The sequence below is a fragment of the Gordonia asplenii genome, assembly GCF_012933505.1.
In the GTDB taxonomy this organism is placed as follows: domain Bacteria; phylum Actinomycetota; class Actinomycetes; order Mycobacteriales; family Mycobacteriaceae; genus Gordonia; species Gordonia asplenii.
The window spans coordinates 1-42,379 of record NZ_JABBNB010000042.1; the positions used below are offsets into that span (position 1 = coordinate 1).

43 protein-coding genes are annotated in these 42,379 nt (G+C 65.3%); 26 read left to right on the forward strand and 17 right to left on the reverse strand.

Going from position 1 to position 42,379, the window contains the following annotated elements; all coding sequences use genetic code 11:
* Positions 1 to 131 precede the first annotated feature (131 nt).
* Positions 132 to 962, reverse strand: coding sequence for a sulfurtransferase (locus HH308_RS26670; protein WP_170197320.1), 831 nt, complete (start codon positions 960 to 962; stop codon positions 132 to 134).
* Between the two features lies 1 nt (position 963).
* Entirely contained in the window at positions 964 to 1,359 is a 396-nt protein-coding gene (locus HH308_RS26675) for an acyl-CoA thioesterase (protein ID WP_170197321.1), read from the reverse strand.
* Positions 1,360 to 1,564: 205 nt separating this feature from the next.
* Here HH308_RS26675 and HH308_RS26680 point away from each other — a divergent pair, with 205 nt between their 5' ends.
* The 3 genes from HH308_RS26680 to HH308_RS26690 all read left to right on the forward strand — a co-directional run bounded on the left by HH308_RS26680 (position 1,565) and on the right by HH308_RS26690 (position 4,078).
* Entirely contained in the window at positions 1,565 to 2,146 is a 582-nt protein-coding gene (locus HH308_RS26680) for a TetR/AcrR family transcriptional regulator (protein WP_170197322.1), read from the forward strand.
* A complete protein-coding gene (locus HH308_RS26685; RefSeq protein ID WP_170197323.1) occupies positions 2,143 to 3,138 on the forward strand; it encodes a DMT family transporter in 996 nt (331 codons plus the stop codon). The genes HH308_RS26680 and HH308_RS26685 overlap by 4 nt, the downstream gene beginning before the upstream one ends.
* A gap of 76 nt (positions 3,139 to 3,214) precedes the next feature.
* Positions 3,215 to 4,078: an alpha/beta fold hydrolase gene (locus HH308_RS26690; RefSeq protein ID WP_170197324.1), complete on the forward strand. Its 864-nt coding sequence runs from the start codon at positions 3,215 to 3,217 to the stop codon at positions 4,076 to 4,078.
* A gap of 14 nt (positions 4,079 to 4,092) precedes the next feature.
* Here the strand turns inward: HH308_RS26690 and HH308_RS26695 are convergent, their stop codons facing one another.
* The 5 genes from HH308_RS26695 to HH308_RS26715 all read right to left on the reverse strand — a co-directional run bounded on the left by HH308_RS26695 (position 4,093) and on the right by HH308_RS26715 (position 9,127).
* Positions 4,093 to 4,686 (reverse strand): histidine phosphatase family protein, encoded by a 594-nt coding sequence (locus tag HH308_RS26695; protein WP_170197325.1) that lies wholly within the window; start codon positions 4,684 to 4,686, stop codon positions 4,093 to 4,095.
* A gap of 51 nt (positions 4,687 to 4,737) precedes the next feature.
* Entirely contained in the window at positions 4,738 to 5,853 is a 1,116-nt protein-coding gene (locus HH308_RS26700) for a phosphotransferase (protein WP_376767289.1), read from the reverse strand.
* Positions 5,850 to 6,206 carry a hypothetical protein gene (locus tag HH308_RS26705; protein WP_170197327.1) on the reverse strand — a complete coding sequence of 119 codons (357 nt, stop codon included), beginning with the start codon at positions 6,204 to 6,206 and terminating at the stop codon, positions 5,850 to 5,852. Before HH308_RS26705 ends, HH308_RS26700 begins: the two co-directional genes overlap by 4 nt.
* Complete coding sequence (locus HH308_RS26710; RefSeq protein WP_170197328.1) at positions 6,203 to 7,234, reverse strand: TIGR03857 family LLM class F420-dependent oxidoreductase; 1,032 nt, start codon at positions 7,232 to 7,234, stop codon at positions 6,203 to 6,205. The genes HH308_RS26705 and HH308_RS26710 overlap by 4 nt, the downstream gene beginning before the upstream one ends.
* Before the next feature lie 159 nt (positions 7,235 to 7,393).
* Positions 7,394 to 9,127: a PEP-utilizing enzyme gene (locus HH308_RS26715; RefSeq protein ID WP_170197329.1), complete on the reverse strand. Its 1,734-nt coding sequence runs from the start codon at positions 9,125 to 9,127 to the stop codon at positions 7,394 to 7,396.
* 230 nt (positions 9,128 to 9,357) lie between these two features.
* On the opposite strand from HH308_RS26715, the gene surE reads away from it, so the two are divergent.
* On the forward strand, positions 9,358 to 10,152 hold the full coding sequence (gene surE, locus HH308_RS26720; RefSeq protein ID WP_170197330.1) for a 5'/3'-nucleotidase SurE: 795 nt from the start codon (positions 9,358 to 9,360) through the stop codon (positions 10,150 to 10,152).
* 481 nt (positions 10,153 to 10,633) lie between these two features.
* On the opposite strand, the gene HH308_RS26725 is transcribed toward surE, so the two are convergent.
* Positions 10,634 to 11,251, reverse strand: a complete 618-nt coding sequence (locus HH308_RS26725) for a MarR family transcriptional regulator (RefSeq protein ID WP_170197331.1) — start codon at positions 11,249 to 11,251, stop codon at positions 10,634 to 10,636.
* A complete protein-coding gene (locus HH308_RS26730) occupies positions 11,251 to 12,714 on the reverse strand; it encodes an AMP-binding protein (RefSeq protein WP_170197332.1) in 1,464 nt (487 codons plus the stop codon). The genes HH308_RS26725 and HH308_RS26730 overlap by 1 nt, the downstream gene beginning before the upstream one ends.
* A 163-nt stretch (positions 12,715 to 12,877) precedes the next feature.
* Between HH308_RS26730 and HH308_RS26735 the strand changes: the two genes are divergently transcribed.
* From HH308_RS26735 to HH308_RS26760, 6 genes are read left to right on the forward strand one after another with little or no spacing between them, the layout of a single operon-like run.
* Positions 12,878 to 14,074: a cytochrome P450 gene (locus HH308_RS26735; protein ID WP_170197333.1), complete on the forward strand. Its 1,197-nt coding sequence runs from the start codon at positions 12,878 to 12,880 to the stop codon at positions 14,072 to 14,074.
* Positions 14,074 to 15,525: an aldehyde dehydrogenase family protein gene (locus tag HH308_RS26740; RefSeq protein WP_170197334.1), complete on the forward strand. Its 1,452-nt coding sequence runs from the start codon at positions 14,074 to 14,076 to the stop codon at positions 15,523 to 15,525. The genes HH308_RS26735 and HH308_RS26740 overlap by 1 nt, the downstream gene beginning before the upstream one ends.
* Positions 15,526 to 15,538: 13 nt before the next feature.
* Positions 15,539 to 16,342, forward strand: a complete 804-nt coding sequence (locus tag HH308_RS26745) for an SDR family oxidoreductase (protein WP_170197335.1) — start codon at positions 15,539 to 15,541, stop codon at positions 16,340 to 16,342.
* Positions 16,339 to 17,823 (forward strand): pyruvate, phosphate dikinase, encoded by a 1,485-nt coding sequence (locus HH308_RS26750; RefSeq protein WP_170197336.1) that lies wholly within the window; start codon positions 16,339 to 16,341, stop codon positions 17,821 to 17,823. The genes HH308_RS26745 and HH308_RS26750 overlap by 4 nt, the downstream gene beginning before the upstream one ends.
* Positions 17,820 to 18,536, forward strand: coding sequence for a TetR/AcrR family transcriptional regulator (locus tag HH308_RS26755; protein WP_170197337.1), 717 nt, complete (start codon positions 17,820 to 17,822; stop codon positions 18,534 to 18,536). Before HH308_RS26750 ends, HH308_RS26755 begins: the two co-directional genes overlap by 4 nt.
* Positions 18,533 to 19,564 carry a ferredoxin--NADP reductase gene (locus HH308_RS26760; protein WP_170197338.1) on the forward strand — a complete coding sequence of 344 codons (1,032 nt, stop codon included), beginning with the start codon at positions 18,533 to 18,535 and terminating at the stop codon, positions 19,562 to 19,564. Before HH308_RS26755 ends, HH308_RS26760 begins: the two co-directional genes overlap by 4 nt.
* Positions 19,565 to 20,006: 442 nt before the next feature.
* On the opposite strand, the gene paaI is transcribed toward HH308_RS26760, so the two are convergent.
* The 3 genes from paaI to HH308_RS26775 form a co-directional block, all read right to left on the reverse strand.
* Positions 20,007 to 20,378, reverse strand: coding sequence for a hydroxyphenylacetyl-CoA thioesterase PaaI (paaI, locus tag HH308_RS26765; protein WP_170197360.1), 372 nt, complete (start codon positions 20,376 to 20,378; stop codon positions 20,007 to 20,009).
* Positions 20,379 to 20,404: 26 nt separating this feature from the next.
* Complete coding sequence (paaZ, locus tag HH308_RS26770; RefSeq protein WP_170197339.1) at positions 20,405 to 22,432, reverse strand: phenylacetic acid degradation bifunctional protein PaaZ; 2,028 nt, start codon at positions 22,430 to 22,432, stop codon at positions 20,405 to 20,407.
* A 76-nt stretch (positions 22,433 to 22,508) separates the two neighbouring features.
* Positions 22,509 to 23,123 carry a TetR/AcrR family transcriptional regulator gene (locus tag HH308_RS26775; protein WP_170197340.1) on the reverse strand — a complete coding sequence of 205 codons (615 nt, stop codon included), beginning with the start codon at positions 23,121 to 23,123 and terminating at the stop codon, positions 22,509 to 22,511.
* Between the two features lie 140 nt (positions 23,124 to 23,263).
* Between HH308_RS26775 and HH308_RS26780 the strand changes: the two genes are divergently transcribed.
* The 10 genes from HH308_RS26780 to HH308_RS26825 all read left to right on the forward strand — a co-directional run bounded on the left by HH308_RS26780 (position 23,264) and on the right by HH308_RS26825 (position 31,784).
* Positions 23,264 to 24,007: an enoyl-CoA hydratase/isomerase family protein gene (locus HH308_RS26780; protein WP_170197341.1), complete on the forward strand. Its 744-nt coding sequence runs from the start codon at positions 23,264 to 23,266 to the stop codon at positions 24,005 to 24,007.
* Positions 24,004 to 24,870 carry a 3-hydroxyacyl-CoA dehydrogenase family protein gene (locus tag HH308_RS26785; RefSeq protein WP_170197342.1) on the forward strand — a complete coding sequence of 289 codons (867 nt, stop codon included), beginning with the start codon at positions 24,004 to 24,006 and terminating at the stop codon, positions 24,868 to 24,870. Before HH308_RS26780 ends, HH308_RS26785 begins: the two co-directional genes overlap by 4 nt.
* Positions 24,867 to 25,646 carry an enoyl-CoA hydratase-related protein gene (locus tag HH308_RS26790; RefSeq protein ID WP_170197343.1) on the forward strand — a complete coding sequence of 260 codons (780 nt, stop codon included), beginning with the start codon at positions 24,867 to 24,869 and terminating at the stop codon, positions 25,644 to 25,646. The genes HH308_RS26785 and HH308_RS26790 overlap by 4 nt, the downstream gene beginning before the upstream one ends.
* 78 nt (positions 25,647 to 25,724) lie before the next feature.
* Positions 25,725 to 26,696, forward strand: coding sequence for a 1,2-phenylacetyl-CoA epoxidase subunit PaaA (gene paaA / locus HH308_RS26795; RefSeq protein ID WP_170197344.1), 972 nt, complete (start codon positions 25,725 to 25,727; stop codon positions 26,694 to 26,696).
* Complete coding sequence (gene paaB / locus HH308_RS26800; protein ID WP_170197345.1) at positions 26,693 to 26,992, forward strand: 1,2-phenylacetyl-CoA epoxidase subunit PaaB; 300 nt, start codon at positions 26,693 to 26,695, stop codon at positions 26,990 to 26,992. Before paaA ends, paaB begins: the two co-directional genes overlap by 4 nt.
* 12 nt (positions 26,993 to 27,004) lie before the next feature.
* Positions 27,005 to 27,922 carry a 1,2-phenylacetyl-CoA epoxidase subunit PaaC gene (gene paaC, locus HH308_RS26805; RefSeq protein WP_170197346.1) on the forward strand — a complete coding sequence of 306 codons (918 nt, stop codon included), beginning with the start codon at positions 27,005 to 27,007 and terminating at the stop codon, positions 27,920 to 27,922.
* Positions 27,922 to 28,431: a 1,2-phenylacetyl-CoA epoxidase subunit PaaD gene (gene paaD, locus HH308_RS26810; protein ID WP_170197347.1), complete on the forward strand. Its 510-nt coding sequence runs from the start codon at positions 27,922 to 27,924 to the stop codon at positions 28,429 to 28,431. The genes paaC and paaD overlap by 1 nt, the downstream gene beginning before the upstream one ends.
* On the forward strand, positions 28,431 to 29,489 hold the full coding sequence (gene paaE / locus HH308_RS26815; RefSeq protein WP_170197348.1) for a 1,2-phenylacetyl-CoA epoxidase subunit PaaE: 1,059 nt from the start codon (positions 28,431 to 28,433) through the stop codon (positions 29,487 to 29,489). Before paaD ends, paaE begins: the two co-directional genes overlap by 1 nt.
* Before the next feature lie 15 nt (positions 29,490 to 29,504).
* Positions 29,505 to 30,809, forward strand: coding sequence for a phenylacetate--CoA ligase PaaK (gene paaK / locus HH308_RS26820; RefSeq protein WP_170197349.1), 1,305 nt, complete (start codon positions 29,505 to 29,507; stop codon positions 30,807 to 30,809).
* A 6-nt stretch (positions 30,810 to 30,815) separates the two neighbouring features.
* A complete protein-coding gene (locus HH308_RS26825) occupies positions 30,816 to 31,784 on the forward strand; it encodes an AraC-like ligand-binding domain-containing protein (RefSeq protein ID WP_170197350.1) in 969 nt (322 codons plus the stop codon).
* Positions 31,785 to 32,701: 917 nt separating this feature from the next.
* On the opposite strand, the gene HH308_RS26830 is transcribed toward HH308_RS26825, so the two are convergent.
* Together HH308_RS26830 and styD are read right to left on the reverse strand one after the other, a co-directional pair.
* Positions 32,702 to 33,820 carry an NDMA-dependent alcohol dehydrogenase gene (locus HH308_RS26830; RefSeq protein ID WP_170197351.1) on the reverse strand — a complete coding sequence of 373 codons (1,119 nt, stop codon included), beginning with the start codon at positions 33,818 to 33,820 and terminating at the stop codon, positions 32,702 to 32,704.
* 52 nt (positions 33,821 to 33,872) lie between these two features.
* Complete coding sequence (gene styD, locus HH308_RS26835) at positions 33,873 to 35,351, reverse strand: phenylacetaldehyde dehydrogenase StyD (protein ID WP_170197352.1); 1,479 nt, start codon at positions 35,349 to 35,351, stop codon at positions 33,873 to 33,875.
* Between the two features lie 207 nt (positions 35,352 to 35,558).
* Between styD and HH308_RS26840 the strand changes: the two genes are divergently transcribed.
* Together HH308_RS26840 and HH308_RS26845 are read left to right on the forward strand one after the other, a co-directional pair.
* Positions 35,559 to 36,503 (forward strand): helix-turn-helix domain-containing protein, encoded by a 945-nt coding sequence (locus tag HH308_RS26840; protein WP_170197353.1) that lies wholly within the window; start codon positions 35,559 to 35,561, stop codon positions 36,501 to 36,503.
* 52 nt (positions 36,504 to 36,555) lie between these two features.
* On the forward strand, positions 36,556 to 37,791 hold the full coding sequence (locus HH308_RS26845; RefSeq protein WP_170197354.1) for an acyl-CoA dehydrogenase family protein: 1,236 nt from the start codon (positions 36,556 to 36,558) through the stop codon (positions 37,789 to 37,791).
* A gap of 555 nt (positions 37,792 to 38,346) precedes the next feature.
* Here the strand turns inward: HH308_RS26845 and HH308_RS26850 are convergent.
* Positions 38,347 to 38,895, reverse strand: coding sequence for an MOSC domain-containing protein (locus HH308_RS26850; protein ID WP_170197355.1), 549 nt, complete (start codon positions 38,893 to 38,895; stop codon positions 38,347 to 38,349).
* Between the two features lie 101 nt (positions 38,896 to 38,996).
* Here HH308_RS26850 and HH308_RS26855 point away from each other — a divergent pair, with 101 nt between their 5' ends.
* The 3 genes from HH308_RS26855 (at position 38,997) to HH308_RS26860 (ending at position 40,399) form a co-directional block, all read left to right on the forward strand.
* Positions 38,997 to 39,296 carry a hypothetical protein gene (locus HH308_RS26855; protein ID WP_170197356.1) on the forward strand — a complete coding sequence of 100 codons (300 nt, stop codon included), beginning with the start codon at positions 38,997 to 38,999 and terminating at the stop codon, positions 39,294 to 39,296.
* A gap of 231 nt (positions 39,297 to 39,527) precedes the next feature.
* On the forward strand, positions 39,528 to 39,662 hold the full coding sequence (locus HH308_RS30310) for a hypothetical protein (RefSeq protein WP_281363028.1): 135 nt from the start codon (positions 39,528 to 39,530) through the stop codon (positions 39,660 to 39,662).
* A 152-nt stretch (positions 39,663 to 39,814) separates the two neighbouring features.
* Entirely contained in the window at positions 39,815 to 40,399 is a 585-nt protein-coding gene (locus HH308_RS26860) for a PadR family transcriptional regulator (RefSeq protein WP_170197357.1), read from the forward strand.
* On the opposite strand, the gene HH308_RS26865 is transcribed toward HH308_RS26860, so the two are convergent.
* Positions 40,383 to 41,024 (reverse strand): transglycosylase SLT domain-containing protein, encoded by a 642-nt coding sequence (locus HH308_RS26865; RefSeq protein WP_170197358.1) that lies wholly within the window; start codon positions 41,022 to 41,024, stop codon positions 40,383 to 40,385. The genes HH308_RS26860 and HH308_RS26865 overlap by 17 nt on opposite strands.
* A gap of 241 nt (positions 41,025 to 41,265) precedes the next feature.
* Positions 41,266 to 41,721 (reverse strand): SRPBCC family protein, encoded by a 456-nt coding sequence (locus tag HH308_RS26870; RefSeq protein WP_312870863.1) that lies wholly within the window; start codon positions 41,719 to 41,721, stop codon positions 41,266 to 41,268.
* Positions 41,722 to 41,789: 68 nt separating this feature from the next.
* On the opposite strand from HH308_RS26870, the gene HH308_RS26875 reads away from it, so the two are divergent.
* A complete protein-coding gene (locus HH308_RS26875; RefSeq protein WP_170197359.1) occupies positions 41,790 to 42,353 on the forward strand; it encodes a hypothetical protein in 564 nt (187 codons plus the stop codon).
* Positions 42,354 to 42,379 lie beyond the last annotated feature (26 nt).

The window sequence follows — 42,379 nt, forward strand, 5'->3', positions numbered from 1 at the left end:
GGAGGTTGCATTGCGAATGTTCCTCGCTTCGGCACTCGGGGAGCGAGAGGTTGCGTTGCGAGTGCTTCCCGCTTCGGTACCCGGCACTCGAGGTCACCGTGCCAAACGTCCTGGCCGCAGCTGCGCCCCCGTCATCCTTCCCCGGTCGCCACCGAGCGCTGTGGATCCGACGACCACTGCGACCACGACCCTGCGAATAATGTCCCGGCCAAACCCGCGATGTGCAGAGCGGCGATCTCGTGAGCCGCGTTCACTCCGGATCCGCAGTAGACCACCGGGCTGTCACCCTCGCGAATTCCCAGCGCTGCGAACCGTTCTCGCAACTGCGACGCCGGCAGGAACGTGCCGTCGACACTGATATTGGCCGCAGTCGGCACGCTGATCGCACCCGGAATGTGCCCCGCGCGCGGATCGATCGGCTCCACCTCACCTCGATAGCGCTCGGCTGCGCGTGCGTCGAGTAGGTCAGCGTCGAGCGTCTCGATTTCGTCGATGGCCACCGTCGGCAACTGACCCGGCGTCAAAGTCACTGTGCCGGAACGTGGCTCGGTGTCCCCCTGCGAGACCCGGAAGCCGGCCGCGCGCCAGGCACCGAGCCCGCCGTCGAGCAGTCGCACGTCGACGACGCCACCCCACCGCAGCAGCCACCACGCGCGCGCCGACGCCAGGTTTCCGATGTCGTCGTAAACGACGACGGGCACACCGTCGTCGATGCCCCACCGTCGGGCGGCCGCCTGCAGGTCCCCGACGTCGGGCAGCGGGTGCCGTCCCTGTTCGGGCGACGGCGCGGCAGCCAATTCCGCGTCGAGATCGACGAAGACCGCGCCGGGCACGTGACCGTCCCGGTAGTGCAGCCTGCCGTCGGGGTCGCCCAGTTGCCACCGGACGTCGAGCACCACCGGCGGCGTCGACGACAACATCGCGTCGGCGAGTTGGTCTGGCGTGATGAGCAGATCGGACATGTCACGCTCCTCTCAGGGCTGCGGCGACGTCGGCGGGGATCGGCGTCGACTTCTCCGCCGCGATGTCGACGTTGACATACACCATCTCGATGACCGCGACCGTGGCGTCACCGCGCGTCATGGTGAATCGGAAGTCGAAGCTCGACGTACCTACCCGCGTGCAGGTCACGTCGACGTCCAGTATGTCGTCGAAGTAGGTGGGACGCTGAAAGCTGATCTCCGCCTTGACGACCGACGGGTCGAAGCCCCGGTCCACGACGTCGGGGTACGGGCATCCGATCATGCGGTAGTACTCGGTCAACGCGATGTCGGCGATCATCAGGTAGTGCGCGTTGAAGAGGAACCGCTGCTGGTCCGTCTCGTGATAGCGGACTCGGTGGCTGTAGACAACAGGCATAACCGTCTTCTCTACCACGACCCGACGGCTCGTCGTCGCACGCAGCGGACACTGCCGAGTCACTGGCGGTGCCGATCCCCGTCGCGTTTCAGCTGGTTGTGCCGCACCGACGACGTCGATGCTGTCTCGAGCACCGACGTCGACGTCGCGACTTCCACCCGGCAGGACAATTAGGTAGACTGGTCTACCTAATTAGGAGGAGCCCATGCCGCACCCGGCACAGCGTCGACGACCGGCTCGCGATCGCATCCTCGACGCGGCGGCCATCCGGTTCTACCGCGACGGGATCGTCGCGACCGGAATCGACTCGATCACCGCCGACGCCGGCGTCGCAAAGATGAGTCTGTACAACAACTTCGCATCGAAGGGGGCGCTCGTCGAGGCGTACGTCGACGAGCGGCACGCACAGTGGCTGACGCTGTACACCGCGCGGGCTGAAGGCCACGAGGATGACCCGCGCGCGTTGATCCTCGCGGTGTTCGACGCGTATCTCGACCATGCGGCAGAGGCGTTCGAGCTCGGATTCCGCGGTTGCGGTCAGCTCAACGCCGCGGCCGAGCTGCCCATCGGCGATCCCGGCCGAAACGCGGTACGCAGGCACAAGGACGAAGTGGAGTCGATCCTGCGCGACGCCGCCACCCGTATCGACGATGCACACGGCGTCGAGTTGGCCGAACACCTGGTCTTCGTCCTGGAGGGAGCGATGGCACGAGCGGGTCTGGACGGCAGCCCAGAACGCATGCAGCGAGCTCGCTCGATCGCGGAACGGTTACTGGCCGACGCATGATCGCGATCATCCTGGCATCAGTCTTCTGGGGTACCACAGGGACGGCGGCCACGCTGCTGCCGACGACGGTGTCACCTCTTGCCACCGGGGCCGCAACCATGTCGATCGGCGGTGCGCTGCTTGCTCTTTCGGCGCCACGCGAATCACTGAAGGTCTTCCGTGGCGGTCGGGCCACCTGGAGGTGGCTGGTGCCCGGCGCGGTGGGCGTGGTGGCCTATCCCCTCGCCTTCTACAGCTCGATGTCGCTGGCGGGTGTGGCCATCGGCAACGTGGTGTCGCTCGGTACGGCACCGCTGTTCGCAGCACTGCTGGAACAGTTGCTCGACCCGCGCGACCGTCACCGCCCGACGACGCCCCGCTGGCGGTTATCCGCGGCAGTCGCTATCGCCGGCATCGCCCTGCTGGCGGCGTTCGGGCACGGCGAGTCCGCCGGCACCCATGCGTCGAACGTGCCGCTCGGAGTGGGGCTCGGCGCCGTCGCGGGCTTCGCTTACGCGCTCTACAGCTACACCGCTGCGCGGTTGATCGGCGAAGGATGGTCGTCGAGGGGCACGGTGTCGGCTCAATTCGCGATCGGCGGCATCGCCCTGCTGCCGATCCTGATGACAACCGGTGGGCCTCTGCTCGACGGCGGGGTAGCCGACTCGACGCCGCTGACCGATCTGTTCGGCACGCCACCGTCACTGCTGGTGGTGGCCTATCTCGCGACGGTGCCGATGTTCGCGGCCTACATCCTGTTCGGTCGCGGCCTACGCACGGTTCCGGCGTCGCGGGCGACAACGGTGACCTTGCTCGAACCGCTCGTCGCGACGCTCCTCGCGGTCGGCCTGGTCGGTGAGCGTCTCACCGTATTCGGTTGGACAGGAATGCTTTTGGTCTTCGGTGGCGTCACTGCCGTCGTCACCGAGAAGCACGTCACCCCGGCCAGCCCGCACATCCGGCTCAATGAGACCTCGTCGCCCGGATCGACGCACGATTCGCCGGTTGCCTAACGCTTGTCGGTACCTGGCTGCCGTCGCACCACCGCCTGCGCGTAGCGTCCGAAGAGAAGGCAGTGAGGAGACTGGCGTGACACAGACCGAGAACAATTCGTTCACCCTTGACGTGCGAGGCATACCGCTGGCGGGCGACAGTTGGCCGGCCGTCGGCTCCGACACCACGACGCCGTTGGTGTTGCTACACGGCGGCGGTCAGACCCGACATTCGTGGGACCGCAGCGCCGCAGACCTCGCCCGGCAGGGCCACGACGTCTATACCCTCGATGCGCGCGGTCACGGCGACAGCGGCTGGGCGCCGGACGGCGACTACGAGATCGACGGCTTCGCCAACGACCTGCTCGGTGCCATCGGTGAGCTCGGCCTCTCGGCTCCGGTGCTGATCGGCGCCTCCCTCGGCGGAATCACCAGCCTGTGCGTCACCGGCGAGAATCCCGGGGCTGCGTCGGCACTGGTCCTCGTCGACGTCGTGGTCGACGTCGAGCCGCAGGGGATCGAACGAATCAAGAACTTCATGACCGCTCACACCGACGGTTTCGACACATTGGACGACGTCGCCGACGCCATCGCCGCCTACAACCCCGAGCGCAAGCGCACCCGCAACCTCGACGGCCTACGCAAGAACGTGCGCCAACGCGAGGACGGCCGCTGGTATTGGCACTGGGATCCGGCGTTCATCGTCTCCGGCGACGAGGCCCGACGCCACACCGACCCGGAACGACTGGCCGCCGCGGCCCGCAAGGTCACGGTCCCGACGCTCATCGTGCGCGGCGGCAAGTCCGACGTCGTCAGCGACGCCGGCATCGCCGGCATGCTCAAGCTGGTCCCGCACGCCGAAGTAGCCGACGTGAGCGCGGCCGGGCATATGGTCGCCGGTGACGACAACCAGGTGTTCGCAACAGCGATCGAGGAGTTCCTGACCCGGCACCACCTGTGAGCCGGACGAGTCCGCTATTCCCGCAGATGACCGGTCTCATTGAGCGACAACAGTTCTCGATGGCCGTCCCGGTCGACGCTGACGCACGTCACGGACGTGTAGTAGGGCTCGGTGAAGAACGTCGCGGATGTCCCGAGAATCTCGGCCAGGTATGCGTTGATCACTCCGCCGTGACAGACGATCGCAGTCACCGCCGAGCCGGTCGACGCCGCGGCATCGACTGCGGCGACCACTCGGCGTCGGAAATCGGTTGTGTCGAAGGTGTTTTCACCGATGCGACCGGCGTTCATGTCGGCGAAGAGGTCGCGACGGTCGTCGTAGAACTCCATCGGCGACCGGTAACTCGTCCAGCCTCGGTCGAGTTCGGCGAGCCTGTCGTCTACGTTCACACCCAGGCCCAGCACGGCATCGACCGCGGCAGCCGTCTGCGCAGCGCGCCGCATCGGGCTCGATACGATCCGATCCACTACGCCATACCGCCCGCGCCCGACGTCGACGGCGAGTCTCTTCGCCTGAACCTCTCCGTCGGGAGTCAGGCCGGGGTCGGCTCCCGCTGCGTCGGAGACGATCCGGAACGGACGAGCGTGGCGGATCAGAAGAAGGCGCATTCGGACGGTCAGCTCACTCTCTGCGACCGACGCGTTCGGGCGTCCTCGTGTTCATTGCCGGACTCCGGAAGCACCGGCTGCGGAAGCGAAGGTCATATTGCGTAGCGCGGCAACCGATTTCCAGTCGAGCACAGCAGCGCAATTGCGCTGGAGCAAGGCCAGGATGAGGGCGTTCACCACGTCATTGTCGGGGAGGACGTCGATCGCCGCCAAGGTGATGTACAGCCCGCTCAACAACTGAATCTGATAGTCGGACACCGCTGTCTCGAGGTCGTAGCCGGGCGCCTTGCGGGAGAACTCCTCCACGTAGGTTCGGATCAACCGCATTTCGTTGGCTCGACGCCGCTGCGTGTCGATGCTGCCGGACATGAAGTAACCGACGTCGTACATGGGATTGCGCAGCCCGGTGACCTGCCAGTCGATGATCACCGCACGCACGGCACCGCCGACCGTCTCGAAGAGAACATTGTCCACGCGTGGGTCGCCGTGGGTGAATGTCAACCGTTCCTGGGGCAGCAGGTGCCAGACGCGTACCAGCTCTGTCGCCTCGCGAATCGCATCGAGAGACTCTGCGTCGAGGTCGTCGGCGAATCTCGCCAGCGCCGCTAGCGCGCCCCGACCCGCAGCCTGCGACCAGTACTCGCACACGTCGGGAAGTCGAATCATCCACGTGGGCGCCGATTCTGAGGTCATCGGGAAGAACTCGGAGTGCAACCGCGCCAGTTCGACGACGACCGCCTGCGCCTGATCGATGGTTGCACCGGCGACCTGGTTGCCCGCCTCCGCCGATTCGGTGAGGTCTTCCATGACTAGATTGATATTGGTTTCGTCGCCGGCCACCAAGTAGGCGTAGGGAATTCGGCAGGCCCGCCGTGCGGTGATATCGGTGTAGCCGCCGATCTCCCGATGGTATGCCCCACTGCGTAAACCGTGCTCGTGGACGGCTTGGGCACTGGGGCGAAGTTTCACCACGACCGACGCCGGGGCGTCGCCCACGTCACCGGTGTAGGTGATGTCGACTCGGACGGTGTCGCTGACATTGCCCGCGCCGACCGGAGTAAGCGCGATCGCATGGACAGTCGAGTCGAACCCGTTGTGCGACAGCACATCCTGAATCCAAGGAACGTCGATGTCGGCGATGACGTCGATGAGCTTCGGTGTCGTCATGACCATTCTCCTTCGAAGTAGTTCGAGTTCCACACGTCGGTGATCACCCCGGCGCCGGAAACTCGGAAGATCTCTATGCCGCACAGTCTTTCGCCATTGCGCAGACGCTGCGCGTTCCAGGTCAGCGACGCATGCTCGTCGTCGCCGACGAGGGTCACGACGGTGAACTTCGGATCGTGGGCAGCTAAGTCGTGTTGGATGCGGGACCTCTGTTCGGCCCGGGTCAGTGCCGTCGTGGATCCGGCCGAGTGCCGGATCATCGGATCCCCGCATATTTCGTCGACCAGGGCGATCTGTCCGTCGTTGTACAGCTCGTAGATATACCGTTCGACGACGCGGACCGCGCGGCTCACTCGACGCCGCCCGCGTGGTACGCCGCCATCGTGGAAGCCAGTTCGGTGGGCGTCGCTCCGTGCATGATGACTCCGTCGACGCCGAGATCGAATTGCGCGCGTACCAACTCGGCGCAGCGTTGTGGCGATCCCGTTGCCGCACAAGCCAACCACTCGGCGGGAAGTACTTTCTCCAGTCGCTCAAAGGTCTCGGCGTCGCCGACCGCGTCGGCCCATCCGGATAGCTCACGCACGACGTCGGACTCCCGAAACCGCTGCAGCAGAGCCGGATCCCACCGATTGGTCGCGACCAACAGGTCGCCGTACACCTGCAGATAGGTGGCGATGCGTCCGACTGTCTTCTTCTTGACTGTCTGCTCGTCCACTTCGTCGCAGACCGTGGCATAGCACGACCACACCTTCACCGCATGCGGGTCCCGACCCGCCGCCTCCGCTGCGGCGCGCACGGTTCGGACGGCCCGCGCCGTGGTTTCGTCGGAGAAGAAGGTGTGCAACACGACGACGTCGTAGGCTCGCCCGGCCATCGTCAGCGTGTCGGGCCCGAAAGCCGTTGTCCCCAAAGGAATGTCTTCGTCGAATGTCGGATCGAGTCGCAATACCGGGTACTTCCCCAGCGGTCCGTCGTAGTCGGCTACCGTCTCGCCGCGCCAGAGACGGCGCATCAACTGAGCGAACTCTTCCAGCTGGGCGGTAGTCGTCTGCCGTAAGCCCATCGCCGCTATCTGTGGTCGTAGTCCACGTCCGACGCCGAGCGTGAATCGGCCGCCGGTGAGGCGATGCATCGTAGTGGCGAACGCCGCGGTGATCGCCGGGTGCCGAGTGTTGATATTCGTTGCGGCGGTGGTGATTCCGATTGATTCGGTCGCCGCGCCCGCAGCTCCGGACAGCGCGCAGGCTTCTTTCACGTTGAGCCGCTCGGAGATGAATGCCTGATGCAGCCCGAGTTCCTCGGCCAGGGCGAGTTCGTCGAGCATTTGCCGCGGACTGTCGACGTGCCCGCCGAGCGCGTAGAAACCGAGTTCACCCATGTGCCACAACGCTTCTACTCAGTTCAGCGACGCAAGTGAGATCCGAGCCTAGCGACCCCGGACGGTGGCATCGGCGTCGAGGAGCCCGCCGTCGAGCAATATCTTCTCGAGCCAGCCGGGATGGACGTCTGATGCGCGCATGTGTCACGACTGGCCCGATCAGAGGATCGTCACGGTGCCGGTGGTCCCGTCGACCTCGACCTCCGCTCCGTCAGTGATTCGCTTGGTGGCCTCCGTCGCCGACACCACACACGGGATCCCCAGTTCGCGGCTGACAATGGCGGCGTGCGAGAACGGGGCACCGACGTCGACGACCACAGCCGCTGCAGCGACGAACAGCGGCGTCCAGGACGGATCGGTGATGGGTGCGACGAGGATGTCGCCCGGTTCGAGCGCCGAAGGGTCGTCGGGGTCGGTGATCACCCGCGCTCGCCCCCGAGCCGTTCCGCCACAGGCGGATACACCGGTGATGACCTCGCCGGCAACCGCGACGGTCGCGGTGTTCGCCGACCGCAGCGGCCACTCGCTGATCGGCGACGGCGTCGCGTCGACGACAAACGGCGGGACGCGGTCGAACAGATCCAGATAGACCTTCTCGCGCTCGACGAGTGTGTCGCGCAACGACGCCGGATCGGCCACGAAGTCGGTGAGCTCGTCGGCGAACACCATGAAGATCTGCCGGACGTCGTCGATGGCACCTTTGTCGACTGCGCGGGCACCGAGTTCGCGTGCCGCCAACCGAAGTTCATGCATGAGCATCGCCGCGGTGGTACGGCCGCGCTCACGTCCGCGCATCCATAACGCCGAGGCGTTCAGGACCGCCTCGAACTGTCCGAGCGTCGCCGGGTCGGCCGCCAGCATCGCACGGATGGCGGTGGCGGATTCGTCTCGCTGCGCGGACCGCTCCGCTGATTTCGCCTCCGGCGCTTCTGCTTCGTCGACGTTGCGCAATCGATCGATGGTGGCCAGCGCCAGGTCGGGGTCGACGCCCCACGTGATGGCGCGGATCTCCCACTCCGCCGGGCCGCGGAAGTCCCAGTCTGCCAGGAAGGCGTTGAGGTTGGCGGTGAAGTCGACGACGGCCTGGGTCTCCGAGGCTGCCAACTTGGCGTACAAGCCGGCGGTCCCGGCATCGAAAAGTGCTGCGACGTCCGGGTTTTGCGCCTGACGGCTGAGTTCCCACATACGCAACGACGGCCCGGCAGAGTCGACGTTGCCGAGTCCGGCTACCAGAGTCAGCGCTTGCTCCGGCCTACCGACGGCTTCGGCCAGCTGAGCGATGGCGCCAAGTCCCACACCGCATTTCAGGCTCGCCTCGATGTGATGCTTGAACAAGCGACGCAGAAGTGTCTCGAAGGAATTCATCCGAGCCACCAGTTCAGCATCGGTCAGCGCCGACAGGTCCGGTCGGGAAGCGCGAATCGCCTCCACCTCGACGCGATCGGCGTCGTAGGCGGCGAGGTCGGTGGCACCGAGGACCTGCTCGGCCAGCCACGCACCCGATTTCGCCTCGTAATCGGGATTCTCGTCGAAGTCGCGCTTCTCACTCTCGTAGGTCGGAATACCCGGCATGTCGCCGAAATACTGCAGGTCGACGGCCTCTGCGCTCATCCCCGGTACACGGACGCCGAACAGGCGCATCAGAGACATGTTGATGTACAGGTAGCTGCCGAAGGCCGGAAGAATATTGAAGGCGACGGCCTCGTCGTAGAGGTCATCGTCCCACACGCCGCACGCGACGAACGCATCGCGCCAACCCGGCTCAAGAGTGTGTTGGAAGCCGAGCGACGCGTTCAACGGGGTGATCGGGTCGGGGAAGATCTCGCCGACGTTGGCGCGGGAGTACAGGGGGAAGACCTTGGAGGTCTCGTTCATCAGGGGCCAGGCGGTCATAGCCGGACTTCCTTCCTTGTCGTAGGCCGGATCGAAGCTGATTAGCGAACTATATTTCACATTATTGTGTGACGTCACTCACGTTGTCAAGGACCATGCGCGACCACCATCGGCTCGGAAACACGCTATTCGGCAGCCAGTAGCCATCTGCGGTAGACAAATATGTGATCATTGAGTCACTATCTACAGGCGTGAGACGACGACCCGTTCCGCCGAGAGGAGCACGCGAGATGCGCATTCTGGTGACCAACGACGACGGTTACACGGCTCCCGGGCTGGTGGTGGTGGCCTCTGCGCTACGCGGCGCAGGGCACGACGTCGTCGTCGGCGCCCCGCTGGCCGAGCGCAGCGGAAGTGGTAGTTCGCTGGGGACGATCGAGGACGGATCATCGATTCCGGTGACGGAAACGACACTGCCCGAGTTGGATGACACACCGGTGTTCGCCCTCGACTGCCCACCCGCACTCGCGACGGTCGCGTTCTGCGCTGGCGCATTCGGTCCACCACCGGACTTCGTCGTCAGCGGCATCAATGAGGGGCACAACACGGGGCGGTCGATCCTCTTTTCGAGCACCGTCGGAGCGGTGCTCGCTGCGCAAGTGGCCGGCATCGGCGGACTGGCCGTCAGCAGTGGATTTGCTCCCTACCATCGCTATGACACCGCCGCGACGGTCACCGAGCGCCTTATCGCTCAGCTGGTCGACGCCGACACCACACGACTGTCGTTGAACGTCAACGTGCCCGACGTCGACTACGACGACCTGCGCGGCATTCAAGCATGTGCGCTCGGCACGAAGAGCATGTTCACCTTACGGGTGTCGCGTGCTGACGACGCGATGATCCTGAACCGCGACACCCGTCAGTCAGGCTTCTCCGCGGGGACCGACAGTGCTTGCGTCGCAGAGGGTTTCGTCGCGGTGACAGCGCTACGCGGCATCGAAGCCGCGAACACGCCATTGGAGAAGATGTTCGCAGAACGCAACCTCCTCCGAGGTGTGGGCACCGAAATGCCGTGCACGCCATGATCAGGAGCGCGAGCGCACGATACTCCGCAGTTGAGTATCTCCGCTGGTTGAGCCGGTCTTACAGCTAGCCGAGTCCGTGTCGAAACCCACCGGCCGAAGCGCCCCTCTGCTGGTTGAGCCGGACGAGCGCCGTGCTGAGCGAGGCGCTAGCCGAGTCGAAGTAGCGCTAGCCGAGTCCGTGTCGAAACCTCTCAGCCACAACGACTTTCGACGGTCCGCGCCAATATCGGCGATGACACCCGGTAATTGACGCGTGTGCACCCTACGGGTGCACACGCCTCGATGTTCGATTCCATCACAGCTCGACACGTGCGCCACCATCAAATGCATTGTGGTACAGAGGTTTCGACACGCTCGTCGCTAGCGCTCCTCGCGGCTCAACCAGCAGAGGGACGCTCCGGTCGGTGAAACCAGGTTGAGCCGGACGAGCGCCGTGCTGAGCGAGGCGCTAGCCGATTCGAAGTAGCGCTAGCCGCTCCAGTCACGCGTCTCCCGTGCCCCGCTCCCGCCCGACGGTCAGCAGCAGGTCTTGGTGTAGCTCCATCCAGATGTCGTGGTAGCTGTCGTACATCGGGCGAGCGAACGCCGCGTTGTCTCCTCCACGAACCTTGGCCAACGCGGAGTCCAGCCGTGGTGCGTAGCGCGCCAATCGCACAACCGAAGTCCCAACTGTCGCAAGTTCTTTCGAGACGCGCCGGTGGGCGTCCCCGAGCGCGGAGATCACTCCGGCATCGTAGTCGACATCGGTGTGGTCGTTCGGCGTCCCGTCGAGCCGCAGCTGCCATGACGCGCAGATCGCCTTGAAGTCGGTGTTGATCGGACCGAAGGCAGCGTAGAACTCCGAAACCGATTGCACCGCTGCGTCATCGAGCGGGTTCGCTGCCGCCAGCCGATCATGCTCGCCCCGACCTGCGGGCGTGATCATCGTCCCCGCCAATCGCGGGCCGTCTTTGCGCACCGCGAAGCCCGCATCAACCAACTCCGCGACGACGCCCGACAGCTCATCGGCATCGAGGCCGGTCATCGCGGCAAGCACCGCATCACCGGCGAGGCCTTTCACCTTGAGTGCGTGCAGTACCTCAAAAGCGTTGCTGCTCATTACTTTTCTCCATTTCCAGTCGGTTGGCCGAATCGATTGACCAGGCCGCGCTTGTCCAGCTTCCCGGTCGGCAGACGCGGCAGATCCGTAGTGAATACGACGCTGCGCGGAGCTTTGTAGTGGGCGAGATGTTCTCGCGCATGGGCGATCACCGACGCTGAGTCGGCCTCGACGCCGGGCCGCAACTCGACGACGGCGCGTACGGACTCACCGAACTCGGCGTCGGGTATACCGATCACCCCGACGTCGGCGACGGCCGGATGCGAAAGGAGTGCCTCTTCAACCTCTTCGGGATAGATGTTGACGCCGCCGGAGATGATCATGAAACCGCGTCGCCCGACCAGGTAGAGAAATCCGTCGGCGTCGACGTACCCGATGTCGCCCATCTGCTTGAGGGACCCACCGGCTTCGAAGCAGACAGTTCCCTCCACTCCGGCTGCGACATCGCGTCCATCCTCGTCGACCACGCGAATCCTCGTACTCCCCAATGGCTTTCCCACCGAACCCGGATGCGCGCGAGCCTCGTCGGGCGCGATATAGGTATGTCCGTAACCTTCCGACGCCCCGTAGTACTCGTGCAGGATCGGTCCCCACCACTCCGCGATGTCCGTCTTCACGGACACCGGGCAGGGTGCGCCGGACGTGAAAGCGACACGGTGAGTCGGTGACAGCGCGACGGATTCCCGCCCGCGCATCCTCAAGAGCCGCACCAGCATCGTCGGAACCCATTGCGAATGTGTGACTCCGTGGTCGACGATCGCCGCCATCGCAGCTGCGGCATCGAACTTCTCCATGCACACGATCGTCCCGCCGGCCGCCAGCACGATGAGTCCGAACGTGAACGGGGCGGCGTGATAATTCGGTGCCGGAGACAGCAGCACCGTGTCCGGTCCGATGCCGAGGCGTTCGGAGAGTTCGGAGTGTCGCCGCGGCGCGTCGGCGGGGTGAACGCCGAGCAGCTTCTGCGCGAATCGCTTCGGTCGTCCGGTCGTGCCGCCACTGTAAAGCACTCGGGCTCCGAGCAATTCGCCGGAGATCGGTGTAGTCGGCATCGTTGCGAGCGCTTCCTCGAACGAGACGCAGCCTTCGGACGACTCGCCGACGCAGAGTATGAGAGCGTCCGCAGCACCGACGACCGTCGGCGCCAACGCCGTGCTGGTCACGACGACCGCCGGCCGCGCCTCAGTCATCAGAATCGCGAGTTCAGCCGCATTCAGATGCCAGTTCACCGGCGTCACGTACAGGCCGCTGCGCATTCCAGCGGCCACCACCACCGGCCACGCGAGGTTGTTCTCCATCGCGATGACCACCGCGTCGCCAGGCTGCACGCCATTCGCGCGCCAGAAGTGTGCGAGTCTGTTGGATCGGCGGTCGAGCTCGCGGTAGGTCAGCGAAGCACCCGACGCGGCCATCACGTAGGCGAGCGCATCAGGTCGGTCTCGCGCAATCGACGGTGGGTACACATCTCTCCATATTGCGAATCAATCTTCACATAGTGAAGATGGCGGTCCGAGCCCATTTGTACAGCTGAGCGATTCTCAATGTTTCTCGATCGAGTAGTTCACATCACACCCTAGTCTATGGTTTAGTGAAAGTGTAGTCGCAAACCAGAACGTTGGAGCAGACATGACGACCCCCACAAGCATCGATCTGATGAATCTCGATCCGTTCGCCGCAGGCACCGATCACGAACTGTTCGCAATCCTGCGTGAGCATGATCCGCTGCATTGGAACGCCGAGCATCCAGGCCCGGGATTCTGGTCGGTGACCCGCTACGAGGACATCAAGGCCGTCGCATCCAACGCCGCGGACTTCTCCGTCACAGACGGGACGCAGATCGCGAGCCGCCGCGCCGAGGGAGAGGGCGCACGCAGCATCCATCACGTCGACCCGCCCGAGCACAACGCGCTGCGCGGAATCGTCACGCCCCACGTCCGAGCCGTCAAGGTCAAGTCACTGGCCCCCGACATCACCGCCGTCATCGACCAACTGCTCGACGAGCATGCGAGCTCGGGCGAGATCGACTTCGTGAACGCCATCGCCGCACAACTACCGTTGGTGATGATCGGCCGACTGCTGGGTGCACCGCTCGCGGACTGTCCCAACCTGTTGCGCTGGACCAATCAGATGGCCAGCGAAGACCCCGACTACTCCGAAGGTCCCCAGACCGCCGTGCGCGCCCGCGACGAAGTCTTCGACTACTTCCGCGGCTTGGAGAAGCTACGCCGCGAATGCCCCGCCGACGACCTCGTGAGCGTCCTGACCGCGGCCGAGCTCGACGGCGTGCCGCTGGCCCGCGGATACCTCGACGCCTACTACTTGATTCTCATGGTCGCGGGTAACGAGACGACCCGAAATCTGTTGTCCGGCGGCGTGAATGTGCTCGCCCAGAACCCTCAATGGTGGGACTACATGCGGGCGAACCCGACCAAGATCCGCCTCGTCGTCGAGGAGATGGTCCGCTACGTGTCACCGGTGTTGTCCATGCGACGCACCGCGACTCGCGACATCGAGATGCATGGCAAGACCATCTCGGCCGGCGACAAAGTGGTCATGTGGTTCTGCTCGGCGAACCGCGACGACCGTGTCTTCGACGACGCCGACACTTTCATCGGCACCCGCCATCCCAACGAACACCTTGGCTTCGGCTGGGGCGCGCACGCGTGTCTCGGCTCCAATCTCGCCCGCATGGAGGCGCAGCTCTTCTTCACCCGGGTGATCGAGCGCGGGTTGTCGATCGATGTCACCGCACCGCCGAACCGGTTGCAGAGCAACTTCTTTCGCGGAATCAAGTCATTGCCGACGCGGATCGAGACGCGCTGATGGCAACGTTCGTCTCCGCCGGGCACGCGCCGCCACTGGTCTCCGCGGCGGCTCACATCGGTACTGGAATCTTCACCTCCGGCGCAACGATCGGTGTCGTAGATCCATTCTCCGGCAACGAGATCGGCACCACGCACGAATGCGGTGCCGACCTCGTCGACGAAGCCGTCCAGACCGCCGGTGCCGCATTCACATCGTGGTCGCAGACTTCGGTCGACGCACGCGCGGCCGTGCTGCGCCGTGTCGCGGACATACTCCAGACACGCGGCGACGTCATCGCCACCACGGTCACCCGCGAAATGGGCATGCCGTGCACCCTCGCGCAGGCCACCCAACAGATCCTTCCCGCAGCAGTCTTGCGTGCGACAGCTGATGCGGCACAACAGTTTCCATGGACCGAGCGGATCGACGGAGGGACCGTCCGTCGCGTCGCAGGCGGCGTGGTCGCCGCTATCACGCCGTGGAACATGCCGGTGCATCAGATCGTCGCCAAAGTCTCCGCAGCCCTCGCCGCCGGCTGCACAGTCGTGCTCAAACCTTCTGAGGCAACACCTTTCGACGCCGCACAGCTTCGACAGTGCTTCCTCGACGCCGGACTGCCCGCCGACGCATTCGCCATCGTCAACGGCACCGGGCCGATCACGGGTCAGGCATTGTCGGCCCACCCCGGCATCGCGCACGTCTCATTCACCGGCAGCGTCCGGGGCGGTCGGGCCGTCGCACGTGCAGCGGCTCAAACCCTCACTCGCACAACGCTGGAGCTCGGCGGCAAATCACCCGCCGTGGTACTGCCCGACGCCGACTTCCCCGACGTCCTCCCCAGAGTCGTCGCGTCGGGCTTGGTGAACTCGGGCCAGGCATGCAATGCGACCAGCCGGCTGCTTCTGCCGTCACATCGCAGCACCGAGGCCGAAGCCATTCTCGCCCAGGCCCTCACGCAGTTGGCCATCGGCGATCCAGCGTCGCCGACTACGACGCACGGCCCCCTCGCTTCACTCGCCCAAACCGAACGTGTACTCGCCGCCGTCGACACCGCGCACGCCGCGGGTGCGCGTGTCGTCGCCGGTTCGGGGAGACCGATGAGTATCGGTCGCTCCGAGTGCTTTGTCTCCCCGGTGATCTTCGGCGATCTCCCGCCCGACGCCGCTACCGTCCGAGACGAGATCTTCGGCCCCGTCCTCGTGGTCCAGTACTACGACGACGTGCCCGCTGCCATCGACCTCGCCAACGACAGCGACTACGGCCTGTCTGCCGAAGTGTGGTCCGCGAACAACGCTCTCGCGCTCGACGTCGCGAACGCGCTGGACGTCGGACAAGTCAAGATCAACGGCGTCCGCACGCGCGAGCGGCCCGCCGTGCCGTTCGGCGGCGTGAAGAACTCCGGCTACGGACGCGAACTGGGTGCGGCGGGTATCGCCGAGTTCACAGAACTGAAAGCGATCATGCAATGAAATCGAGAATCCCATGAGCAGCAACACTTCTCGCTCCTATGTCATCACCGGCGCGGCGTCGGGCATCGGCTTGGCACTTGTCGAGCGGATTCTCGACCACCACCCCGGCGCGCATGTCACCGCCGTCGACGTCGCCGAGTGCCCCGACGCCCGCGCACACACCGTTCGGTGTGACCTGTCCGATCTGGAGTCGATCGCGGCGGCCGAGCTACCCGTGTCCGTCGATGGATTGGCCAACGTCGCAGGCGTTCCCGGCACGGCACCCGCCCCCACCGTGCTCGCAGTCAACACCCTCGGAATGCGCGCCCTGACTCGGCGAGTACTCGACCGGATGACCGCCGGCGCCGCGATCGTGAACGTTGCATCGGTTGCGGCGCACCGCAATACGCTCCCCCATGACGACATCGTCGCGCTGCTCGCGGCCCGCACCGTCAGCGACATTCGAGCCTGGCTCACCCGTACCGGACTCGACGGTTCCGCCGCCTACGACACCTCCAAACGAGCGGTCGTCGACTGGACCGTCGCACTGTCGGCCGCGCTGCTACCGCGCGGAATTCGCGCCGTCTCCGTCAGTCCCGGCCCCACCGAAACCCCCATCCTGACCGACTTCGAACAATCGATGGGCGTCGACGCCATCGCACGGTCGGCCGCCACCGTCGGACGGCACGGCACCGCAGCCGAATCCGCCGCCGTCATCGACTTCTTGTTGTCACCGGGCGCGTCCTGGGTCAACGGCATCGACGTCCCCGTCGAAGGCGGACTTCTCGCGGTACGCGCCGCCGCAATCCCCGACCCTCTGGGAGAGGAACTCTCATGACACAATCCACCGTCGTCGCCCTCGACGGCACAGCACCAGCTGACCGAAACCTGCTGGGCGGCAAAGCCTACAGCATCAACCGGATGCGTTCCCTCGGCCTCCCGGTGCCGCCCGCCTTCGCGATCACCACCGGTGTCTGCAGCCAATTCCATTCCGCCGGAAGGCAATTGCCCGACGCCGTTTGGTCGCGTGTATTGGCGGAATTGCAAGTCCTGGAACACCAGACCGGCGCGACGTTCGGCGTGGGCCCGACGCCGCTACTCGTGTCGGTGCGCTCTGGGGCGGCGCAGAGCATGCCCGGAATGATGGACACCGTCCTGAATCTGGGCCTCACCGAGGCTCTCACCGACGAACTCGCCGTTGCGACAGGTGATCCCGCATGGGCACAGGACACTTGGCGGCGATTCTGCGCCGGCTACGGTGAGATCGTGCTGGGCGACCGGACCGCCGCGCCGCCTACCGATCCCTACGACCAGCTGCGCGATGCGATCGGCGCGGTATTCGACTCGTGGACCAACGAGCGGGTGGCCGCCTACCGTCGTCGCCACAATCTCGGCGAGGGCGGCGGAACAGCGGTGACCGTGCAGGCCATGGTCTTCGGCAATCGCGACGACGAGTCGGGAACCGGCGTCGTGTTCAGTCGCGACCCCGCGACGGGCGCACCCGAGCTCTTCGGCGAATGGCTCAGCAAGGCGCAGGGCGAGGACGTCGTCTCCGGCGAGCGGACGCCGGAGACGATCGCCGAGTTCGAAAGCCACGCACCGGATCTCTACCGCGACCTCACGCGGATCGCGACGACACTGGAACGCGAGCATCGCGACCTCGTGGACATCGAGTTCACCGTGGAGCGCGGCAGACTGTATATGCTGCAATGTCGTTCGGGTAAGCGCTCGGCGCGCGCCGCGGTGCGTATCGCGGTCGACCTGACCCGCGAGGGACTGTTGACTCGCCGAGAGGCAGTCGAGCGCATTTCCGCGGAGCAGGTCCAGACGCTGGCTACCGAGAGCTCCGCCAGCACCAGTGCAACCGTGCTGGCATCTGGCGTCGGGGCGAGCCCGGGCGCCGCTGTCGGTGTCGTCTTCACCGACACCGATGAAGCTTGCGCCGCAGCCGCAGAGGGGGTCGGTGTCGTACTGGTGCGGCCATCGACCTCGCCGATCGACGTGCCCGCCATGTTCGAATCGGTCGCAGTGGTGACCGAAGTCGGCGGCACGACATCGCACGCCGCCCTGGTCTGCCGCGAGATCGGCGTGCCGTGCGTCGTCGGGTGCGGCACGGGGCTCACCGAGAGCCTGGCCGGGCAGACAGTGACCGTCGACGGGTCCACAGGAACCGTCTACGCGGGCGATGCGCTGAGTTCGGCGTTGACTCGCGACGAGTACGTCGATGAATTGCTGTCGTACCTGCCCGATTCGGTACCGTCGGATCACCCGCTGGCCACACTGGCTGCGTCCGATCATCTTCAGGAGGCCCAATCATGACGCCCGACCACGCCTCCCAGGACACCCGCACCGTCGAGGGCATCGATGCCGCATACACCGCCGCCGGACTCCTCGACAAGGCTTCGACGCCGACGAAGCGTGCCAACAAGCGCGGCGAGCAGACCCACGACAAGCTGGTCAAGGCTGCCGTCGACTGCTTCACCGAGTACGGCTACACCCGTACCCGCATCTCCGACATCACTCACCGCGCGAACACCGCACAGGGCAACTTCTACCGGCATTTCACCGGGCTCGATGACATCTTCCTCGCCGCGCTACGGCCCTCACTGCAAGAGTTGGCGAGCGCGCGCCTGCGCCCCGACCACGCTCACGGCGAGCTGGAATCGCTGATCGAGGTGAACACCACCTACCTGCAGGCATATGCGCGCAGCCGACACATGTTGCGGCTACTGCGCGAGGCGGCCGCCGCCAGCGAGAACAAGGGCTTCCAGCAGCTATGGCTCAACCTGCGCGGCGACTTCGTGCGGCGCACCGAGCATTGGCTCGATCGGCTGGAGGCGCAGGGCGTCATCGAACCGTGTAACCACAACCTGATCGCCGAAACGCTGGGATGCGCCACCGAGCAGATGGCCTACATCCACGTCGGCCTGCCGACGAGCACCCCGCGGCGCGAGCGACTCGAGGAGCTGGGCACCGCATTGGGCGAATTGTGGTACCGCGCTTTGCCGTTGAAGACGGAGCCCAGCTCATGACGGTAACCACTCGCGTACGCACACTCGGCGTCGACGCCGTGGTCACCGGGGTCGACGACGAGACGTCCGATGCCCGGACAATTCGGCTCGCGTTTCCCGACGGCGTCTCCTACCTGCCCGGTCAGTTCGTCACGATCCGGATACCCAGTGAGCTGACCGGATCCGTCGCGCGTAGCTATTCGCTGGCGACCGCGCCCGGCGTCGACGCCGAACCGGCCATCGTCGTGAAAAGAACTGTCGACGGCTACGGCTCGAACTGGTTGTGCGACAATGCTTCCGCCGGCCTGACCGTGCACCTCATCCCACCCGCGGGAACGTTCACTCCGCGTTCGTGGGATCGCCCCCTCCACCTGTTCGCCGCCGGAAGCGGCATCACCCCGGTCATGTCGATCCTGCGGTCGGCGCTCGCGGAGCACTCCTGCGAAGTCTCGCTGTTCTACGCCAACCGCGACGCCGCGTCGACGATCTTCGCCACGGCGCTCGACGAACTCGTCGCGCGATACCGAGGCCGGCTGACCGTACATCACTGGCTGGAGTCGGAGCGCGGACTGCCCACCGCCGACGCCGTCGCCGCCGACTGCTCGGCATCCACCGACGGCCCGGCATTCGTTTGCGGCCCAGCGCCTTTCATGGATCTCATCGAGCTCGGGCTACGCGCGGCCGGGGTTCCGCACGACGATATTCATGTCGAACGGTACGTGTCGCTGACCGGCGACCCGTTCACGGTGGCCGCCGTCGACGACACCGCTTCCGACACTTGCGAACTCACTGTCTCCATCGATGGGGCGAGCCACCTCGTACCATGCGGACCGTCGACGACACTGCTTGACGCCATGCTCACCCACGACGTCGACGCACCCTACTCGTGCCGCGAGGGAGACTGCGGATCTTGTGTGGCACTGCTGATTTCCGGCGAAGTGGATCGGGGAACGGGTATCGCGCTAGAGGCCGAGGACATCGCCGACGGATACCTGCTGACGTGTCAGTCGAAGCCGATCGGCGGACCAGTGGAAATCGAGTTCGACTGAGGAACGAATTGCCGGGCATCGTCGCTACCCGCAGCCACCAGTCACCGACCGCTACCGAGTTGCGTTGCCCTTGCCCGTCATCCTCACCGTGACGCGAGTCACCCACCACGACGAAACACTCACAGGATCCGTCCAGCGTCGCGGCAGAGCGGGGTCAGACTCGGGCCATAGATTCATTCTCGTAAGAAGGAAACAGCGGAACACCAAGAGCAACAACCTAATTCAGGTGTTCCACCGATCACATAGGAGAATGAACATGCCGCAGCGTCCCCAGGTCACCCCGCAGCCCAACAACCGCCGGCCGCGCCAGCGTCGGCGCGTATGGGATGCCCGTCGTCGTCAGTGGATCTGGCAGTAGACCTTAGGGCACACCGCCCTGGCCGAACGACCGCCCCGCGTCTCCCCTCCCCGGACGCGGGGCGGTCGCTTGTGCCGGTCCTCGCTACTTCCGCGCGATCGTCCGGCTGTCACCGCGGAATTCGGCAACTACCTGCTCGCCGACCGAGACGGTGATGTCATACAACCCCGTACGTCCGATACGTTGCCGCTCAACGGCTTCGGCGACCAGTAGATCTCCCTCATGTGTGGGCCGCAGGAAGCGGATGTCCGCTCGCGCGGCGACCGCTGAGTCGTCGTGACTGTTGCAGGCGAGCGCGAAGGTCGTGTCGGCGACGATGAACACATAGCCACCGTGGGTCATCCCGTAGCCGTTGAGCATCTCCTCGGTCACCCGCATCGTCGTCTTCGCTCGGCCGGGACCGAGTTCGATCAACTCGATCCCCAGCGCGCGAGACGCCTTGTCGCCGGCGAACATCTCGCGCGCGATGGGAAAGTCGCCGGTCACTTCGCGACCAGGGTCAGCACATCGTAGGTAGCCACGGGATCGTCGTTCTGGTTGGTCACCACCGCGTCCCAGCGAACCTCGCCGTAATCGGCGGATGCGCGCGGGGTGATCTGCTTCGCCGTCAATGTCACCGTGAGGCTGTCGTCGGCCTTCACCGGAGTCAGGAACCGCAGATTGTCGACGCCGAAGTTGGCCAGCACCGGGCCCGGCGCGGGATCGACGAACAGCCCCGCCGCCAGCGACACCACCAGGTACCCGTGCGCGACGATACCGCCGAACAGCGGATTCGCCGCTGCCGCAACGGGATCGGTGTGCGCATAGAAGGTGTCTCCGGTGAACTCGGCGAAGTGCCCGATGTCGGCGAGGGTGACCTGGCGCGGCCCGCCGACAATCGTGTCACCGATCACCAACTGCGACAGATCCTTTCGGAACGGATGCACATCCGAGACGATCCGATCCGCGCCGCTCACCCACTTACCGCCCATCGCGGTCAGCACATTCGGCGTGCCCTGCACCGCGGTCCGTTGCATGTGATGCAGCACCCCGCGCATGCCACCGAGCTCCTCGCCGCCGCCGGCACGGCCCGGTCCACCGTGAACGAGGACTGGCAGCGGTGAACCATGCCCGGTCGATTCCCGCGCATCTTCACTGTTGAGTACCAACAGCCGCCCGTGGAACGGCGCGAGACCCCGAATAAGCTGCGCGGCAAGAGAATCATCCGCCGTGACGATGGACGCGACAAGACTTCCCTGGCCGCGTGCGGCCAGGGATACCGCCTCGGCGTCGTCGTCGTAGCCGATCACCGTTGCGACCGGACCGAACGCCTCGATGTCGTGGATCTCGGCGGCGGACTTGTCGATGGCGCGCAACAGGATCGGTGAGAGGAACGCACCGTTGGCGGTATCGGCACCGACGACGTCGACGTCGTCCGGATCACCGAACACGATATCGGCCGACTTCGTCAGTCCCCGAAGCGATCTCAGCACTTCGTCGCGCTGCTCGATGCTGGCCAGCGGCCCCATCGTCACGCCGTCGGCTACGGGGTCCCCGACGACGACCTTGCCGAGGCGTTCCGACGCCGCGGTGAGCACGTCGTCGACGAGCGCGGCCGGCACCAACGCACGGCGGATCGCGGTGCATTTCTGCCCCGCTTTGACGGTCATCTCGGTGACGAGCTGCTTGACATACAAGTCGAATTCGGGTTGATCGGCAGTCACGTCCGAGCCGAGGATCGACGAATTGAGCGAGTCCGCCTCGGCGGTGAAATGCACTCCGGCAGAAACGATCTGCGGATGCGCACGCAACATCGCGGCGGTATCGGCCGATCCGGTGAACGCCACCGAGTCCTGTCCGCCGAGATGATCGAGCAGATCTCGCGCACTGCCGCACAACAATTGGACCGATCCCTGGGGCAACAGCCCGGATTCGATGATGCGACGGAACACCAGCTCGGTGAGATACGCTGTGGCACTTGCCGGTTTGACGATCGACGGCACGCCGGCGATGAACGCGGGCGCGAGCTTCTCCAAGAAGCCCCATACCGGGAAGTTGAACGCGTTGATCTGCACCGCGACGCCCTGGCGGGAGGTGTAGATGTGCTGGCCGAGGAATGTCCCCTTCTTGCCCAGCCGCTCCACCTCGCCGTCCAGAATCACGGTGTCATTGGGCAATTCGCGGCGCGCCTTGCTCGCGTAGCTGAGAATCGTGCCGAAGCCGCCGTCGATGTCGACGCCGGTGTCGCGGGTGGTCGCGCCGGTGTGCCGGGACATCTCGTAGAACTCGTCCTTGCCCGCCATCAGCGTCAGGCCGAGCTGCTTGAGGAGCCCGGCACGCTCGTGGAAGGTGAGCGCCGCCAGTGCGGGCCCGCCCACCGTACGGCCGTAGTCGACCATTGCCCCGAGGTCGAGACCGGTCGACGAGATCCGCGCGATCTCTGAGGAGTCCACGGCGCTGCGCAGTACGGCGCCGTCGTCGTCTGCGGCGAACCATCGCCCTTGCGCGTAGCTCTCCAACATTCTGGTCACATCTACTCCATCCACCGTACGTTCGGTCGGTAATTACCTTCCGCGCGGTGGACGGATATGTCAAGGGCGAGTGACGTCAGCGGTCGACGCGCAGCCCGTCGAAAGCCATCATCACCAGAGCGTCGCCGAGTTCCGCGCTCGACGACGCGAGGCGCGGTTTATACCACTCGATGATCGAATTGACGGTGCCGAAGAGCAGCCGCGCGACCAGCGTGGGATCGGCATCGGGCCGCAGATCGCCCTCGTCCATCGCCTCGGCGACGAGGCCGCTGACCACCTCGTCGAACTCTCGCCGACGAACAAGCGCTTTGCGTTCGACGGCGCTGTTCCCCCGGACCCGCAGCAATAGGGTGACGTAGGGCAACTCCGCAACCAGAATGTCCACACTGCGTCTGACCAGGAATTCTAGGCGCTCGATCGCCCGCCCTTGGGTCGCATCCTCCTCCACCGTCGCGGCGAACAGAGCATTGAGCGCGCGGTTGAGTGCGAGCTCCAACAGCTCTTGCTTGCCCGACACGTGGTGATAGATCGACGACTTGCTCAGCCCCAGCCGGTCGGCGAGGACGTCCATGCTGGTTCCGTCGTAGCCCTTGTCGTTGAAGACCTTGACGGCGACTGCCAGCAGCGAGTCGAGGTCGTAGCCGGGGCGGCCCGGACGTCCGGTGCGGCGCGGTACTGGCGTGGTGGTCATCGATCCATCTTGTCACCGGCATCCCCGTTACGAACCTCCGCCATCGAAAAACTTCGGCCGAATATCTACGGAACTGTTGCCAACCGACCAAAGGGTCGGTTATTAATGGATGAGCCCACCCGACACACCGAAGGCCACCGATGACCTCTTCCGTCGCCACCTACGCACATATCGACCTCGTCGATGCCGACGACCGTTACCTCGTGACCCTGCGCCGCCCCGCGCAGCGCAATGCGATCAGCGGCGAGATGATCGCCGAACTCCACGACGCCTGCGCCGTCATGGAGCGCACGCCCAAGCCGGTTCTGCTGACCGGACAGGGCCAGCATTTCGCCGGCGGCGCCGACATCGCCCAACTCCGCGAGCGGACGCGCGACGATGCACTCGCCGGTATCAACCGCAATCTCTTCGACCGGATCGCCGCGCTGCCGTTACCGACGGTGGCGGCGGTTCCCGGCTACGCACTCGGCGGCGGAGCCGAGCTCGCCTACGCCTGCGACATCCGGATCGCCTCGCCGACAACGGTATTCGGCAATCCGGAACCGGGTCTCGGCATCCTCGCCGCGGCGGGCGCGAGCTATCGGTTGCCCAGCCTGGTCGGCATGTCGGTCGCCAAACAAGTGCTGCTCGGCGGCGCCACGCTCGACGCCGACACCGCCCTGCGGCACGGATTGGTCCAGGAGATCGCCGACGATCCGGTGGCGGCAGCCAACCGGATCATCGACCGCATCGTGCGCCAGTCCGCGCTCGCGCTGCGCTTCACCAAGAAGATCGTCGACGCCCCGGGCGATCAACCGTGGGTCAACGACATCGCTCAAGCCGTATTGTTCGAGCACACCGACAAGGCCGAACGCATGACCGCATTCCTGGAGAGGAAGAAATGACCACCACCGCACTACCCGCTCGGGTCGGCGTCGTCGGCGGCGGCCGGATGGGCGCGGGCATCGCGCAGGTATTCGCCGCAGGCGGATCCTCGGTCGTCATCGCCGAGGCCGCCGACCAGTCCGCCGCGCTCGACCGGGTTCGCACCGGACTGCAACGCGCCGACGAGCGCGGCAAGCTCGATGCTCCGGTCGACGCGATCGTCGGGCGAGTCCGCACCGTCGCCGGCCCACCCGACCTGCCCGCCGACCTCGACCTCGTCGTCGAGGCCGTCCCGGAGATCCCGGCCCTCAAGCTCGACGTCCTGACCGCCGTGGAGAAGGCGGTATCGCCGGCGACCACCATCGCCACCAATACGAGTTCCATCGCCATCGCCGAACTCGCTGTGGCGCTTACTGATCCGTCCAGATTTCTCGGCACACACTTCTTCAATCCGGTCCCGGCGTCGACTCTCGTCGAACTGGTTCGGGGCCCCTCGACCTCCGACACGGTGCTCGACGCCGCCCGCAGCTGGGTGCGCGCACTCGGCAAGACCGACATCGTCGTCAACGACTCCCCCGGCTTCGCAACCAGCCGTCTCGGCGTCTGCCTCGGCCTGGAAGCCATCCGAATGTTGGAGGAAGGCGTCGCCGACGCCGAATCCATCGATCGGGCAATGGAATTGGGCTATCGCCATCCGATGGGACCGCTGCGCTCGACCGACCTGGTCGGCCTCGACGTCCGCCTCGCAATCGCCGAGCACCTCGCCGCCACCCTGGGCGATCGCTTCACCCCACCGCAGCTTCTTCGCGACAAGGTAGCCCGTGGCGAAGTGGGACGCAAAGCAGGACAAGGCTTTTACAACTGGAAGGACCAAACGTCATGACCGTGAACCTGTCCACCGTCGACGGCCTCGCGACGATCACCCTCGCCCGCCCCAGCGCTCACAACGCACTCGACGTCGAGACGAAGGTCGCTTTCCTCGACGCCGTGACCACCGTCGCCGACGACGCATCGGTCCGGGCCGTGTTGATCACCGCCGAGGGCAAGAACTTCTGCGTCGGACAGGACCTCGGTGAACACGTCAAGTCGCTGCAGGCCGACCCGTCTACGGCGATGGAAACCGTCGACGTCCACTACAACCCGCTGATCCGCGCGCTCGCCGGAATCACCGTCCCGATCGTCGTCGCCGTCTCCGGCGCGTGTGTAGGCGCCGGTTTCGGCATCGCGCTGGCCGGCGACATCCGCGTAGCGGGCGAGCGAACCAGTTTCGCGACCGCGTTCACCGGCATCGCCCTGGGCGCCGACTCCGGACTCTCCCACCATCTGGTGTCCAAACTGGGGGCCAGCCGCGCCGCCGGCCTCATGATGCTCGGCGACAAGGTCACCGCGGCCCAGGCGCTCAACTGGGGCCTGGTCCACCGGGTCGTCGACGATGCCGAGGTGCTAGCCACTGCCACCGAGTTGGCGAACCGCCTCGCTCACGGCCCGACGCAGGCGTTCATCGATGTGAAATCGCTGATCAACGCGTCCGACGACGGGCTCGATGCGGCCCTCGACCGCGAGCTGGCGTCCCAGCGTCGGCTGGGCCAGACCGCCGACCACGCCGCGGCCGTCTCCGCGTTCCTAGCCAAGGAGAAGCCGGTCTTCACCGGTCACTGACAGACCCTTGTGTTTCGGGTCACTTTCCGCGATACTAATTACCGACCGAATAGTCGGTCAGAAAAGGAGGACGAGCGGATGCCCAGCCCGGCAGATGTTCACGACGTTCCACTCCAGGAGACCTTCGACGCCACGATCGCGGCCGAGCAGCGTATCGAACCGCGCGACTGGATGCCCGACGGCTACCGCAAGACGCTGATCCGCCAGATCGCTCAGCACGCACATTCGGAGATCATCGGGATGCAGCCCGAGGGCAACTGGCTCACCCGTGCGCCGTCGTTGCGCCGCAAAGCGATTCTGACCGCGAAGGTCCAGGACGAGGCCGGTCACGGGATGTACCTCTACTCCGCCGCCGAAACCCTCGGCGTCGACCGCGAAGATCTGACGACGAAACTGATCGAGGGGCGGCAAAAGTACTCGTCGATCTTCAACTACCCCACCCTCACCTATGCCGACGTCGGCACCATCGGCTGGCTGGTCGACGGTGCCGCTATTTGCAACCAAGTTCCGTTGTGCCGCAGTTCATTCGGCCCGTACGCACGCGCGATGATCCGGGTCTGCAAGGAGGAGTCGTTCCACCAGCGGCAGGGCTACGAACTGCTGACCACCATGATGCGGGGCACCGACGAACAGCGCGCCATGGTGCAGGAGTCGGTCAATCGGTGGTGGTGGCCCGCGCTGATGATGTTCGGCCCGCCCGACGACCAGTCACCCAACACCGCGCAGTCGATGGCGTGGGGAGTCAAACGGCATACGAATGACGAACTGCGCCAACGCTTCGTCGACATGAGCATCCCGCAAGCCCAGGCACTGGGGGTCACCTTCCCCGACCCCGACCTGGCCTGGAACGCCGAGCGCGGTTCATACGACTTCGGCGAACCGGACTGGAGCGAGTTCATGGCGATCGTCAAAGGCAACGGCCCCACGAACCTCGCGCGAATCGCCCGGCGTCGAGCAGCACACGAGGACGGCGCCTGGGTCCGCGAAGCCGCGACCGCATTCGCCGCCAAGCAAGCCGGACAGACCCGATCTGAGGAAGTACAACCATGAGCGACAACACGATTCGCGGCAACTGGCCACTCTATGAGGTATTCGTGCGGGGCAAGCGCGGACTCAACCACGTCCACGTCGGTTCCCTGCACGCCGCCGACGACGAGATGGCGCTGCGGCACGCCCGCGACGTGTACACCCGGCGCAATGAAGGTGTCAGCATCTGGGTGATGCGCTCGGATCTCATCCTGGCCACCAGCCCGTCGGAGAAGGACCCCTTCTTCGCGCCCAGCGGTGACAAGGTGTACCGCCACCCCACCTTCTACGACATCCCCGACAACGTCCCCCACATGTGAGTTGAACTGAAGATGATCGATCACGACAACGCGTACCAAGTGCTGGTGGACGAGGATTCCCACGGGCAGTGGGCGTTCGGCACCAGCTTCGACGACCCGCTCGCCGGCGTCGACACCACCGTTCCCGACGATGTCGACCTGCACGCCCTCGCCCTGTACTGCTGCGCCCTCGGCGACGACGCGCTGCTGTCGGCCCAGCGTCTGGCCGAATGGAACACGCGCGCACCGGAACTGGAAGAAGAGGTCGCGCTCGCCAACGTCGGGCTGGACCTGCTCGGCCAGGCCCGATTGCTGCTCGCGCGCGCCGCGGCCGCCGATGGCACCGTGGTGCCGCACATTTCGGCGACGTCGCCGATACCCGCCGAGGACGCACTGGCCTTCTTCCGCGACGAGCCCTCGTTCGCGAACGTCCATCTCGTCGAACTCGACAACGGCGACTTCGCGCAGACCATGGTCCGCCTCCTGGTGTTCGCGACCTGGCGGCTGGCACTCTTCGCGCGACTGCGTGATTCACGCGATCCGGTGCTGGCGGCCGTCGCACACAAGGGAGTCAAGGAGCTCACCTACCACCGTGACTACGCGGCCCGATGGGTCGTCACGCTGGGCTGCGGAACCGAGGAATCCCGACGTCGACTCCTCGACGGACTCGCCTTCGTCTGGCCGTACGTCGACGAGTTGTTCGTCCCCACCACGACCGACATCGCGCTGGCGGCCGTCGGGGTCGGTGTCGACCCGCGTGACTTGCGCGAGGAGTTCGACGCCGTGCTCGCCCAGGTACTCAAAGCTGCGGAAGTCGAACTGCCGCAAGGCCATACGATCGGGCGCGTCGGCGGCCGCGCGGGTCGCGACGGCGTACACACCGAGGCGATGGGCTACCTCCTCGCCGAGATGCAGAGCGTCGCTCGCGCCCACCCGGAAGGGGTCTGGTGATGACAGTCGCCACACACCTGTCTCCTGTCGAGATCGTCGGAGCTGTGCTCGACCCGGAGATGCCCTTGCTGACCCTGACCGACCTCGGCATCATCCGGGACGTGACCGTCGGACCCGACGACGCCGTGACGGTAACGATCACACCCACCTACTCGGGCTGCCCGGCGATGGGCACCATCCGCGACGACATCGAATCCTCATTGCAGCGCAACGGATTCGACGACGTGACGATCGTCACCAGCCTCACCCCGGCATGGAGCTCGGACTGGATCACCCCGGTCGGCGTGGACAAACTCCGCGCGGCGGGATATTCACCGCCCGGGCCCGCGCCCGCCCGGACGTCGGGCCCGATTCCGCTGACGCTCACGACGCGTCCGCGCCCGGTGAACTGCCCGCAATGCGGGTCGGCACATACCACGCTGCGTTCCGAATTCGGCGCAACCCTCTGCAAGGCCCAGTACTGCTGCATCGACTGCGGCGAACCCTTCGACCATGTGAAGGAGATCTGATGAGCCGCGACTTCAACACACTCACCGTCGCCGACGTCGAGCAACTCTGCGACGACGCCGTCGCAGTGCGCTTCGACGTTCCCTCAGACCTGTTGCCGGACTACGACTTTCGCCCGGGTCAGTCGCTGACCCTGCGACGTGTCATCGACGGCGTCGAGCATCGGCGCTCTTACTCCATCTGCTCGCCCGCCGGTAGTCCGCCGCGGGTCGGCGTCCGCGAGGTCAACGAGGGGCTCTTCTCGACCTGGCTGGTCAACAACGTCCGCGCCGGCGATCAGGTCGAAGTCGGCCCACCCACCGGCACCTTCGCCGCCGATCCGTCCACTGGCGGGCGCCATCTCCTCATCGCGGCCGGATCGGGAATCACGCCGATGCTCTCCATCGCGGCGTCGATGCTCGCCAACCCCGACGCCGAGGTGATCCTGGTGTACGCGAACCGGCGGACCCGCTCGGTCATGTTCACCGAAGAACTCGCCGACCTCAAAGATCAATACGGGCCTCGACTCGACATCATCCACATCCTGTCCCGAGAGCCGCGCGAGGTGGAACTGTTCAGCGGTCGCCTCGACTCCGACCGCCTCGAGGAGATTCTCGACACCGTGCTCCCCACCGGCGACATCGACCACTTCTGGTTGTGCGGACCTTACGAAATGGTCAGCGGCGCAGAGCAATCCCTCACTGAGCGCGGCATCGGCAAAGACCGCATCCACCACGAGCTGTTTTACGTCGAGGCAACGCCGCCACCGATCGAGAAGCACCGCGAACCCGGCGTCGAGGGACCGACCAGCGAGGTCAGCATCATCCTCGACGGCCGCACCGTCACCGGAACACTCTCCCAGGACGAATCGATCCTCGACGCCGGGGAGAACCTCCGTCCCGACCTGCCGTTCGCCTGCAAGGGCGGCGTCTGCGGCACCTGCCGCGCGAAGGTCACCTGCGGCGAGGTCGACATGCGTCGCAACTACGCGCTCGAGGACTCCGAGGTCGCCGCCGGATTCGTCCTCACCTGCCAAGCATTCCCCACCAGCCCGACCGTCACCGTCGACTTCGACGCCTGATTACTGGAGACCACCATGACCAGTACCGTGTCCCCACCGTCCTCTCGTTCCCTCGAGTTCGCTTCCCGCGACGAGATCGCCAATGCGCAGTTGCACCGGCTGCGCTGGTCCGTGCAACACGCCTACGACAACGTGCCGCACTATCGAAAGTCGTTCGACACCAAGGGAGTTCACCCCTCAGACTTGAAACAGCTGTCAGATCTGGCGCTGTTCCCGTTTACCGCGAAGGCCGACCTGCGCGAGAACTACCCCTTCGGCATGCTGGCCGTGCCGCAGGATCAGGTGTCCCGCGTGCACGCGTCGTCAGGGACGACGGGTCGCCCCACCGTCGTCGGATACACCGCCAACGACATCAGCAACTGGGCCGATCTGGTCGCACGCAGCCTCAGCGCGGCCGGGGTCAAGCGCGGCGACAAGGTGCACGTCGCCTACGGGTACGGACTGTTCACCGGTGGCCTGGGCGCCCACTACGGCGCGGAACGGTTGGGCGCCACGGTGATTCCGATGTCGGGCGGCATGACCGACCGGCAGATCCAATTGATCGACGACTTCAAACCCGATGCGATCATGGTGACTCCGTCGTACATGCTGACCATCGTCGACGCGATGATCAGCAAGGGCATCGACCCGGCGTCGACCTCGCTGCGGACCGGCGTGTTCGGAGCGGAGCCGTGGACCGAACAGATGCGCCGCGAGTTGGAGCAGACGTTGGGGATGGACGCGGTCGACATCTATGGATTGTCGGAGGTGATGGGCCCGGGCGTCGCCCAGGAATGTGTGGAGACCAAGGACGGACTGCACATCTGGGAGGACCATTTCTATCCCGAGATCATCGATCCGATGACCGGTGAGGTGCTCCCCGACGGAGAGAAGGGCGAACTGGTCTTCACCTCCCTGTCCAAAGAGGCGATGCCGATCATCCGTTACCGCACAAGGGATCTCACCCGGCTGCTGCCGGGTACCGCACGCACCGTCCGGCGGATGGAGAAGGTCACCGGCCGCACCGACGACATGATCATCTTGCGCGGGGTGAACCTCTTCCCCACTCAGATCGAGGAGCTCATCCTCACTGTTCCCGCGCTGGCCCCGCAGTTCCAGTGTGTCCTGAGCCGCGAGGGCCGGATGGACCAGCTCACCGTCCGCGTGGAGCCGCGCTCCGACGCCGCGACCGCCGAACACGACGAGGCTGCCGCGGTGCTGCGCAAGCAGATCAAGGATCGGATCGGCGTGACCGTCGCGGTCGAAGTGTCCGAACCCGGCTCGCTCGTGCGATCGACAGGAAAGGCCCAGCGGCTCATCGACAATCGCCCCAAGGACTGATCGCCGATGCTCCTGCGGTCCCCCGGTATCCGCTCTGCCGACTTCGACGAGTGGCGCGACGCCATCTCCGATGCGTTCGTGCCGCTCGACGCTGTGCCGTGGGACTCGCGGGGTGCGATCTTTCGCGGTGGGCTGAGTTCGGTGACGCTCGGCGACCTTCAGTTGTCGGAGGTGATGGGCCAGCGGACGCGAGTCAGTCGCTCGGCGTCGACCATCAAGCGCGCCGATCCGGGGGTCATCAAGGTGGCCTTGCAGCTCGCCGGGCATTCGGCTGTGCGCCAACGAGATCGGAGCGCACAACTCGGGCCGGGCGACATCTCGATCTACGACACCAGCGAGCGCTACGAGTTGGCCCTCGCCGACGAATTCGACATGCTGGTGGCGGTGGTTCCGCGCACGTCGCTGCGGGTCAGCGAACATGAGCTGCACGAGGGGACGGCACGCACGGTGCCGACGTCGAACGGCATCGGGGCGCTGCTACTTCCACTGTTGCACTCGCTGAGTCTGCAGAGTGCGGGTGAACCCGATGGCATCAGCAGTCCGCTGGTGACCGACGCCGTAGCCGACCTCATCAGTGCCGCGCTGCGGGCCGGCGCGCCCGACGACGCGCTCGGTGCGGGCGAGACGATCCTACTCAGCGCACAGTCGTACATCGAGGGACACCTGGGCGATATCTGCCTGTCCCCCAAGTCAATTGCCGCCCACCACCATGTCTCCGTGCGCTACCTGCAGAAGTTGTTCGCACAGGAGAATCTGACGGTGGCCGGCTACATCCGCACCCGTCGACTGGAGCGGTGTCGTCGGGACCTGGCCGATCCGCTGCAGTCGCACCGAAGCGTCGGCGCGATCTGCGCCGCGAACGGAATAGTCGAAGCCTCGCATTTCTCGCGACTGTTCAAAGAGATGTACGGCATGTCGCCGCGAACATTTCGGGAAACCGAGATGTCGCTCCGCGCCGCGAGCGCTCAGGCGTAGACGCCGCACCCCTCCGCTCCCCGAGTGCCGAAGCGAGGCGCCGTGCTGAGCGAGGAACGAGTCGAAGTAAACGAGCTTCGGTGTAACGAGGGGTCCGGCGAGCCGAAAGACCAACCCCACCACCGTCACCCTCCACGACCGCACCCCTCCGCTCCCCGAGTGCCGAAGCGAGGAACGAGCTCGGTGTAACGAGGGGTCCGGCGAGCCGAAAGACCAACCCGACCACCGTCACCCTTCGCGACCGCACCTGTTGCGTCACAGTGATTTCGACACGGGCCTCGGCTAGCGCTACTTCGACTCGGCTAGCGCCTCGCTCAGCACGGCGCTCGGACCGGCTCAACCTGGATCCACCGGCCGAAGCGCCGCTCTGCTGGTTGAGCCGGACGAGGCGCTAGCCGAGTCCGTGTCGAAACCTCTCAGCCACAACGACTTTCGACGGTCCGCGCCAATATCGCGATGTCACCCGGCAAGTGTCGCGTGTGCACCCTATGGGTGCACACGCCTCGATGTTCGATTCCATCAGAGTTCGACAAGTACGCTGCCATCAAATGCATTGTGGTACAGAGGTTTCGACACGCTCGTCGCTAGCGCTCCTCGCGGCTCAACCAGCAGATGGGGCCTACCGTCGGTGAATTCAGGCTCAACCAGCGAAATGAGCTCACCATCGGTGGAACCAGGCCGAGCGCCTTCGGTGACGGGCTCCGATCTATCGAAATTCGCACGCTGACAATGTATTTCAGCCGAGACGATTCGTCGCCGGACCGGCCACTCGACTTCGACACAATCGCTCGTACCCCGCTTAGCACGGTGCGCCACGCTACGACACTCCGGACGAAGGGCACTGTCTCGCCCCACAACCGCAAAGTGCGGCGGGGGCCCGCCCCCGCCGCACCTCACCACCTCACCACCTCACCACCTCAGTACATGATCACCCCGCGCACGTTCTCCGCCTTGCGCATGGCCTCGTAGCCGTCGTTGACCTGGTCCAGACTGTACGTCCGGGTGATCATCTCGTCGAGCTTGAGCTGCCCCTCCATGTACAGCCGCAGCAGGTGCGGGATGTCGAAGCGGATGTTGGCGTTTCCGAACCAAGCCCCCTTGAGTGTCTTACGCATCGCGGTCAGGTCGAACAGGCTGAGCTTGGTATCGATCTGAGTGAGATCACCCACCGAAACCTGCACGCACACACCGCCCTTCGCGACCAAGCTCATCGCCGGCGCGATCAGATCACCGCGGGCGACGTCGACGGTGATCAGGACCTTGTCGGCCAGCTGCCCCCAGGTGATGTCCTGCAACAGAACCAGGGCTTCATCAATAGTGGCGACCGCGTGCGTCGCTCCGAAGATCGCACCCTGCTCTCGCTTGAACGGCGACGGATCCACCAGCACCACGTGGCGGGCACCGGCCAGCGCCGCCCCCTGGACAGCGCCACAACCGACACCGCCCATGCCGAGCACGACGACGGTTTCGCCCGCCGACACTCCGGCGGCGTACACCGCCGAACCCCAGCCGGTGGTGACCCCGCAGCCGACGAGAGCAGCTTTGTCGAGCGGGATGTCCTTCGTCAATTTGACGCACGACGCCTCGTTGACGACAGTCACCGGCGCGAAGGTACCCAACAGACACATCAGTCCCGCGTCCTGACCGTTCACATGATGACGAGCAGTGCCATCGGAGAGCTGAACTCCGGCAAGGAGATTCGCTCCCAGGTCGCATATGCTCGACTTTCCCGTCGCGCACGACGGACACCGCCCGCAGGCGGGGATGAAGCCGAGAGCCACGTGGTCACCCACCTCGACACTCGTCACACCGGGGCCGATCTCGGTGACGACACCCGCGCCCTCGTGGCCACCGATGTAGGGGTACATGCCCACCGGCACGCTGCCGTCGCGCACGTGCTCATCGGAATGGCACATGCCCGACGCCGCGAGTTCGACTTTGACTTCCCCATACTTCGGAGCGTCGAGCACGAGTTCTTCGATCTTCCAGTCCCGACCGGGCTCCCACAGGACGGCGGCTTGCGTCTTCGTTGTCATTATCGTTGTCTTCCTTACGGTTTCGATAGCGGTGAGTGACCTGGTACCCCGGTCAGATGACGATCGTGACGACCTTCTCCTCGGTGTTGGCGAGAATGCCCGCCCAGCCGAGTTCGCGGCCGACGCCACTGGTCTTCATTCCTCCCCACGGCAGCGCGGGATCGATTGCGGCCCAACCGTTCACCCACACGGCACCGGCACGGACCTTCGACGCCGACGCGAGTGCGCGCGACACGTCGCGGGTCCAGATGCTCGCGGCCAAGCCGTACGCGGTGTCATTGGCGATGCGAATCGCCTCGTCGACGTCGTCGAACGGAATCACGGTGCCGACCGGACCGAAGATCTCCTCGCGGGCGATCCTCATGTCGTTGGTGGCTCCGGCGAAGATGGTGGGCTGAACGAAATAGCCTGTGTCAGAGCCTTTTCCGCCGCCCGCCGCGACCACCGCACCATCACTCTTGCCTGATTCGATGTAGCCGAGGACGGTGTCGCGCTGCTTGGCGTTGACCAGTGCACCCATGGTGGTGTTCGGGTCGAACGGATCGCCGAGCACCTGCGCCGACGCCGCGCCCGCCAAGCCCTCGACCACCTGGTCGTAGAGGGAACGATGCACCAGCACGCGGGTACCCGCCGCACACACCTCGCCCTGGTTGAAGAACAGGCCCATCGCCGTGCCGTTGATGGCGGCTTCGACGTCGGCATCGTCGAGGATGATCTGCGGTGATTTGCCGCCGAGCTCGAATGTGGTGCGCTTGAACGTATCCGCGGCCAGCTTGGCGATGTGCCGACCGGTGTTCGGACTGCCGGTGAAGCTGATCTTGTCGACATCGGGGTGTGCCACCAGGGCTTCTCCCGTGACCGACCCCAAACCGGGAAGCACACTCACCACACCGTCGGGCAGGCCGGCCTCGGCGAGGAGTTTGGCAAGATGCAGGATCGACAGGGGCGCGTCCTCCGGCGGCTTGACCACGATGGTGTTCCCCGCCGCCAACGCCGGGGCGAGCTTCCACGCGGCGATCATCAGTGGCGTGTTCCACGGCACGATCGCACCGATGACGCCGACCGGCTCGCGGACGGTGAACGAATGCGTCGGCTGCCCGAAATAGCCTGCGGTGGGGATGGTTTGGCCGGTGATCTTGTCGGCCCAGCCGGCGAAGTGGCGGAACGTACCGGCCGCGTTGGGGACGTCGAGCATGCCCGGCTGGCCGACGGGCTTGCCGATGTCGAGGGCTTCGAGGCGGGCGAGGATGTCGCCGTCGCGTTCGATGAGGTCGGCGACGCGGCCGAGGATCTGCCCGCGAGCGGCTCCCGGCAGTGCGGCCCAGTCGCCCGACAGCTGCGCGCGTGCCGCTGCCACTGCGGCGTCGACGTCGGCGGCCGACGCCGCGGCGATGTCGGCGAGCTTGCCTTCGGTCGCCGGATTGAGGTCGGTGAAGGTGGCCGCGTCAGACGCATCACGCCATTGACCCGCAACGAAGAGTTGCGTCGCAGTGCCGCTCGGCAGCGCCGCGGCTTCCTGTACAGCAGTCATGAGTGGTGTCCTCCCAAATCAGTCGCCTCAGACGGCGAGGTGTATGACTCACCTCACAGTCTTGAATGTGCGGACACCGATTACTTGCATGTGCGCGCATGGTTGGTTGTCGATGCGCGCACGGCATCGAATGCACCTGCCGACGTCGACTGAACTCGGTAAATTGAGTACACGCACTACGTTCGGCCGGGCAGTAAGGGGTCCACGATGCATCGATGGGACACGACCACAAAGCCCGCGACGGATCAGTTCGACTACTGGCGTGAGGTCATCTGCACCGCCTTCGTGCCGCTCGTTTCCGAGCAGTCACACCGTGACTCAGGATTCGTCGCGCAGGTCAGCACCAAATCGCTGGCTCACACAACGTTGGCGCACATCGCTTCTCAGGCACAACGCACCTCGCACGGGCCTCGTGAGGTCGCTTCCACCGATGCGCCGTACTACTTCGTCAACCTTCAACTACGCGGTCGATCCCACACCCTCCAGCGCGGCGTCGAGGCCACGGTCCACCCTGGTGAGTTCGTTGTTCTCGACACCAGCGAGCCCTATTTTCTGCATTTCGACGACGAGTGGCAGATGTTGTCGTTTCGCGTTCCGCACTCGCGCATCGACCCCCATCTACACGGGGTGGCGGACCCACGCGGACGGGCCGTCAGCAGCGCGGGTATCGGCCGTGCTGCGACGTCGCTGATGGAGATCCTCTGGGAGACAGAGCATTCGGCACCGACTGTGGAGGCGGAACTCGAGGTGGCCTTTGCGGCTGCGGTTGCCGCCGCAGCAGCATCGCGTTCTCCCGATCCAGCCGAGTCTCCCGTCGCGCCGCTGCGTTGCGCCATTCTCCGTTACGTCTGCGACCACCTCGGGGATCCGACGCTGTCGGTGCACAGCGTCAGCCGTGTCTTCGCGGTGTCGCCGCGCACCTTGCACAACGTGTTCGCCGGTTCCGATACCACCTTCGCCGCAGCCGTCCGGGAGTTGCGTCTTGAGCACGGCAGAACGCTCCTGTCTGCCGCGGACCGAGCAACCAGTGTCACCGCAACCGCACTGGCTTGCGGGTTCACCGACCCGGATTCCTTCAGCCGGGCGTTTCGCAGGCACTTCGGCCAGAGCCCACGCGATGTGCTGCGGGAGCGTGCACATTTTGTCGGATAGGCGTGCAGTCTGAGCAAGGCACGCTCCGGGCGCGACGCCGATCATCAATCACATGACAATCTCTTTCGCCCTCGGACCTGACCAACTCGCCGTCAAAGACGCGGCCCGACAATTCGCTCAGCAACGACTGCGTCCACTCGCTGCAGCCGTTCGCGCCGAGCACGATCCCCTGGCCCGCGCCCAGCTGGCGCGCGCTCCCTTCGAAGAAGCGGTTGCGAGCGGCTTTCTCGCCGGACTCATCCCCGTCCAGGTCGGCGGCGCCGCGTCCAGCGGCGTGGACGCCGCGATCTTCGTCGAAGAATGGGCGACCGAATCCCCCGATTTCACAATCTCTTTCGCTGGTCCGCTGATCGCCTTGACTCCGGTGTACGAAGCGGGCACACCCGAGCAAGTAGGGCGCTTCGTGGCGCCATTTCTCGTCCGCGAGGGAGCGCCGGTCGCGGCGATGGCGTTCAGTGAGCCGGCTGGCAGTGCGAACTACGCCGCTCCCGCCCCGGCCGCGGGCATTGAGACGACCGCCGTCGTCGACGGTGATCACTGGGTCATCAACGGACACAAGGCCTGGGCGTCGCACCTGCCGGGGTGGGACGGCGACGGCCCCGACCTCATGACGATCGTGTGTCGCACTCCGGGCGGCGTCTCGGTGATCGTGGCCGAACGCGAGCACCTCGCCGGACACATCGAGGTGGAGGAGTACTACGACCTTCCTGGACTTCGCGGTTGTCTCACCGCGCGCATCCGGCTGCGCGACGTACGAGTGCCGCTCGACAACCTCATCGGCACCGAAGGCCAGGGCATCGAGCTGACCCGCAATGCGTTCCTCGCCAGCGGCGCGTCGATCGGCACATTCGCCACCGCGGCGATGCGCCGAACATTCGACATCGCGTACGAGTTCGCTCGCACGGAGAAGCGGGGCGGCTCGGTGGCGATCCTCGAGCATCAGGCGGTCGCCGACATCCTCTCCGATGCGAAGGGACGCATCGAAGCCACTCGACTCCTGTCGTGGCGAGCGCTCGACGCCGTGCTATCGCAGGCACCGAACGCTCTCGAATTGGCTTTGCATGCAAAGGTTTTCGGTTCGGAGACAGGTCTCGACGTCGTGAATCGACTGATCCAGGCGGTCGGCGTGTCGGCGTACGACAACGCGATGCTGCTCACCGAGCAGCTGGCGCACGTCCTCGCCTACCCGATCATCGAGGGCAGCAACGTCGGGATGCGGCGCAGGCAGCTGCAGGAGCTACTGCTCTCGGCGTCGTACGATCCACTGTCGGCGTCCGGCCTGAGCTAGCCTGCGCCGGTTGAGCGTTGAGCGAGGCGCAGCCCGCTGGTTGAGCGAGGCGCAGCCGAGTCGAAACCCGTTGTCTCACCAGGGTTTCGACACGCTCGTCGCTAGCGCTCCTCCCGGCTCAACCAGCGGGGTTGGGCTGGCATCGCCAGCGCTCCTCCCGGCTCAACCAGCGAGGTTCGCTCGCATCACGAGCGCTCCTCCCGACTCAACCAGCGAGGTTCGCTCGCATCACGAGCGCTCCTCCCGACTCAACCTGGTTTCACCGGCCGAAGCGTCCCTCTGCTGGTTGAGCCGGACGAGGCGCTAGCCGAGTCCGTGTCGAAACCTCTCAGCCACAACGACTTTCGATGATGCGCGCCAACATCGGCGATGACACCCGGCAAGTGAGGCGTGCGCACCCTACGGGTGCACACGCCTCGATGTTCGATACCATCACAGTTCGACACGTGCGCTACCATCAAATGCATTGTGGTACAGAGGTTTCGACACGCTCGTCGCTAGCGCTCCTCGCGGCTCAACCAGCGAGGTTCGCTCGCATCACCAACACTCCTCGGCTCAACCAGCGTGAACGTGCCCGACGTCGCGTACCATCGGCGCGGCGTCGGGCACGTTCACGACGGTGATCGCATCGCCGGGCCGGATGTGGCCGCGCTTGATCACCCGCAGGTAGGGCCCGGGGCGTCGAGCGGTGGCGAACTTCTTGATCCACGCGCCTTCGTCGTCCATCCAGCGGGCGAAGGTTTTGCACGGGACGCGCGGCGACGTCACTTCCACGACGACTTTGTCGCCGATCCGCCACTGTTCGCCGATTCGCGCGGCGTTGACGTCGATTCCGACGGTCCGCAGGTTCTCCCCGAAGAAGCCGGGCGGGATGTCGCGACCGAGTTCGGCGGCCCAGTAGTCGGCGTCTTCCTGCGCATATGCGTAAAGCGCCTTGTCGAGACCGCCGTGATGCTTGCGATCGGCCTGAACGTCGGCGTAGGCACCGTACGGGCCGACTTTGACCGGACCGTCGACGGGCACCTTGTCGATTGCGGTCACGCCCACCTGTCCGGAATCGGGATGCAAGGTACGCACGACGCAGATCGCGGTGAGTTCAGGCATGAGGCAATGCTACCGACGCGACGGCATGGATTGTGGCGCCGACGGCGTGCGTCGTGTTGGCTCGATAGGACCGACATCCGACCATCGATCAGGGGAGTTACATGCTGCATTTCAGTGAGCCGTACGAGGCCTCGAACGGAACCGTGATCATCACGGTGACTCGAACCGGATGGCGCTCGGGCGTCGAACATCCAGTCGGCATCTACTCGATCACGGCATCGGACACGCGATGGCTTCCTGCGCTGGATTCGAATCGCCACGCGCTGATCGGCGTCTGCACGGGGTTGATCGCCGCGACCCTCGCCACCATCGCGGTGGCCCGCAGGCCGCCGTGGCCGAGTCTGACCCCCGAGGTGATGGTTGCGCTTGCTCAGGCGAAGGCTCCGGCACGGCACGAGTGATCCGCGGGCATGTCAGGCGGCCACAACAGTCATCTCGCGCTGATAGGAGAGGGTTCTGTCGCATTCGCACAGCGGTCGGGGACCGCGCCTGCGGGGATCGGGCACAGCGGACTCACAGTGCGTACCGGTGCCGCAGCCAGAATCACCCCATAGTGTCGGTGCAGTCAGAGAAACAACTGAAGCGAAAAGCTCTCTGCCGCAACATGATCACCGACAACACAGGAGGCACTCATGCCCGGACGCTACAACGACCGCCGCAACAACTACGACTACCGCCGACGCGATCGTCGCTACGGGAACTACGGCTACAACCGCCCGCAGCCGCAGCCGCGGCCGGCTCCGTTCCTCGGCTTCTTCGGCAGCTGACAGCTGCTTGACGGGCCGAACGGCTCGATCCGAGAGGTGGCCGTCGCGATCACGCGGCGGCCACCTCGTCGGCGCTCGGGCACAGCGCGAAGTCGCATGCCCTCGGCAAGCGGCGGCCCACCTACCCAATTAGTTCACTACACTCTCACCTCATGGCGCTACGACACGCAATCCTGGCGACGTTGCTCAACGAGGGCGAGGCGTCGGGCTACGACCTCGCCAAGAGTTTCGATGTGTCGATCGCCCAGTTCTGGGTGGCGACGCCGCAGCAGCTGTACCGCGAACTCGACCGGCTCGAGTCCGAGGGGTGCATCGTCGCGCGGACGGTGACTCAGGAGAAGCGGCCGAACAAGCGACTGTTCAGTCTCACCGACGTCGGGCGATCCGCACTCGCCGAATTCACCCGGACATCGCCCAAGCAGGCTGCCATCCGCGACGACCTGCTGGTTCAGCTACAGGCGATCGACGCCGGCGACGGAGCGTCCGTGCGCGCGAATGTCGAAGAACGCCTACGCAATTCGCGGTCGAAGCTCGACGAGTATCGACGCACGCGAGTGCGCATCCGCCGCAACCGTACCGAGGACGAATTCCTTTCCAGCGCAACACATATCGGCCCTTACCTGACCCTGCTACGCGGAATCTCGTTCGAAGAGGAGAACATCCGCTGGTGCGAGCGTGTGCTGGAAGTACTCGACGCTCGCGGTAGGCGACATTCGACGATCAGTACGCCGAGTTGACGTTGTCCATCGACCCGTAGTTGTGTGCCGCGTAGTTGCACGCGGCGACGATGTTGCTGACCGGGTTCCAGATGTCGAAGGCGGTTCCGGGAACGTGATAGGCGGCGAACGTCGGGTCGATGACCTGCAGCAGCCCCTTCGACGGTATGCCGGCGGCGGCATTCGAGTCGCTGAGATTGATCGCTCGCGGGTCGCCGGTCGACTCACGCATCACGTTGCGCATGATGCCTTCGTAGGTCGCCGGGATGTGATTCTTACGAAGGATGTCGAGCGACTCGCGAATCCAACCGTCGAGATTGTTCTGGTACTTCGAGAAGATCTTGACCGCGCCGGTCGACGACTGGAATCCCGACGCCGCCGGAGCCTGCGAGGTGAAGTCAGCCGTATGCGTCGGCGCGAAGAGCTTGGCCGTCGTCGGCGCCGGGGCCGCCAACGCGTCTAGCGTGCCCTGGTCGTCGAGGTTATGCGCATCGGCTGCCGGCTCGACCTGGGCGGGAGTGCTGGCGCTGACGGCTCCCGCGGAGACTCCCGCAGCCACAGCGAACGTGACCGCACCGGCTGCAAATCGTTTCGGCGATCGGGCAGCGTGGCGGGCACGCCGGGTCATGGTGGCTACAGCAGGCATAGTCAATGATTCCTCAACATCTTTTTGGCCCCGTGCATCCTCGCGAGAGGGGGCTGGCACGGGCTCTCACCGTCTTGCTCAGATAACAGATTGATATACGTAGCTGAGAAAATCCAGTGTGCCGCCACTGAAAGTGGCCCGCCTCCCCCGTGATTCGCAATGATGAACATCGGATTTCGTCGGGATGACCTGCACCGATCTTGCGTCTTACCGTGTGGCCCGTCTCACAGAAAAAGTTCGGCTACGCCTCGTTGGCCTTACGCGCCAGAACTTCCTTGGTGAACCCCTTCGAGGCGATCTCGTTGATCATCTTGGCCCCCTTCTTCAACACAAAGCCGGGCAGCTTGATCTTCGGTTCCAGGTACACCTCGACGTCGACGTGCGTGCCGCCGTCAGCGTTGGGCGAAAGCACATACCGACCGCCCTGTGAGCGGATCGCAGTACCCTCCTTGGCGGTATCCCACTTGCAGGTCAGGTCGGTGAACTCGTAGTTGAAGACGAGGTGATCGGTGATTCCGACCAGCCCGGCCTCGGCCTCGACGACGCTCGGGTTGCCACTGGCATCACGCTCGATGACCTTCGCCGTCTTGTGCGACGCCGACCACTGCGGTAGCGACTCGACGTCGAGCAGCGTGGCGTAGGCGAGTTCGGGGCTCGCGTCGATGTCGAATTCCACCTTGTCTGTAATGACTCCCACGGACGTCAAGGTACCGTGTGCGCCGTTTCGATGCCGGAGCGGTCGACGGCGCGCCAATATTGTTAACTATGCGTAAGAAAATGCTGAGCGGTCCATTGTTTCGCACGATCGCGGTAGCCGCGTCGGTAGCCGCTGCGGCGGTCCCACTCGCCGGCGCGGCCGGCCGAGCAGAGGCCGCACCACACACCGCTGTCGTCACCAGCGGTGGGCACTTCTGGAGTCCGCCCGACATGGACATCACACGTGCGCGGGTCACCTACGACGCGCGCACCGGATATCTGCAGGTCGCGATCACTCACCGCGGGTCGCGCACCAGCCGTGCCTTCTCCGAAACCGTGGCGCTCACAAGCACCTCGATCTACCGCAGCGGTCATTCCGAGCCCGACGGCATCCACATCACCAGTTCGACGAGTTACCCGCCGAGCTTCTACCTGACCAACGGCGGTGCCCAGAGCCAACGCGGCCCGGTGAACGTCGTGCGCAGCGGTCCGGTGACCACCTACACGATCGTCTCGCCGACGACGCGCGGCCGCACGCTGAGGTATCTCTCGGTGTCGGCGAACAACGGTGTCGTCTGCGAATCGATGTGCATGCCCGGCGGGGAGCTCGACGAACAGCCCCTTCGGCTGTAGCTCGCCACTACATGGCGGCCACGGGC

Excerpts from the sequence above, each read along its gene's own strand:
- HH308_RS26680 (WP_170197322.1), top strand. The coding sequence starts at position 1,565 with ATGCCGCACCCGGCACAGCGTCGACGACCGGCTCGCGATCGCATCCTC.
- HH308_RS26670 (WP_170197320.1), bottom strand. The coding sequence starts at position 962 with ATGTCCGATCTGCTCATCACGCCAGACCAACTCGCCGACGCGATGTTG.
- HH308_RS26745 (WP_170197335.1), top strand. The coding sequence starts at position 15,539 with ATGAGCAGCAACACTTCTCGCTCCTATGTCATCACCGGCGCGGCGTCG.
- HH308_RS26735 (WP_170197333.1), top strand. The coding sequence starts at position 12,878 with ATGACGACCCCCACAAGCATCGATCTGATGAATCTCGATCCGTTCGCC.
- HH308_RS26700 (WP_376767289.1), bottom strand. The coding sequence starts at position 5,853 with ATGACGACACCGAAGCTCATCGACGTCATCGCCGACATCGACGTTCCT.
- HH308_RS26850 (WP_170197355.1), bottom strand. The coding sequence starts at position 38,895 with ATGCCTGAACTCACCGCGATCTGCGTCGTGCGTACCTTGCATCCCGAT.
- HH308_RS30310 (WP_281363028.1), top strand. The coding sequence starts at position 39,528 with ATGCCCGGACGCTACAACGACCGCCGCAACAACTACGACTACCGCCGA.
- HH308_RS26825 (WP_170197350.1), top strand. The coding sequence starts at position 30,816 with ATGCTCCTGCGGTCCCCCGGTATCCGCTCTGCCGACTTCGACGAGTGG.
- HH308_RS26755 (WP_170197337.1), top strand. The coding sequence starts at position 17,820 with ATGACGCCCGACCACGCCTCCCAGGACACCCGCACCGTCGAGGGCATC.
- HH308_RS26760 (WP_170197338.1), top strand. The coding sequence starts at position 18,533 with ATGACGGTAACCACTCGCGTACGCACACTCGGCGTCGACGCCGTGGTC.
- surE (WP_170197330.1), top strand. The coding sequence starts at position 9,358 with ATGCGCATTCTGGTGACCAACGACGACGGTTACACGGCTCCCGGGCTG.
- paaD (WP_170197347.1), top strand. The coding sequence starts at position 27,922 with ATGACAGTCGCCACACACCTGTCTCCTGTCGAGATCGTCGGAGCTGTG.
- HH308_RS26855 (WP_170197356.1), top strand. The coding sequence starts at position 38,997 with ATGCTGCATTTCAGTGAGCCGTACGAGGCCTCGAACGGAACCGTGATC.
- HH308_RS26715 (WP_170197329.1), bottom strand. The coding sequence starts at position 9,127 with ATGACCGCCTGGCCCCTGATGAACGAGACCTCCAAGGTCTTCCCCCTG.
- paaI (WP_170197360.1), bottom strand. The coding sequence starts at position 20,378 with ATGTTCGCCGGCGACAAGGCGTCTCGCGCGCTGGGGATCGAGTTGATC.
- paaB (WP_170197345.1), top strand. The coding sequence starts at position 26,693 with ATGAGCGACAACACGATTCGCGGCAACTGGCCACTCTATGAGGTATTC.
- HH308_RS26725 (WP_170197331.1), bottom strand. The coding sequence starts at position 11,251 with ATGAGCAGCAACGCTTTTGAGGTACTGCACGCACTCAAGGTGAAAGGC.
- HH308_RS26865 (WP_170197358.1), bottom strand. The coding sequence starts at position 41,024 with ATGCCTGCTGTAGCCACCATGACCCGGCGTGCCCGCCACGCTGCCCGA.
- HH308_RS26845 (WP_170197354.1), top strand. The coding sequence starts at position 36,556 with ATGACAATCTCTTTCGCCCTCGGACCTGACCAACTCGCCGTCAAAGAC.
- HH308_RS26840 (WP_170197353.1), top strand. The coding sequence starts at position 35,559 with ATGCATCGATGGGACACGACCACAAAGCCCGCGACGGATCAGTTCGAC.
- paaC (WP_170197346.1), top strand. The coding sequence starts at position 27,005 with ATGATCGATCACGACAACGCGTACCAAGTGCTGGTGGACGAGGATTCC.
- HH308_RS26750 (WP_170197336.1), top strand. The coding sequence starts at position 16,339 with ATGACACAATCCACCGTCGTCGCCCTCGACGGCACAGCACCAGCTGAC.
- HH308_RS26675 (WP_170197321.1), bottom strand. The coding sequence starts at position 1,359 with ATGCCTGTTGTCTACAGCCACCGAGTCCGCTATCACGAGACGGACCAG.
- styD (WP_170197352.1), bottom strand. The coding sequence starts at position 35,351 with ATGACTGCTGTACAGGAAGCCGCGGCGCTGCCGAGCGGCACTGCGACG.
- HH308_RS26830 (WP_170197351.1), bottom strand. The coding sequence starts at position 33,820 with ATGACAACGAAGACGCAAGCCGCCGTCCTGTGGGAGCCCGGTCGGGAC.
- HH308_RS26695 (WP_170197325.1), bottom strand. The coding sequence starts at position 4,686 with ATGCGCCTTCTTCTGATCCGCCACGCTCGTCCGTTCCGGATCGTCTCC.
- HH308_RS26785 (WP_170197342.1), top strand. The coding sequence starts at position 24,004 with ATGACCACCACCGCACTACCCGCTCGGGTCGGCGTCGTCGGCGGCGGC.
- HH308_RS26780 (WP_170197341.1), top strand. The coding sequence starts at position 23,264 with ATGACCTCTTCCGTCGCCACCTACGCACATATCGACCTCGTCGATGCC.
- HH308_RS26875 (WP_170197359.1), top strand. The coding sequence starts at position 41,790 with ATGCGTAAGAAAATGCTGAGCGGTCCATTGTTTCGCACGATCGCGGTA.
- HH308_RS26775 (WP_170197340.1), bottom strand. The coding sequence starts at position 23,123 with ATGACCACCACGCCAGTACCGCGCCGCACCGGACGTCCGGGCCGCCCC.
- paaK (WP_170197349.1), top strand. The coding sequence starts at position 29,505 with ATGACCAGTACCGTGTCCCCACCGTCCTCTCGTTCCCTCGAGTTCGCT.
- HH308_RS26685 (WP_170197323.1), top strand. The coding sequence starts at position 2,143 with ATGATCGCGATCATCCTGGCATCAGTCTTCTGGGGTACCACAGGGACG.
- HH308_RS26740 (WP_170197334.1), top strand. The coding sequence starts at position 14,074 with ATGGCAACGTTCGTCTCCGCCGGGCACGCGCCGCCACTGGTCTCCGCG.
- HH308_RS26790 (WP_170197343.1), top strand. The coding sequence starts at position 24,867 with ATGACCGTGAACCTGTCCACCGTCGACGGCCTCGCGACGATCACCCTC.
- HH308_RS26710 (WP_170197328.1), bottom strand. The coding sequence starts at position 7,234 with ATGGGTGAACTCGGTTTCTACGCGCTCGGCGGGCACGTCGACAGTCCG.
- HH308_RS26860 (WP_170197357.1), top strand. The coding sequence starts at position 39,815 with ATGGCGCTACGACACGCAATCCTGGCGACGTTGCTCAACGAGGGCGAG.
- paaA (WP_170197344.1), top strand. The coding sequence starts at position 25,725 with ATGCCCAGCCCGGCAGATGTTCACGACGTTCCACTCCAGGAGACCTTC.
- paaE (WP_170197348.1), top strand. The coding sequence starts at position 28,431 with ATGAGCCGCGACTTCAACACACTCACCGTCGCCGACGTCGAGCAACTC.